Source organism: Ruegeria sp. YKSD179 (genome assembly GCF_059612885.1).
Genome location: NZ_JBXWRL010000049.1, coordinates 1 through 42615 on the forward strand (window position 1 = coordinate 1; position 42615 = coordinate 42615).

Here is a 42615-nt window from a genome sequence, read left to right on the forward strand (position 1 = left end):
CTCTTTGTATTGCTTCCACCACTCGGGGTGCGTTTGTTGGGTTTGGGTGCCCCAGTACGTTAGGTGCTGGGAAATTCATCTGCAGTACAGGCACGGCGTGTGAACTTACTTGTTTTGCATCGGCAATGTTGTCTAGGCGAACAAACGGGGCACCTTCAGGTAGATGGTCTGCATCACCAATATAGATAAATGGGCAGCTGTCTTTTAGTTCGCCCCACGCTTTTGCCACAATCTCGGGCCCGATCCCAGCTGGTTCGCCGCAGCTAAGTGCAATGGGGCGTATCATTGTTCTACAATTGTGGCATCTGCGCGAAGCTGTTGCAGAAGGCTGTCGGCAAATGCTTCCAACCGTTGTTGTGTCAATGCGTTTGCAACGTCAGTACGCGAGGTTTCCTCGCCCATGTCTCGGGTTCGACTGCACAACATCAGAAAAACCAGCGATTGACCGTTGTTGCGGGTCAGCGTCGTAGATACCTCGTTCGCGTCAAGTTTTGCCAGCTCCAAGGAAACGTCTCGCGGGATTTCAGAAGGACTAGCTGAGATTCGTTCAAGCACCCCGGCTGGTTGCCCTTTTGCAATTCCATAAAGATCGTCGCAGGTGTCGATGTTTTCTTTCAGCTCTGCGGCCCGGGCCAGGCCTTCCGCTTTGCGGCCACCAGGCATGAAATACATCGCATAATCGATCTTGGAGTACTGCGGAGTGCCCGTTGCCACCTCGCGAATGCCGCGAAGCTGAAACAATGCGATTGCATTGGGCAACGTCAAAGGATCGGTAATCTCGCCGTTTTGAAGACCTAAAATGACAGGTTGTAACGCAGGCGGCAGGCTTGTGATCGCCAACCATTCCAAACGACCGCCGTTTTCCCGAGTTGCAGCTGCAGAATATTGTGTTGCAGCGGCGGAAAACGCGTCTTGCCCAGAAACCTGCGCAATTTCTTCTGCCAATGCTTCGACTTGCGGCAGCGTTTGTGGCGTCACAGGGATAATTATTTCTGACATCAGCACCTGAAGCCCGCCGCCGCCACCTTGTCCCATTGCGCGATCGATTTCCTCGTCGCTGGGACGCGCCTGAGAAATAAATCGAGAACTTATGAAATCCCGCCACGAAATTTGATCGGCAATGAAGTCCCGTACGGTTTCCTGTGCGATGCCAGCATCACCCAGTAACCGCAAGAACTGTTCCGATGAAAGATTTCCGCGTGCTGCGAATTCGTCAATCCCGTTTTGAACATCTTCTGCGGCGGCTTGAATGCCTGCCTCACGCATCGCCTGTTTGCGCAGACGGTCGTCGATCAGTGCTTGACGAACTTCGTCATCGCCACTGCCTGGCACGCCCAAAATCTCGAGAAACTGTTGCCGCTGGTCCAGTTCATACCAAGTCACGATGTCCTGATTAACCCGTATCGCCGGAGAGAACAGGCTTTGGCCTTGCACCGGGTTGGCCGCAAAAGGCACTAGCACGGCGGTAAGCATTGGCAATACCGGAATGCGGCACCAAAGGCGAAGCGCTTCTATGAAACTTGAGATCAACTGCATGTCTTCTTGTACTTCTTGCCACCGCTTTCAACAGAGTATCCGGTCATGGCTAGGGTAAAGCCGAATTCCGTCGTAGGCTCAATACTCGATGTTGAGGTGAAACGTCGAGTCAGGGTCACGCCAAATTGCACGCATTCGTTACGGTACGTTACGCCAAGCCCAGCTCGGATTGGTTCAGACTCGCTGAAATCATACCGAGCATAAGCCGTGGTCCGCCAGTTTTGATCGATAAGGTACCCACCGTTCAGCCAAAGCTCAGAGATTTCATCGCCACCGGTTTCCACCGGATCCGGTTCCAGCCAAACATAACTTCCGCTCAAAGAGGTGCCACCCTTTGACCAAGCCGTTCGAAGCTCTGCCTTACTAAAGCTTAGATCTGAGTTGAGTAGTCCGCGGGCTGCAACGGTCAAACCCTTGCCGTTTCGCAACTGCCCAGCCAAAAGCAGATCAGATGTTGTACCCTGTAAGCCAGAGCTCAGGGTAAAATCTGGATCGGCTTCTGATCGGAAGACCTGCCCGACTGTGGCCAGAGCCTCCCATCCGTTCGAGCGGTACCTAGCCCAATTCAATCCCACAACGGCCGTTGCCGAATCTTCTCGCCGATCCACGGCCGGAAAACGCGAAAGAGACAACAGGTTTCCCTGGTCGAATTCCTGAAATGTACTTTCGTCATTTGGCACATCTGAGTCCGACACATTAGCCCATCCCAATTGGACTATCGGTTCCAGAAATTGCCGCGCGCCGTTTTGTTCGCGCCGAACCATCGGATACCGCAAAGTCAAAGCCGCACGAGGGGCCGTGCGGGTGACGTTGCTGGGAAACGCGCTGTCATTTCGGATATCGAAGGTGTCGATCGCTGCGCCCAAGCGAACGTCGGTTCTTAGGCCCGTTACAAAAGTCCAACTGCGAACCCATTCTGCGTCAAATGTTGCTCTTGCAATATCACGGCCAATTACGTCCTCGGTGCTGGTGCGCTGGTGTGCGTGACCTATAAAGGCTAGCTGAACCTCGCCGCCAACCGACTTAGGAAAGTAGCGCTTTCGATAATTCAGATCGAATACGCGGGATGGGATCTCATCCTGCGGTTCGCGATCACGCAGCGATTCATAGTGGATAAATCCTGTTCGAAATGCCGTATCGCGCCTGATCCGTTCCACGGCTATTTCGCTGCGCAGTCGATCAGGGTTAAATGGGGTATAATCTGCAAGATATGCGTCGTCCGACGTGGTTCGGATATCGAATTTCAGCCGGTACCCCTTTCCAAGGCTGAACTGGCCATCTGCAAAAAAGTAACCGCGATTTTCATCCGGTCGTAAATCATCGCGCGTGAAAGCACCACGCAGGCGAATTCTGCCTCGCTTAAAGGCCTGTCGATATCGAAAATACACTGTACGCGTATTAGACGATATATACGGGGTCAGCGTCAGATCTTTGTGATCCCCTAGCCGGATGAAGTAGGGAACACGAATCCCGGTTCCCAATTGCGAAGTAGTCCGGATCGATGGGGTAAGAAACCCTGTTGCACGCTCTAGCGTCGGGTCGGGCAGGCGCAGGACCGGAAAATAAAATACCGGTAAGTCCATGATGCGAAGCTGAGCGCCTTCAAAATATAGCTGACGCTCGACCTGATCATGGGTAACTTTGCGAGCCCTGATTTGCCAAAGTGGTGATCGACCGTCGGCACATACATGGCAGGATGTTGCTGCGACTTTACTGAACTGAGTGTATCTGCCAGCAGCGCGTATGGCTTGTACAGAAGCGATCTGTATCTGCTGGTCAAATACCATCCGTGCGCCGGTTAGCAGCCCGTTTTGAATCTCGCTATCCAGCTCAGCCGAGTCCGCGAGAAGGGTTGTCTCTCCAGCCTCATCAAGGCGAATTGGGCCAGTCAGCGAAAGAGAACCTGTCTCACGGTCGTAGACAACACTTTCAGCAGTCAACTTAATGTCGCCTTGATAGGCTTCGACATTGCCTTCGGCGACCAGTTTGTTGTCTGGCGTGATGAATATTTTGTCAGCCACCAGCAGCGCGGGTGTGCCCGCCGCGGTATCGGAGGTTTCCGGGTTCCCACTGTCAGATTGAGCCGACCCCTCTGTAGGCTGGGACAGGATCAAAACACCGCTGAGAAGCAGCGACAGCAATGAACGCATCAGCCGTCCTCCACATGCAGCAGCAACCCGAGTGAAAGAAAAATTCCGGCAATGGGTGGCGCCCAAGCCGAAATCATGATCGGCAATTGTCCGTTTTCGCCCAAAATTTGCGCAAAATTTCGCACGAAATAGACGGAAAACCCCAGTAGTACTGCTGTAAGAACGGCGATGCCCGTGCCGCCAAAACGCACGTGGCGCATAGTAAACGCTGCTCCGATAAGAACCATCGAAACCAAAAACAACGGTCTGGCCAACTGCGCCTGAAGCCAGACCTCGTACTGTTTGGTCGAAAACCCAGCTTCGCGAAGATCGCGTATCAGTTGGGGCAGATCATAAATCGAAACGGAGTCTTGCCGCCCCAACCTGCCTATGATTTTGTCCCGCGTTAAAGTGGTAGGCAGGTTCAGTGTGTCATGGGTGACCGAGGCCGCTTCGGGATTCAGATCGTCCTGAATTGTCCACACTTTTGCTTGCTGCAAGGCCCATTGGCCATCTTCCAATACTGCCCGATCTGCGGTAATCTGCTCGGTCGGAATTCCGTTGGGTCCAAATGCAATGACTGTCACATCTCGCAGGCCAAGTCTTTCGCCGTTTAGTGTGCCCCGGGCGTGAATGACGGATTGCCCCGTATTTGTGCCCTGCCGCAGCCATAGCCCCTCTCGACTGATAGACAGGGTCGAATCACCGTTGTTGCGATATCCGTCCGATAGTCTCCGAAACTCTTCAGAAGTGGCAGCTGCTATTGGGTTCAGCAAGGCAACAGCAACCGCGCCGATCAATAGGGCCAGTACTGCCGGCGCAACGAGCACTCGGAGACCAGACCTTCCAATAGCCCTTGTAACGACAAGCTCCGAGCTGCGTGCCAAACCGACGAACAACGCAATGGTGGTCAGAATTACTAAAAGCGGAAGCATCTCACTTATCGCGGCGGGTGTATTCAGCAATGTAAGCTGGAGTAATTGCCCAAAGGACAGATTTGCATCGTCGAAACGTCGTACCTGCTCGACCAAATCAATCAGGATAATCAACGTGAGAAAAATGCCGCCAATCACAAAAAAGTTTTGCATGAAGCGGCGGGCAAAGTAACGGTCGAGGATCACGCCTGCGCCCCCGATCCAGCTTGAACATTGGCAAACGCCCGGCTCGCGTCCCGGCATAAAGACATGCGCGACGGCCTATTGCTGCCGATTGGTCTCAACTTTGTTCCCCCGAGCCTGCCGGTTATTTTCCGGAGACCTTAATGCAATTGCCGGGCGGGGAAAACTGCTATCTGGTCAACCGGGGCGGCGCGAGCTAGGTCTTGGTCAACACATTCTTGAGGAGCATGATATGAGCAGTCTGGTACCGGTGCGTTTTCAACCCTTCGACTTGGATTTGATGGCAGAGGCAAACGGGCGAGTTGTGGTGATCATTCCGTCCGAGGGGAAATTGGGGCCAGCCGCACGCCGGGCCAACCGTTTAACCAAGGGCGCGGTTGCCCGGATGGTGGCAAGCGAGCGCTTTGAAAAGGTGAAAAACGGCGATGTAATCACGCTGGCATGGCCAGGTGGTATGCAGGCCGAAGCGCTTGATATCTTGGTGTTGCCGCGTCGTCCGGAGCAAGCCGAAGCGCGCAAAGCCGGCGCGAAACTCGCCAAACTGGCGGGCGCAAAAAGTGTGTTGGTCATGGCAGGTAACCAGATGCAAACTGACCAACTTGCACTTGGCATTGTTCTGCGAAGCTATGATTTCGATGCGCACAAAACCAAGGTCACCGAACCGGTTAAGGAAATAACCATCAGCCACAATAAACCCGAAGAAGTAGAAGCCACGTTTGAACCTCTGTACGCGGTAGCGGACGGGGTGCGCATGACTCGCGATTTGACCAATGAGCCAGCGAATATCTTAACTACCTCCGAATTTGCAAATCGCTTGGCTGAAATGCAGGACTTAGGCCTTGAGGTCGAAGTTTTGGAAGAAGACAGATTGGCTGATCTTGGTATGCGCACGTTGCTAAGTGTCGGTCAGGGCTCGGTCAGTCCTTCAAAAGTTGTTGTGATGCAATGGAAGGGCGGAGAAACCGATGATGCGCCGCTCGCTTTGGTGGGCAAAGGTGTTGTGTTCGATACGGGCGGAATTTCGCTAAAGCCTGCGGGTGGTATGGAGGACATGACCATGGATATGGGGGGTGCCGGCGTTGTTGCGGGCGCTATGCGAGCCCTTGCCAAACGAAAGGCCAAAGCCAACGTCGTGGGTCTGGTAGGTTTGGTGGAAAACATGCCGTCGGGCAACGCAACGCGCCCGGGTGACGTGGTCAAATCAATGAAAGGCGATACAGTTGAGATTATCAACACCGATGCAGAGGGCCGCTTGGTCCTTTGCGACGTAATGTGGTACGCGCAGGATCGGTTTAGTCCTGTGGGAATGATCGATCTGGCCACTCTTACTGGGGCTATCATCATTGGTCTGGGGCACGAAAACGCGGGTGTGTTTTCAAATAATGATGTGTTCTGCGACGCCTTTCTAAAGGCAGCCAAGGATGAGGACGAAGGCGCGTGGCGGATGCCGTTGGGCAAAGCATATGACGATTTGTTGAAATCCCGCATAGCCGATATGAAAAACGTGGGTGGTCGTTCTGCAGGCTCGATCACTGCCGCACAATTTCTTCAGCGCTTTGTGAAAGAAGAAACTCCTTGGATACACTTGGATATTGCCGGAGTCGCGTCGGTCAGCACCGAGACATCTTACGCTCCGAAAGGTGCAACTGGTTGGGGTGTTCGTGCACTGAGCCGTTTTGTCCAAGACAACTTCGAGTAACACGATGGGCGCCGTCTATTTCTATCACCTGACCCGACACCCGCTGGAAAAAACGCTGTCGGTTCTTTTGAACAAGGCGCGGCAAGCGGGGTGGCGGATCGCAGTGCGAGGGACAGACCCTTCGCGTTTGGATTGGTTGGATGAAAAGCTGTGGCTGGGTCCCGAAGAGACATTTCTGCCGCACGGTCGGGCAGGGGGGCCACACGATGCTGATCAGCCGATTTTGCTGACTTCAGATCAGAAGGCTGTAAACGACCCAACCTGCGTCATGACGGTGGATGGGGCTAATGTTGATCCAGGGGAGGTCAATAAACTTGAACGGGTTTGCGTTTTGTTCGACGGAAACGACGACGTCGCGGTGCAAAAGGCGCGTGACCAATGGAAAGCTTTGACCGAGGCGGGGTGTTCCGCGCAGTATTGGTCCGAGGCTTCGGGTCGATGGGAAAAAAAAGCCGAAGCCTAATCTATTTAGCCAAAAGTGAATTTTAGGAGACATTCTGATGGAAATGAAACCTCTGGGTCGCACCGGTATTATGGTGTCGGATTTGTGCCTTGGCACAATGACGTTTGGAACACAGACCTCAGAGCCGGATTCGCACCGCCAAATGGATATGGCCTTGGCCGCTGGGATCAATTTTATCGACGCCGCCGAGATGTATCCGGTCAACCCGGTCGCGAAGGAAACCGTAGGACGCACGGAAGAGATTTTGGGTAACTGGAATGCCGCCAATCCTTCGCGAAGGGGCGAATGGATTCTGGCCACCAAACACTCAGGCGAAGGATTTATGCATGCCCGAAATGGCGCGCCGATCTCGGCCGAGACCATTCCAGAAGCCATTGAAGGCTCTTTGAAGCGGTTACAGACCGACTACATCGATCTTTACCAGTTTCATTGGCCCAACCGGGGCAGCTACATGTTTCGCCAGAACTGGCATTACGATCCTTCCGGAGGCAACCGGGATGCAGTGCTTTCGGAAATGCGTGGATGTTTGGAGGCGCTTAAACAACAAGTGGAAAAGGGGAACATCAGGGCCTTTGGCTTGTCTAACGAAAGTGCGTGGGGCACGGCGCAATGGTTGCGGTTGGCGGATGAAACAGGAGGTCCCCGGGTAGCATCCATTCAAAACGAGTATTCGTTATTGTGCCGGCTATTTGATACCGATCTTGCGGAACTTTGTTTGTTTGAAGACGTTGGATTAATGGCTTTTTCACCTTTGGCCGCAGGTTTTTTGAGCGGTAAATACCAAAATGGATCGGTGCCGGACGGTTCTCGTATGTCCTTAGTGCCTCAAATGGGTGGTCGAAAGTCTGAGCGAGTGTTTGATGCAGTCTCAGCCTACCTTGAGATCGCTGATCGCCATGGTTTGGACCCGGTGCAAATGTCTTTGGCCTGGTGTCAGGCGCGGCCCTTCATGATGTCGGCGATTTTCGGAGCAACTACCGAAAACCAATTACAGCATATTCTTAACGGCGCGGATCTTAAATTGTCGGGCGAAGTACAAGCTGAAATTGCCGAGGCTCACAAAGCGCACCCAATGCCATATTGAACCAGGCGACATTGGTGAACCCGGCCGGGATTGATATGCCCAACAGCGCGATAGGTTGATTGCGTCTCAGTGAGGCATCGGTTGGTTGCTTTCTTGCCGCAGGTCCCTTGCTGAAACACCATGTGCGGTACGAAACGCTCGGGCAAAGCTGGATTGCGAAGAAAAACCAGTTGCTTGCGCCACATCCATCAACGGCATCTGACTGTCGGTTACAAGGCGCCGTGCCTCCGCCAACCGTAGCTGCAGATAATGGTCTTGTGGCGTAGTATTATAGCGTAATCGGAACTGTTGTTGCAACGAGCGAGGGCTCGTGCTCAAAGCCGTGGCAATTTCCGCCAATGGTAAAGGATCGCTCAGCGCAGATTGCATCAGAATATTCGCCCGTGCCGTTAAAGTCGTATTCAGATTTTCTGCACCGACCTGTGCCACCGTTTGTTTTGGCTTAATCGCGATGTCTTGCTGAAACACGGCGGACACTCGACTGGCGAAACCAGCACCCAATCGGGCGGCCAAAATTTTTACAACTAAATTTATGGTGGCTATCGACCCACTGGAGGTCAAACGGCCAGGTGAGATTGTGAATGGATCGGTACTGATTTCAACCAAAGGGAATCGAGCGGCGAAAGGTGCTTGATCTTCAAGCCGAGGGGTCGCTGCGTGGCCATCCAGTAATCCGGCTTCTGCCATTAGCCATTGCCCACCATCAATTCCGGCTAACGTTGCGCCGGTGTCGGCAATGCGTTGCAATCCGGCCAACAGACTTGGGTTGGCTTGCCGAGCAATTTGAAAACCTGCAATCACTATCAACAAGTCACATCGACGCAAACGCGCCAACGGAACCCCCTGAACAGGCAAGGCGCTTGTCAACATTACGACCTCCGGCGTGGGTGTTACATAATCCCAGTCAAATACCGGGTGGTCTGCTAGCCGGTTGGCAGCGCGCATTGGGTCGACGACTGAGGCAAAGCTAAGCGTATTGCACTCATCCAAGACGAAAACGGCTGTCTTCAGAGCGCGATGTTCGGGTTCAAGGATACTTTTAGCGGATTTCATCAAGTTCGATTCGCATTTTGCCAAATTCTGACACCAAGGCTGCGTCGGATTCGGACGGTAAAGCAAATCGGAATCGGGGGAGAAACCTGGGGATAAGGTGTAGCAGAACACTGTATGTTTTGGGGATAACTAAATCGTAGAACAGTCAAAGCAACACGAACCGCGCGACCCCTCGGTCGCGCCCACTCTTTCAGTTCAAAGTGGGTGCGCGTTACCCTTGGTTGGGTCCACGAATCTGGCGAATAGTTTGGCGAACTGCCTGCCAATCCTTCGCTTCTTGTTGGTTTCCGGCAGCCTCACATTCGCGCATCTTCTTTGCGGCCTCAGCTTCGGCACGGTCGCCATGAGCTGAATACAATGCTCGCGCATATTCGGCGGTTTTGAGTGCGTCCATTTCTGTCATCCTCCGTTACTTGGGCGGAATACCCGAATGTTCACGCATGGCGATTATACTACAGGTGTGAAGGGATCGCATCATTTGGGTTTTGCTTCGGTAAATATCTTCTGGCGCAGCCGCCTGAGGTGGGCTGGGAAGTCCCTGGCAGTCATATCAGCTTCACGCACTAACGTATCAAAATGATGGGTAAAAACCTCGATCCTGTTGCGATCGCGAAAGGCCATGTAATGACCGCCAGTGTAAAACGCGCATAACATCGGGCCAAAGATCGTCATGGGTGCTGAATAGAGACGTTTGGCGTCAAAGAGATAGACGCGCAGTCGCGGATAAAGTTGTTCGCAAAGTTCCAGCATGTGATCAATTTGATCCAGCCGGTTATCGAGTGACAACCCTTCGTAATAACCTGTGGCATGCACCAAGCTATGAATTTCATACAAAGGCATGGCGATTTCATAGTCTGACTGAGCGCTGCGCATCCACTCCAATCTGTCGGCGGAAGCTCCGATCGCCTGATCCGCTGTACGGCCTAAATGAGGCGCATATTCCCACTCCAAAACCGCACGCGTTTTGAGCATATCAGGCATGTTTGCGGGTACATACCTGACTTTGTATCCCGCGGCCTCGCGGTGCCACTCGAAAATCCGTTCGTCGACAAGCGCTCGCGGGGCCTTGGTCAGCGTTAATGAACTTGCCAGTAATTCAGCGGCACTTTCCGGTCGGTCGGACAAGCTAAGCAGCCAATCTGCCGAGACTCCTAAGGCTGACGCGCAGGACCCCACCACGTGAGCATTTGGTAACCGAGCGCCAGAGTCAGTAAGTAGTTGCGAAACGGTGGACCGATCCACAGCGATGCTGCGGGCCAGAGCGCTTTGGCTGACATGTCGATTCTCCATGGCCCGAGCCAGCCGCAGGCGAAACTGCGCAGCACGATCGCGTTTGTCCACTTTTTCCGTCATTCGCAGATAAATATCACATTTGATTAGTTATGTTAATCATATTCAGAATATTCAATTTCTAGGGCGATATGTAACGATTTAATTAACGAAACAATAATGGGGTCCGGAATGGAAACGCGACGAAGATCGGTCGTGAAAGCAATCGTTTGGAATGCGATGGGATTGGTGGTCATGACCATTGTCGGCTTGATCGCCACGGGTTCAGCCGCCGTTGGGGGCGCTGTTGCCGTGGTAAATACGGCCGTTGGGCTGACAATGTATGTGTTCTATGAACGCGTCTGGGCGAACATATCGTGGGGGCGCAATGGTTGAATCTTCGACTCCAAAATCGCCAGAGTGGGGCACATTCGTCCTAATAGTTGCATGTTATTTGTCTTGGCTGGCAGTCGTGTTTTGGCTGGCAGATTGGTCTCTTTTGCTGGCGGTCCCGACGATGGGATTAGTGGCGGCTATGCATTCTTCACTGACACACGAGGCACTGCACGGACATCCATTTCGAGCCAAGTGGATGAATGAGACGCTGATGGCTCTGCCGCTGACATTATTCGTCCCATTCAACCGTTTCCGTGACCTGCATTTGGCTCATCACCAAGATGCAAATCTGACTGATCCATATGACGACCCAGAGTCGAACTATCTTGATCCAAAAGTCTGGGCTTCCTTGTCCCAATGGCAACAGCGATTGTTCAAGATAAACAATACTCTGTTAGGGCGCATTACTCTTGGCCCTGCGATCGGACAATCGGCTTTTTTACGCGAAGAATGGAAAGGGTTTTTAAACGGGGATCGTGCAGTTCTGTTGGCTTGGGCCTTGCATATTCCGGGCGTAGTCATAGTGCTATCGATCGTGGCGTATTCATCGATGCCAGTTTGGACCTTTGTCTTAGCGGCTTATCTCGGCCTTGGATTGGTAAAAATCCGGACGTTTCTAGAACACCGCGCACATGAGAAGTCCCGTGCAAGAACAGTCATCGTCGAGGATAGAGGGTTTCTTGCTTTTTTGTTTTTGAACAATAATTTACACGTCGTTCATCATATGAATCCGTCCGCTCCGTGGTACCGGTTGCCTGCGTTGTACCAAACAGGCAAAGAAAGGTATCTGGCTTGTAACGAGGCGTATGTCTACCGTTCATACGGGCAAATTTTTTGCGAATACTTTTTGCGGACAAAAGATCCTGTGTCGCATCCTCTCTGGCCAAAGCATTGATTTGAGGACAAAAGGGTCTCCATGAGCTTATGGATTCCCGTCACAATCGCTGCAGCAATATTCCAGACTGTGCGCTTCATGCTGCAGAAATCTCTGAGCAGCGTGAAACTGTCAGCCGCAGGTGCGACTTTTGCCCGATTTGCCTATTCCATGCCCGTCGTCGTTTTGGCATTGGGTATTGCTTTGCTGGCGACCGATCATAGCATACCTGCTCTCAATACGAGGTTTTGGCTCTTTGCAGTAATAGGTGGGACAACGCAAATTCTGGCGACGATCTGTGTCGTGGCTTTGTTCAAACAACGTAACTTTGCTGTTGGCATCACTTTCAAGAAGACCGAAGTCATCCAGACGGCAATTGTCGGATTTTTCGTTCTTGGGGATGAGGTTTCAGCAGCAGCGCTGTTGGCAATATTGCTTGGCCTTTTGGCAGTTTTGCTACTGTCGAAATCACCGGGCGGCGATTTGGTTTGGTGGAGGAACCTTACAAACCGCGCCTCGCGACTCGGTCTGGGTTCGGGGGTTTTGTTTGCCTTTTCATCGGTCAGTTATCGCGGCGCCTCGCTGGAGCTAGGGGAAATTGATGCTTGGTTTCGCGCTCTGGTCACTCTTGCCGTTGTCGTGACCTTTCAGTTTATAAGCATGGCATTGTGGATGCTGTGGCGCGATCGGGCCGAATTGCATGCTGTTTGGCAAACCCGAAGAACTGGAGTCTTCGTGGGACTGACCAGCTTAGCTGGGTCATTTTGCTGGTTTCTGGCGTTCACGCTTCAAAACGCGGCTTACGTCAAGGCGCTTGGGCAGATCGAACTGATCTTCAGCCTGCTCGCATCCATTCTGTTTTTTCGGGAAACCGTCACCCAACGAGAAATCGCGGGTATGTCATTGTTGGGTTTATCGATACTCGCACTAGTGCTGGCAATTTAGCTTGCGCGACGCTCGTCAAAGCTCAGCGCGATAAAACTTGGCAGGTGATCGCCCATTCCGATAACTGCGGGTCCACTTTCTTCGCGCCTACCACGTGGTTTAGCCTCTTTATCTCTTTTTCGGTCGCTCTTTTTGCTGTCAGAAGCTCGCGACTTCTTTTCGGTTTTTTGCGTGTCTTCCTTGGGCTCTTCGAACTTAACCGGATTGTCGATATGTGGAATTTCTTTCTGGATCAGCTTTTCGATGGCATCCAGTGCCTTTTCATCACGTTTCGAACAGATTGTAACCGCCTTGCCCTCGCGCCCTGCGCGACCCGTACGGCCAATCCTGTGCACATAGTCTTCGGCATGGCCGGGAACGTCAAAGTTGAAGACATGGCTGACCGAAGGGATATCCAGCCCTCGTGCAGCCACGTCCGAGGCAACCAGAAGGCGCAATGAACCGTCGCGGAAGCCATCCAATGTCTTCATTCTTTGGGACTGGTCCAGATCACCATGAATGGCAGCAGAATTGTATCCGTGCTTTTTCAATGACTTTGCACAGATATCTACATCTGTTTTGCGGTTGCAAAAGATTATTGCGTTCGTGCAGCTTTCACCTTCGGCATCGATCAACGCGCGCAGAACTTTGCGTTTGGCACTTGCTTCGCGGTCCCGACGGCCGCCTTTAAACATCACGACGCCTTGTTCGATAGTCTCAGATGCGGTTGCCTGACGCGCAACCTCGACCCGGGCGGGGGCAGAAAGAAAAGTATCGGTAATCCGCTCGATCTCGGACGCCATGGTTGCAGAAAAGAACAGGGTTTGGCGCGTGAAAGGAGTCAGTGAGAAAATGCGCTCGATATCGGGAATGAACCCCATGTCCAGCATACGGTCGGCCTCATCCACCACCATGATCTGCACACCGGTCAGAAGAAGCTTCCCTCGTTCAAAGTGGTCCAGTAAACGTCCGGGAGTTGCAATAAGAACGTCTACACCGCGGTCGATCAGTGCATCCTGTTCCTTAAAGCTAACACCGCCAATCAACAGCGCTTTGGTCAGTTTAAGATGTTTGGAATAGGTGTCAAAGTTTTCGGCTACTTGTGCTGCCAACTCCCGTGTCGGACAAAGCACAAGCGAACGTGGCATGCGCGCGCGTGCTCTTCCACGAGCCAGCAACGTGATCATCGGTAACGTGAAACTGGCGGTTTTTCCTGTACCAGTCTGTGCGATGCCTAACACATCTCTCCCTTCTAGTGCGGGCGGAATCGCACCTTCCTGGATTGGTGTAGGCGTTTCGTATCCGGCTTCCTCAACGGCTTTGAGGACCTTTGGGTTCAGGTTCAGTTCGTTAAATTTTGTCATCTATGTCCGGTTCATGCGGACACTATACCTGGCCCGCGCGTCTGTGAGTGTGCCGGGCCCGGATGGCCACGTGCATTTTGCACGGTTCGGCTTGGGCGGGACATAACAAAATCGTCAGGAAGGGTCAAATGAAGTCATTTTAACTTGGCCGTGGCGCGGCCAAAACAGGATTTTTTGCAACAATTCAGGCGGTTCCGGGAAAATGTTTCTTGGCTTCTGCAGGCAAAAGCCGTGTCGCCGCACGCCCAGCCGCGTTCTTACAAATGTGCCTAATTCTGCCTTTCAAGGATTCCGTCGTAGCAACTGCTAAAATTCGCTGACGTGATCCAGAATACTATTTCGGTTTTTGTAATGCTGTATTCGACCGAAGATGCTGCGTGGATCGTACATTACCAATTTCAACATTCGGAAACCCAATGGACGCAGCACAGGATCGTTTTCAGCATACCGCCACAACCGCGCAAGCAATGTTCTGTCCAGATCACCAGTACGCAGCGAGTATCCCGGCATATCGAAAGCCAGAGGAAGCTGGTCATGTTCTTCTCTGCCGATATCGAATGCCTTGTCGCAGGGTTGCAGGGATACACGCCTCTCGCTGTCATGTAGCTTAATAAGATCGAAAAGAAGGCTTAGGCTTTGCCCTCCGAGCCGTTGTTCGATAGTTTGGCCGTGATCCGCGAAGGTTGTCGCGCTTGAAATTAGCCACCGAACGGGCAGGTCCCCAGCCAAAACCGCACCTTTTTCCGACCAAAGTCTAAGAAAAAGGTCCCGTGCCTGAGTTGGAGCTGGCGCACGGCGCAAAAGCGCGACGCAAATCGCATGAGTTAGTAAAAGTTGCGACTGGCCCACAAACTCCTGTTGCAAAGAATGCAGCTTTTTACTCGCGTCCCTGCGATTGTCGAATATCGCTTTCGGGTCTGGTTCGGCCACACGAAGCTCACTTAACTTATCCAAGTCGACGTCTGGGACGGGCAACACCTTTTCAGGAAAGAGATAAGGCGCCTCCCGTCGTTCCAGGTGATGCATTATCGTATAGAACCCGCCGGGATAGTTTTCCTGATCGATGTCTTGCATGAACGAAACCTATATTCGCGCGCGCTGCCCTTGCAAGGTGGTTCAGGTCATCATTTCCTTGGTCGCAGTGAGGCTCAGCAACGGAAAATCACGTTCGACTCGGTCGATATCCCATTGTAACCGTGTAAGATAAACGATGTCGCCATCGTGATCATGCGCTATGTGCTGTTTGTTGGCATTCACGAACTTCTCAACCTCGGCCTTGTCACCACTTACCCACCGGGCCGAAGTGAACTGAGACGCTTCGAACCTGACTGGCAGGCCGTATTCCATCTCGATCCGGCTAGCCAGAACCTCGAACTGAAGGGCGCCGACAACTCCAACTATAAAGCCCGATCCGATGGAGGGCTTGAATACCTTTGCAGCACCTTCTTCAGCGAACTGCATCAAAGCTTTTTCTAGGTGCTTCGCTTTAAGTGGATCGCCAGCCCGGACGCCTTGAAGTAGCTCGGGCGCGAAGGATGGTATACCTGTGACACGCAGTGCCTCGCCTTCTGTCAGCGTGTCGCCGATGCGAAGCTGACCGTGGTTAGGTATTCCGATGATATCACCGGCCCAAGCTTCTTCTGCCAGTTCGCGGTCCGAAGCCAGAAATAGCACCGGATTTGAAATTGCCATCGGTTTTTTTGACCGTACATGCGTCAGCTTCATGCCGCGTTTGAAGTGGCCAGAGGCCATGCGGACAAAGGCGACCCTGTCGCGGTGCTTGGGATCCATATTGGCCTGAACCTTGAAAACAAACCCCGCAACCTTCTTTTCATCCGGTGCGATCTGGCGGGGTTCGGCTGACTGCACCTGGGGTTGCGGTCCATAAGTTCCAATGCCCTCCATAAGTTCCTTAACACCAAAGGAATTGATGGCTGAACCAAACCATATGGGCGTCATATGACCTTCGAGCACGGCCTGCGGGTCGAGCTTGGGCAACAGTTCCCGCGCCATTTCAACTTCTTCCAGCAGCTTTTCCAAAAGGTGCTCGGGCACATGCTTTGCAAGCTTTGGATCGTCAAGCCCTTCGATTTGAATGCTTTCTGCCACCTTGTTGCGGTCGGCTCGGTCCATCAGCTCTAGCCGATCGCGCAATATGTCATAGCAACCAATGAAATCCCGGCCGACGCCGATGGGCCATGAGGCAGGCGTGACATCGATTGCCAACATTTCTTGGATTTCGTCAATAATCTCGAAGGTATCGCGGCTTTCACGATCCATCTTATTACAGAAAGTTAGAATAGGTAGGTCGCGCAAACGGCAAACCTCAAACAGTTTTTGCGTTTGGCTTTCTACGCCCTTAGCGCCGTCAATCACCATCACCGCCGCGTCAACTGCAGTCAGGGTGCGATAAGTGTCTTCGGAAAAGTCACTGTGGCCTGGGGTGTCAACCAGGTTGAAGCGGAAGTTGGCGTAATCGAAAGACATAGCCGAGGCAGACACTGAAATGCCCCGATCCTTTTCCATTTGCATAAAGTCGGACCGGGTGCGCCGTGCCTCGCCTTTGGCGCGTACCTGACCGGCCATCTGAATGGCGCCACCATACAGAAGGAATTTTTCGGTAAGCGTCGTCTTGCCCGCGTCAGGATGCGAGATGATCGCAAATGTTCGACGCCGGGCGATCTCGGGCGGTAAGACGGGTTGGTTCGAGGCACTATCAAGCATGAGCGCGCATATAGGCGGGGAATCCTGCCGAAGCAAGACAAAGGGGGTGTTCCGAATCAGATGGCTATGCGAAAAAGAACATATAGTGAACAAATTTTGGAGTAGGCTGATGAATTTGAAGGAAATCGCAGATGAACTCGTTGCTGGATGCAGGGAAAACCGGGCGAAAGCAAATTTGGACAAGCTATATGCCGTGGACGCTGTGTCGGTAGAAGCAGCGGACATGCAGGGCATGGGACGTGAGGCGCATGGTCTGGACGCGATACGCGGAAAACACGATTGGTGGGAAAACTCGACCGAAGTGACGGGAGGTTCTGTAAGTGATCCGTTTTTACACGGTGATGATCGGTTTGCGGTGATTTTCGAAGTGCAAGGCTCGATGAAGGAAAGCGGTGAATCTTTCGATATGCGCGAAGTAGCGATTTATTATGTTTCCGACGGCAAGATCGTGCGTGAGGAATTTTTCTACTGATTTTTGAACAACTAACAACTCGGCCATTCTGGTCTTCCTCGTCGGGCCGGTGCTAGTGTCCGGCAAACAATGATTGGGAGGATCAGAATGGATTTGGGTATTCGCGGAAAACGAGCACTGGTTTGTGCCAGCAGCAAAGGTCTTGGGTTTGGTTGCGCAGAAGCGTTGGCGGCGGCGGGTGTTGATCTTGTTATGAATGCGCGAGGGGCCGAAGCGTTAGAAGTATCGGCGGATCGGATCCGAAGTGAACATGGCGTTACAGTTAAGACAGTGGCCTGTGATGTGACTTCTGCAGATGGGCAGGAACAAGTTATCCAAGCGGCAGACGGCGTCGATATTCTGGTAACAAACGCTGGCGGTCCGCCGCCGGGAATGTGGTCTGACTGGGACCGCGAAGACTTCATCATGGCTCTCGACGCCAACATGTTGACACCGATAGCATTCATGAAAGCGTTGCTGCCAAATATGATGGAAAATGGTTGGGGCAGGGTCGTAAATATAACCTCGCAGTCGGTGCGGGCACCAATCGCTGTTTTGGGTCTTTCGAATGCGGCACGTACCGGGTTAACGGGCTATGTCGCAGGCACCTCACGTCAAGTGGCGCCCATGGGCGTCACTATCAATAACCTTTTGCCAGGTATTCACGATACTGACCGGGCGAATTCACTGGACAGTGGCGTTGCGGCGCAGAAGGGGATTTCGATCGACGAAGCACGTGCCGATCGCGCCGCTACGATACCAACTCGGCGTTACGGGACGCGACAGGAGTTCGGTGCCGCTTGCGCATTTCTTTGCTCCAAACATGCAGGTTTTATCGTTGGACAAAACATCCTGCTTGATGGCGGGGCGACCAATATTACGATGTAACCATGACACAGAATTTCTCGCTTAAAGATCAATTATTTAATGCCGATAGCACTGGGTATCTGGCCGGGCTATTCGCGGCAGCGGACCCGGCCTTTGATGCAGCGGCATTTGAAGCCCGGGTTATGTCGCGGCTAACGGAACTTGAATTGAAAGAGCGGATGGTCTGGATAGCCGAGTGTCTGGCGGAAGCAATTCCAGGTGATTTGCCCGATGTAGCAGAAGTGATTCTTAAGGCATTGCCTCCGCCACTGGACCCAAACAAGACGGACGATGACTTTGGAGATTTTATCTTTGGCCCGATCGGCGACTGGGTCGTAGCCGTGGGTTCGGACCACCCCGAACTGGCGTTGGATGTTTTCGAGGAGGTAACCCAACGTTTTTCAATGGAGTTGGCAATCCGTCCTTTTTTGAACAGTCATCCCGATCTGGTTATGGTGCGCATGCAAGAATGGGCTCAGCATGACAGTTATCACGTGCGGCGACTGGTCAGCGAAGGTACCCGTCCGCGTTTGCCTTGGGGGCAGGCGGTTGGGCTGGACCTCTCCGATCCGCTACCACTGCTGGATCGCCTCCACAGCGATAACACGCGCTATGTGACACGATCTGTCGCCAACCATTTGAATGACATAACTAAAAAAGACCCTGATCTGGCGTTAGATCGGTTGCAGGAGTGGCGCGATGCGGCACGGCAGGACCAAGATGAACTACAGTGGATGACTTCTCATGCATTGCGGGGGTTGGTGAAATCTGGCCACTTTCGTGCAATGAAGATGTTGGGCTTCAATCCTGAAGCGGACATTGCTGCGAAGGTTCAGGTGGACGGTGAAGCTCGGATTGGCGGAGCGTTAGAGTTCACTGTAGAGCTATCAGGGGATAAGGGCCAAGGGGTTCTTGTTGACTATATCGTTCATTTTCAACGCCCTGGTGGGAAAATCTCGCCTAAAGTTCATAAGCTGAAGCAAGCGACTTTGACTGATGGAAATGTGACATTACGGAAAGTCCACAAACTGAAAGGCAATGCCAGTACTTTCACGCTCATACCCGGTGCGCATCGGCTGGAAGTTCAGGTCAACGGACGTATTCTAACTGCGGTGGATTTTGAACTTTTGGACTGATCCACATTATTTTTTCTAAAACTTCTAGCTGCTTAGCGAGTTTTCGACCCTTTGGGGATTGTCAAAATCTGCAAAGCTTTACTATCTATTTCGCCCGGACCTTAGCGATACCGATTGCCTGCTGCTGACAACTTGCACCTGCGGGGCGGTATTGCTATCCCCGCTAAAGCCCGATTGATTTGATCGGGAAATGCAACGGGGTCCATCGGTGACAGAGAACGCAGCTCCTCCTCGTCTGGAAGTCCACAATCTTGTTGCCCGTTTCGGTGGGCGGACTGTAGTCGATGGTGTGTCTTTAAGCGTGCACGCCGGTCAGGTGACTTGCCTGTTGGGGCCATCAGGTTGCGGAAAATCTACGACACTACGGATGATTGCCGGTGTCGAGATTCAAAGCTCGGGCGAAATCTACGTCGACGGCAAGCTGGTGTGCGATACAGTTTTTCGCGTCCCGCCTGAGCGCCGTGAAATCGGATTGATGTTTCAGGACTTTGCGCTATTCCCCCATCTTAGCGTCGGCGACAATGTAGCGTTTGGTCTTTCGGGCACCAAAGACGCCAAACGAGCCAGGGTCGAAGAATTGTTGTCCCGTGTAGACCTAATGCGTTTCGTGGACGGGTTTCCGCACCAGCTATCAGGAGGCGAGCAGCAGCGAGTGGCATTGGCGCGCGCCCTTGCGCCACGGCCGCGCATAATGCTGATGGACGAACCATTTTCGGGTTTGGATAATCGTTTACGCGACGGAATTCGGGACGAAACACTGGCGATCCTGAAAGAAGAAGACGCGGCCGTTTTGTTGGTGACGCACGAACCCGAAGAGGCCATGCGGATGGCGGATGAAATTGCCTTGATGCGGGGAGGCAAGATTGTCCAACAAGGGGCGCCATATAACGTCTACACCCGGCCGGTTGATAAGGCGGCGGTGTCATTTTTCAGTGATATCAATGTATTAATTTCGAAAGTTAACGGCGCTTTAGCACAAACCCCGTTCGGTCAATTCCTTGCGCCCGGGGTGCCTGATCAAACAGATGTCGAGATTGTTTTTCGTCCCCAACACGTTCGACTGGATTTCGACCGCAACGGCAAGGGTCCGTCTCCTACGCCAACGGACGGGGTCGCCGCCCGAGGTGTGGTTCAGCGAGCGCGGTTTCTGGGTAATGAAAGTTTGGTTGAGTTTCGGATGGACTACGACGGCTCGATCTTAAAAGCGACCGTTCCGAATGTGTTTGTGCCAAATCCAGGCAGGGTCATGTGGCTTACAGTCCCGCGAGATCGGTGTTTCGTCTTCCCGGTTTGACGCGGCAGAGCGATGATTTCCTTCCAAGTGGTGCTTGAAAGCCTCAGATTGCCTGTGCGGGTCGCTTGCCGCGACGCTGGGCCGCGTCTATCAAGAGGAAAATTCGAGGCTGAGGCAGACACCATGCGTATTCTTCTAACCAATGACGACGGCATCAACGCGCCGGGTCTGACTGTACTTGAGGCCATAGCTGGCAATCTGGCGGGGCCAGATGGCGAAGTCTGGGTTGTTGCTCCTGCCTTTGAGCAATCAGGAGTGGGCCATTGCATCAGTTACACTCATCCAATGATGGTGGCAGAACTGGCTGAACGTCGTTTTGCGGCCGAAGGGTCGCCTGCAGATTGTGTGCTGGCTGGTTTGCACGACGTAATGAAAGACTGCCCCCCGGATCTGGTATTGTCAGGAGTAAATCGAGGAAACAACTCAGCAGAAAACGCTTTATATTCCGGTACGTTGGGAGGCGCAATGGAAGCTGCCCTTCAGGGCGTTCCGGCAATTGCCTTGTCGCAATATCTTGGTCCCCGAAACCGCGAGTTAGAAAACCCGTTTCAAGCAGCATCTTCCTTTGGGGTTGAATTGATCCGTCGTATTTTGGAAGCCACCCCTGCAGGACAAGAGGATTACCGCTTGTTTTATAATGTAAACTTCCCACCTGTTCCCGCCGACGAAGTCGTAGGGACACGTGTCGTACCGCAGGGTTATCGCCGTGACACCAGATTTGGCGCCGAACCACACATGTCTCCATCGGGCAGGCGATTCTTATGGATCAAAGGCGGAAATCAGCACAATCCAACCGCGCCAGGCACGGATGCAGCGGTCAATTTAGATGGTTATATTTCTGTCACTCCGATGCGGGCAGATCTGACGGCCCACGATACACTTGAGGTGCTTAGGGCAATAGAATGAGCGGACTAGACCCGGAAAAGACTATGCAGTTTCTGTTTTCACTGCGATCTCGCGGTGTAACGGACGCCCGCGTGCTGGCGGCAATGGAACAGATTGACCGCGGATTGTTCGTGAGAGGTTTGTTTTCCGAGCGGGCTTATGACGACACACCTTTGCCAATTGCGTGCGGTCAGACAATCAGCCAACCATCGGTGGTGGGGCTTATGACGCAGGCATTGAAGGTGAATCCCCGCGATACGGTGCTCGAAGTCGGGACCGGGTCGGGATATCAAGCGGCTATTCTCTCAAAACTGGCTCGCCGGGTTTATACGGTCGAGCGTCACAAGCGTCTGGTTCGCGAAACAGCCCAGTTGTTTCGCGAGATGGGCCTTACAAATGTGACTGCAATGTTGTCTGATGGATCCTTTGGCCTTCCTGAACAGGCCCCATTCGACCGCATTATTGTTACCGCTGCTGCCGAAGATCCGCCGGGGCCACTCTTGGCGCAGCTGAAAATCGGCGGTATCATGGTTTTGCCCGTAGGCCAATCGGACGCGGTTCAAACCTTGATCCGGGTTACCCGTACCGAAGAAGGTCTTGACTATGACGAGTTGTTACCCGTTCGGTTCGTCCCCTTGCTTGAGGGGTTGGGAAAGGACGAAGCATAAAGTTTGTTGGGAAATTTTCGCCAGAACCCCGGACAAAATGGGGCAGGTGTTGAGGACAGAAAAATGAGAGCAGTTTCCAAATCAGCTATGTGTCGCTATGCGATGGGTACAGCCATTCTAGCCCTGTTGGCTGCGTGCGAGGGGCCTTTCGACTATGATCTGCGCGGAAATGTTGGCGGTTTTTCCACCGCAGATGCGGCATTGGCAGCAACGGCAAGCCGTCCCGCTCCGGATTCGCGGGGCGTAATCACCTATCCCAACTATCAGGTCGCAGTCGCCAGATCGGGGGACAGTGTGCGTGACGTCGCTGTACGTATTGGCTTACCTGAGGCGGAGTTAGCGCGCTACAACGGGCTTCAACCCAATGATCCCCTCCGCGACGGCGAGGTTCTAGCGCTTCCGCGGTCAGTTGGGGCCAGCAGCAATGTCGACATAGCTGCAGTTGCCGGCACAGCGATCGATGAGGCGCCAGAAACTGGCGGGGTTCGCACAACTACGCTTGAACCCGCGCAGCCGACACCTGCTCCTGCGCCAGTACCGGCTGCAGGCCCTGAACCAATCCAACACAAGGTTAAACGAGGCGAAACCGCCTACACAATCTCGCGCCTGTACCAGGTGCCTGTAGAGGCTTTAGCCGAATGGAACGGGCTGGGGTCCGATTTCATGGTGCGCGAGGGGCAGTTTCTCTTGATCCCAATTAAGGATCAACCTGCACCGCGACGCGAGGCGGCTGCTCCGGCAGCGACAGCGACAGCGATTACTCAGCCTGGTGAGGGATCGCCCACGCCGACGCCACCCAGTGCGACCCAACCGTTGCCGGAAGAAAAGGTGAAGCCGCTTGCGGAATCCACGCCGGCCCCTGACGTTACTGCGGATGCTCCGACTAATAGTGGATCATCGGCATTGTCGCTGCCCGTAACAGGCCGGATCATTCGTACTTATGAAAAGGGTAAGAACGAAGGCATTGATATTGCTGCTGCACCCGGTACATCGGTTACTGCAGCCGAGGCCGGAACAGTGGCAGCAGTGACAGCCGATGCGGATCAGGTGCCCATCATTGTTGTTCGACACAAAAACGATCTCTTGACTGTCTACGCTAATGTCGAAGGTATCACTGTTAAAAAAGGCGATCGGGTTAAGCGAGGCCAGAAAGTTGCTGCGCTACGTGGCGGAGAAAACGCTTACGTACACTTCGAGGTGCGTAAAGGATTCGAATCTGTTGATCCAGAACCCTACCTAAAGTGAGGCGAATGATCTGATTTACCTTTAAGTGTTAAGGTGTTGATCGCTGATATTAAAGCTCAAACGTTTGGATCATAATCGTTCAGACGTTTTCCGGGTTCGTCGGCGAATACTTCCTGCAAAGGTGTTATCGTTTCTATTAAGTCTATACGAAAAACTCGGAAATTAGTCCTCAACTCGCACCATGCGGTCAAAGTCCACACGCGGCCCCAGTATTCCATGTGTAACGGTCTAATGGTCCGGTCGGTCAAAGCTCCGTCTATGCGGCGGTAAGATATGCGTAGTTTTTGTCGGGTTTTTATTGCAGAACGGATCGGTGCCATATGTGCCAACCCGCGTGCTGCGTCCGCAAAGGGATAGACCGCAAACTTCCACGCATCAGCTTCGGCCACAACCTGCGTCGGCAAAACCGCATCAACCTTTTCCGCCAACGACTCTGCCGCAGATTTTAGGTCCGGGTCGGCCGCCTCAGCCACGATTGCCATGCCGAGGTTGAGCGCTTCAAGCTCGGCAGGTGTCAGGTTTAATGGTGGTAGGGTAATTTGCTCGCGCACCATGTATCCCAAACCGCGCTCGCCTTCTATTGGAACTCCAGAAGCTACTAGGGTGTCCATATCTCGATAAATGGTGCGAACCGACACCTCTAGCCGGTCCGCGATATCTTGCGCGCGGTGGAGTTTCCCGTTGCGCATTATCTGGATAATATCAAAAAGACGGTCAGTTCGACGCATCAGGCGCCTTTCCGATCGACGTTATGCGTTCATTTTCCATAAAACGTGCTCGTGTCGCATTTCCATATTTTCCGGGTCAATCGCTGCCATCATCGCGGCAGCGCAGTCCTGATGCATAAATTGCTCGGCGGCATCTTTTGCAGAATTCGCATCCGTCCAGACGACATAGTCGGTCCATCGACCATCTGAACCCATGCTTAACTGTCGATGCACAAATCCAGGTGCGGCTCGCACAAATGCTTCGGATGCCTGACTGAGTTTGACAAATTCTTCCTGTGAAGTGCCATTCGCAAGTGAAAAGGTGACGATTTCTGCAACATGGGTCATTTTATTCTCCTTGGACCAGGTTTCGATGCCCTGTTTCTAGCCACACCCAACTGACATAAACCTGTCAGTTGGAAAAATCGAGTCCGTTGAAAATGTGGAATCAGGTGAAATTTGAGTGAGGATTCGCTCCTGTTCTCTTTCTTGAGCGTGTTTAGCGGCGTAAATACATGCAGAAATAGAATTTCCGACGCATCTTGCGTCGTCTGACAGGAGAAGAAAAATGCTCAACAATATAGGTCTTCCCGGAATCTTACTAATAGCCGTTGTCGTGCTGGTACTTTTTGGCCGCGGTAAGATCAGTTCCCTTATGGGCGAAGTCGGTAAAGGCATCACCTCTTTCAAGAAAGGTGTCAAAGAAGGTGCGGAGGAGCTGGAGCAGGACGCATCCGAATTGGCGAAGGATGTCACTCCAGAGACAGACAAAGACAAGGTCTAAGAGCTTATGTTTGATCTGGGCTGGACCGAGCTTCTGGTCATCGGCATCGTTGCGCTGATCGTTGTGGGTCCTAAGGATCTGCCGGTTTTGTTCCGCAATGTCGGCCGTTGGATGGGTAAAGCCCGCGGAATGGCGCGCGAGTTCAGCAATGCGATGAACGAAGCAGCGGACGAGGCTGGGGTAAAGGACATCAAGAAGGGCCTCAACGCTGCCACTAACCCCGTTGGATCCGCTGTAAGCAGCGTCAATGAGGCTGCAAGAGACGTCGCAAAGAGCTTGGACCCGACTAAGTTCGATCCCGACAGCGAAACTGGAAAATTGGCCGCTGAACGGGCTGAGCAAGCAAAGAAAATTCAGGCATCCACCGCCCGAGCTGCTGCAGAACGCAAGGCCAAGGAAGCTGCGGAAGCTCTGGCCAAAGCTGAAGAGGCTGAAGCCGCACTTAACAGTGAAAGCAAGTCATGAGCAAAACTGACGAGATCGAAGACTCCTCGGCCCCATTGATTGAACATCTGGCTGAGCTGCGGACGAGATTGATTCACTGCGTGGTCGCCTTCCTGATCGGTATGGTGATATGTTTCTCGGTGGCGACACCGATTTTCAACTTCCTTACCAATCCGCTTTGCGAGGTTTTGGCCGAACGTGGTCAGGATTGCGGGCTGATTTTCATCTCGCCACAAGAAGGCTTTTTTGTAGCAATCAAGGTATCGCTATTGGGCGGGTTCATCCTTGCATTCCCATATATTGGGATGCAGATGTGGCGGTTCGTGGCGCCCGGCCTGTATCGCTCGGAAAAGAATGCATTTCTGCCATTTATGCTGGCCTCACCATTCATGTTCCTTCTGGGCGCAAGTTTTGCCTTCTATGTCGTGACACCGCTGGCTTACGACTTTTTCTTGGGTTTCCAGCAGTTCGGAGCCGAAGGTGAAGTTGTTGCCGAAGGAACGAATGCTGCACCGTTGAGCGTGGTTTTCCAGGGTTCAGCACAAGAATACCTTAACCTTACTATCAAGTTTATCGTTGCTTTCGGCCTTTGCTTTCAGCTGCCGGTTCTTCTGACATTGATGGGCAAGGCCGGCTTAGTAAGTGCTCAGGGCTTGGGTGAGGTACGCAAATACGCCGTGATTGGGATTCTTGTTCTGGCCGCGGTGGTGACGCCGCCCGACGTCATTACACAAATAATCCTATTTACCGTGGTTTACGGTTTGTATGAGGTCTCAATCTTTTTGGTCGCGCGCGTAGAGAAAAAGCGCGAAGAGCAACTGCGCGCTGATGGCTACTACGATGACGAAGAAGCCGAAGCTGATGCGGACCTCATGCAAAGCGAAGAAGACACCAAGTAATCAGCGAATTGATTTTTTAGCTGGTGCGCCGAATGAGGCGCGCCTTTTTCTTTTGCAAGTCTTGTTGCCCCGTCTGGAACGTGGTTTGAACCTAGCAAGACTGGACCGGAGAAACCCATGGACGAAAAAGCCTTGAATCGCATCGCCGACGCGCTCGAACGGATGGCACCCGCACCTTTGGCCGCCCCAAGTTTCGCTACTGCGCCAGCGTTTGTCTGGCACGTTGATCCGGACCGCTTGGAACCTGTGGCAGACGTTAACCGGGTCGATCTTGGTTTGTTAGTCGGCATCAACCGTTCACGCGACACTCTGCTGGACAACACGCGCAGGTTTGCCGCAGGATTCAAGGCGAACAACGCGCTTCTTTGGGGCGCGCGTGGTATGGGAAAATCAAGCCTTGTCAAGGCTGTACATGGCACTTTGCAACCTGAGTATCCGAGCCTGAAACTGGTGGAGTTGCAGCGTGAAGACATGAGTTCGGTCGCCCGCCTGCTGAACCATCTGCGTAACGCAAAGTTCCGTTTCATTCTGTTCTGCGATGATCTGTCATTCAGCCATGACGATCAGCACTACAAGTCACTTAAGGCAGTTCTGGATGGCGGCATCGAAGGGCGCCCCGAAAATGTGGTTTTTTATGCTACTTCGAACCGCCGCCATTTGATGCCGCGCGATATGATCGAGAATGAACGCTCAAGCGCCATCAACCCATCCGAGGCAGTCGAGGAGAAAGTCTCACTCTCAGATCGGTTCGGCTTGTGGCTTGGATTTCATCCATGTGACCAAGACGAATACCTCTCTATGATCGATCGGTATTGTGCTGCATATGGCGTAGCCGTTGATGCGGAAACACTTCGTGCTGAAGCTATCGAGTGGCAGGCGACGCGCGGTGCCCGATCAGGCCGCGTCGCATGGCAATTCTTCGTCGATCTCGCAGGTCGTCACGGCGTTCACTTAGATTGAACAGGCACGTCACTTTTATGAACGGCCAGCATGGCTATTGTGATCTAATTGAATGTCTTCATAACAAAGACAAAAGCCGATTGGCTTCTTCTGCGGTGCTACTCAACACATCACGATCTTCACCCGGATGAAACCGCGCACGAACTGCCGTAGGCATCGGCCTCGGCTCGACAATCGAAACTCGAGGGCCGGTGCGCTCAGTTTCTAATGACCAACTACGCGCAAGAGACATCTGAGCGGCTTTTGTGGCCCCGTAGATGCCGTAAAATTTCTCGCCTGCTTTGGGGTCGTCGAAGAAAACTGCGTGGCCGCTTTCACCCAGCAGCGGTGCTACGAAAGGAATCAACACTGATGTCGCGGTGGCGTTGGTATTCAACGCCTTAAACCATTCCTTGGCGTCGATGAAATGCGCTGGCGTCAATGCCGAGGTGTGTATTGCCGTATGCAGCCACAAATCAACTTTGCCCCAACGATCGTGAATACTGCGGCAAAGCGTTGCCATCGCGTTTGGGTCGGTGATGTCCATTGGTGCCAGCGTAGCCGAGCCGCCCTTGGCTTGAATACGGTCATCCAGTTCTTCCAGGCCGCCGGTGGTGCGGGCCACCGCGACAACGTGGTATTCGGGCGCCAACGCCTCGGCCAAGGCTGCGCCCAGTCCGCGTGATGCACCCGTAATAAGGGCGATTTTGGTCTGATCTGTCATGGGCGGGGTTTGAACGCCCGCGCGAGAAGCGTCAAGACCGGATCAGCCTCCTGGGATAGCAATACGCTTAGTTTGGCCGCTTTGTCGCAGCATTACACCGTGCTCATCGATCGCCATTACCGTGCCAGAGGCGATGCGACTGCCAGTTTCGACCTCTTTCACACGGCCCGACGACAGGCGCACTAATGCACGCATATTTCTTGCAGGCCCAAAGACGCCCAAGACTGAGACTGAATTCTTTTTCAACGCGCCCCGTTGCGTGGCCGCGCTTTTGACGGTTTTGTTTGCCATGAACTGCCATCGGGCGGTGCCCGAACCCTTGAGTGAGTGGTTTCGGCGCATGCCGTATCAAAGGGCAAGGTGAAACAAAAGCCGATGGTATGAGAACAGATGCCGACACTTCAGGATCTGTCCCGAACACGTTGCAATTGCGTCGAGTTCACCGGAAAGGCGTAAGCGGATTGTCACCAACTGTTTGGTTTCGCGATGTCACATGTTTAGGTGACACCGGATAACCAGTTCGATCGATTCGCAAATGCGCAGGGTTAGATAACCATTTTAGCCCGAGACGAGGTTGGCGGCATTCCAGGATCCACCGAGGACCTGCATATCCTTCTTCTTTTTGCTGACGCGTGTACTGTTTTCCAGGTTGTCCAGATAATCGTCGCTTACGCTACCAGTGACGTAATTTCCGTCAAAACAAGAACAATCAAACGCCTCGATTTCTGGGTTGCCCTCCTTGGCGGCCCAGATCAGATCATCGAGATTTTGATAGAAAAGAGCATCAGCCCCAAGTTCACGGCGAATATCCTCGATCTCTTTGCCATTTGCGATCAGCTCATGCTTGGTCGGCATGTCGATGCCATAAACATTAGGGTACTTTACCGGCGGTGAAGCGCTGGCGACGTAAACCTTTTTTGCACCCGCTTCACGACACATCTGGACGATTTTCTTGATAGTATTTCCTCGCACGATCGAGTCGTCGATAAGCAGTACATTTTGATCTTTAAACTCCAAAGGAATGGCGTTCAGCTTGCGGCGAACGGATTTCTGCCGTTCTTCTTGACCGGGCATGATGAAGGTGCGCCCCACATAACGGTTCTTAACAAGACCCTCTCGGTATGAGATGCCGGTTGCCTTGGCCACTTCCAAGGCGACCGGCCTTGCGCTATCGGGGACTGGAATGATCCGGTCGATCTCTAATCCAGCCGCTTCGATCTGCCTTGCAAGGGTTTGCCCCATGCGCATCTGGGTTTTGTAAACGGATACCCCATCCAGCAATGAATCTGGTCGCGCGAGATAGACATATTCAAAAATACAGGGCGTCAGCCTGCCTTCGACCGCCTGGAACTCATGAATGTCTCCTTCAAGGTCGATCAGGATCGCCTCACCTGCGCGGAGATCGCGAAGTTTTTCAAAGCCATTAATTCCAAATGCTACGTCTTCAGATGCAAAAGCGTAATCATCGCCGTCGCCTTCTGCTTCGCGTTTTGCAACCGATAAAGGGCGTATTCCATAAGGATCACGAAAGGCCAACATCCCAACGCCGGCGATCAGACATATGACTGAATAGGCGCCCTGAATCCTCTCCATAGTCATTTTGACACCCGCAAAGATGTTGCGGATTGGGTCGGAATTTCCGTTTACCTTGATCGCGTCGGCCACCTTGTCAGCCAAAACGTTAAGCAGGATTTCTGAATCGGAAGTTGTCCGAAGATGGCGGCTATATTTGCCAGTCACTTTTTCGCGCTGTTCTGCGGTGTTGGTAATATTACCATTGTGGACCAAGTAGATGCCGTAAGGCGCGTTCACAAAAAATGGCTGAGCTTCGGCTGCACTAAGCGATCCCGCAGTGGGATAACGAACATGGCCAATCCCAACCTTGCCCAACAGAGTCTCGGCATCCGTTGCGTTAAACACATCCTTGACCAGTCCATTGGCTTTTTTCTCGCGGAAGAACTCACCGTTGTAAGTCACAATGCCAGAGGCATCCTGACCCCGATGCTGCAACATCAGCAGCCCGTCATAGATTTCCGCAAAGACATCATGCGTCCGGCTTGCGATCCCCAATATCCCACACATATACGGGCTCCAATTAAAATGACGGCTTTACGTTGATTTGGTTTGGCCTTCGGGGCCAATAGGTCTGCGCTGCATTTGTCAAAGTTCCGTTGGGCAGTCGCAAGTCGCAACATTGTGTACGCACAAGGTCAATCGCTCCGATTCCGTGGCGGTTTCGGGTTTGACATAATGCCAATCGCGCCCAATGTCATCAAAGGATCACAATCATCCGTCGCTACAGCTTGTTGGCCAAGTTTTTGCCTGCTGATCGGTGGAGGTGACAAAACTCACTTCTTGTGCTGTCATGTGCTTACAAGTGCCGAGCAGTAACAGCCTTTTATTTAGGTGGGACACGAAAATGTGGCAGCACAAACAAGGCGCAAAGAAAGAAGAAGCAGTGAAGCGACGCTGTCATCGATGCCGAGGCATGGGCCGGGCACCCTGTGAGATTTGTAAAGGCGCCGGCGAGGTGGCCAAGAGCAGGGATATTTATGGCAAGCCCATAATGACACGATGTAACGGCTGTTTCGGGTTAAAGAGCATCCGATGCGCGGTTTGTGGTGGCGACGGGTTCGTCTGAAAATATAAAAAGCCCAGCGAGAACTGGGCTTTATTGGCTTTATTTAAACTATCTTTACTCGCTGGGCGTGCTTTCAGTCGCGCCTTCCTGGGGCGTTTCAGCTGCGTCGCTGTCAAGTCCTCCATCAGACGTGCAGCTAGCCACCAACTCTTCGTACTGAGCGGTAATCCAGCCCAACGCGGCCTCGGGGTTTTGCTCTTCTATCTGATCGCTGAACTGTTCGAAAACCTTGGCCGATCGGCTTTCATCGACGATCGTATATGACTGACCGGTCATCACCGTGTCGTAGACGAAAAACGCGATTGCAACCAACAGAATGCCCCGGGCGATACCAAAAAAGAACCCTAGAGCTTGGTCCAAACCGCCAATGGCAGATCGCTGCACCAGCGACGAGAATAGGGGTGTAAATATGCTAACTACGATTAGCGCCACCGCAAATACAGCAGCAAACCCTGTTATGACAGACAATTCGCAACTGTCACGAAGGAAATCGCCGACAACTGGAATCTCTTTAACCAGGGGAACGACCTGCGGCGCAAAGATAAACGCCAATACTGCAGCGGCTACCCAGCCAGCAATCGCAAGAACCTCGCGCAGGAAGCCGCGAGAATAGGCCAAAAGGCCCGACACCACGACGATCAGGGCAACGACCCCGTCAATAATTGTAAAACCTTCCATGGCCCTCGCCTGTTCGTTTTCTGCCCCTCAAGGCGCGACTTTAACCTGCTCCGAAGGTTTCGCCAACAAACCCAACCAAATCAGACGGTCGGGTGAGTGTCAGACCTGCCACAGTACCGGCTTTCCCGCCAGCCGGAGCAATTGCTGCTGTGAAACCAAGTTTTTGCGCTTCTTTCAACCTGTTTTCGGTCTGAGGAGCTGGTCTAAGTGCCCCAGATAGCGAGATTTCTCCGAAAACGACAGTATCTGATGGCAGGGCCTTATCCTCGCGGGCGCTCAATAATGCGGCTGCCACCGCAAGATCCGCAGCAGGTTCCCCAATTTTCAACCCGCCAGCAACGTTTAGGTATACATCCAGGCCAGCAAACGGGATACCACAGCGCGCCTCTAACACTGCGAGGATCATCGCAAGACGCCCACTGTCCCACCCGACGACTGTGCGGCGTGGTTGCGAGTGAGGCGAAGGCGCAACGAGCGCCTGCAACTCTACCAGGACAGGACGTGTTCCTTCGATTCCCGCAAACACAGCCGACCCGGGGCTTGGTGTGCCGCGTTCGGATAGAAACAGGGCTGATGGATTAGTTACCTGTGCCAAGCCCTTGCCAGTCATTTCAAAAACACCGATTTCGTCAGCGGGACCAAAGCGGTTTTTTACCGCGCGAAGAATGCGGAATTGGTGGCCGCGTTCGCCTTCGAAATAGAGTACCGTGTCGACCATATGTTCCACTACACGTGGACCGGCAATTTGGCCTTCTTTCGTGACATGACCCACCATGACGACTGAAACGCCATGGCGTTTGGCAAAAGTGGTCAATTCATGCGCTGCAGCGCGCACCTGACTGACCGAACCCGGCGCGCTATCAACATTGTCGGCCCACATGGTTTGGATCGAGTCTATGATGGCGAGACCAGGCTTCTCTTTCTCAAGCGTGGTAAGGATGTCGCGCAGGTTGGTCTCTGCTGCCAATTGGACAGGTGCGTCTTCCAAGCCTAGCCTGCGTGCACGCATTCGGACTTGGGCGCTGGCTTCTTCTCCAGAGACATAGATCGTTTTTATGCCGGCGCGGGCAAATCGTGCGGCTGCCTGCAACAACAGCGTGGATTTGCCGATCCCAGGATCGCCACCGACCAACAGCGCCGAAGCCGGTACCAAACCACCGCCCAGAACCCGATCTAACTCGTCCACCCCGCAAAGAGTGCGAGGAGGCGGTGTTTCCTCAGTCGACAAATCCGTGAGTGCAATAGACTGACCGCGTTTACCACCGAGTGATTTTTTTGTAGGGCCAGCTGAAAGTGGGGTGTCTTGAGTAATTGTGTTCCATTCGCCGCAGGCGTCGCAGCGCCCGGACCAGCGGGTAGACGTAGCGCCGCAGGCCGAGCAGGAGAAAGAAGTCGTTTTTGCCATGCGGCCCTTGGTGCCCGAGGACGGTCAGTTCTTCAAGCCCTAGCAGGCTTTCATAAACAACCAGTGAATCGCTTTTTCATTGCACCATTGGGGCCGAAGCGGATCCATCTATTCCGCTGCCCGAGGCGGGGACATTGCAATAACACTGGATGCACCTGAGTCTTGGCTATCTGGCGACGACTGTAACTGAGCAGAAAGCTCCGGAAGCAACTCAAACAATTCGTCTCTCAGGCGTTTCAGTTGCGACTTAGCAATTGATTCCTCGATCTCAACGTCGTGGGTCCACTGTCGCAATTCATGTTGTATGGTCTGGGCGTCCTCGATCCGCCGTTGAAATTGCTCTATCTCTTCTTGCCGCTGCTGCAGGAACGTACGGGCACGAGACACCTTGGCATCGCCGTATGTTTCGGCCAACTCCTGACTGACTTGGCTCATCTGGGCCGCCAATTCCAGAATTTCAGGCTCAAGCGATTGAAGATCAGGATGATTTCGCAGGAAAGCCATGCGCTCTTTTACTGCGTCGAACTCTGATCGCAGAGAAAATGCACCGCTGCGGTCAGCAGCGTGAGCCATCTGATATGCACCTGCAATATCATACATGTTCATTGCAAACTTGCGATGGTTGTTCTCTAAAGCCATCATCCGAGCATTTGCCGGAAGATAGAAGGCCAGCATCAGAACCAAGCAGGTCAGTCCAATCTGAATATAAACACCAGCGTCGATGGCTGAACCGACCCCAAAACCTGCGTGCATTGACAGCCATGGCAACACACCAAGTGCAGACAGCATGGTGACGGAAATTGCGAAGAACGCCGCCGCGCAAATTAGGAAAAATGTGAATCTAATAAAGATATTCTGACAACTTAAAGTAATTGCGTGGAGGGCCGACATTGCCGCATCTCCCTTTTAAAACCGTTACAAAACAGGTCAAAGCGGAGGCGACTTCAAACGCGCAGTTGATCCGCCAAGGACCCTTTAGTTACTAAAAACACTGCTGCTCGAAGTGGTGGAAGAATACGCAGTTCAGTGTTTTCAATCAATTAGGTCTGCACATTTCGTGAATTGGATGTCATTTCCGTAACGTAACCGAGCGCGATTGATGCCAGAATACACCCGGTAAACAGATACAACCCCCAAGCTGTTTCGATTGTGGCGTAAGAAATGCCCTTGGCCAGCGTGATATAAAGCGCAATGAGAAAAATATCTGCCATAGCCAGTTTTCCTAGGATATTGAGAGCTGGCTGAACACGTGCATCTAATAAATCCCATTGGATAAGTGCAGTGCCTATCGTTTTGATATAAGGAGCGAAAAGGGCAAAGACAGTTACGACCAACGCTAGGAATATGTCCGATTTCCACAAGGACTGAAGGCCAGTTATGACGCTGATTTCGCTGAGGCCAAATATCGGCAAAAGCCCTGCGCGCATCAGTGGGGCGAACCATGCGATGGGGTAGAGTATCAGTAGCGATAGAGTGGCAAGGCGGAGGGTCATGGACAGTTCCGAACTAGGCAATTGTACATCTAAGTGGCTAAAGAATTGGCTGCAAGGTTTTCGTTGTGATTGCTAGGGCAATGCCTATAGTAGAATAATATTCTAACCTTCGTCTTTGAATTGCATTGCCTGATCCCGTAATAAAAACTGCGAATGTACCTTTTGCGTTTGGCAAAACTATGTCGAACGGGCTCACAGGTGGTGCCAATATTGCTTTGTCGGCTTTGAGTTCTGCCGCGGATCGGTTGCCATTTGACCGCGAACAACTTTTTGGGGTTTTGCATTTTCGTTTGTACTAAACAGATCGGGCTAGGCAGAGAGCCAAATGGATCGGGGGTCGGATTTACAACAAGTTCTCCGGCGAACACCCTAGCTATATCTCGGTTTCAGGCACTCACTTAAAACAAATTTTGGGTGTAGTTCGAATAAAAACGCCGGAATTTGTGCGGCCAGATGGAAAGTACCTTCTGCGATACGATTACGCGCAGAGAGCATACGATAGGATCAATAGTGAACGAAAAGCTGACCGCTGCTAACGTACTGCTTCAATCGGTCCGTCTGCACTGCCGCTAATGAATTGCTCGACATAGGGGTCGCCCGAGGTATCCATCTTCCCGACGGGTCCTGTCCATTGAATAACTCCACCGTGCAGCATTGCCACGTTGTCGGCGATTGCGCGAACCGAGCTCATGTCATGGGTAATTGTCATCGCCGTAGCGCCCATCTCCGTGACAATTTCGCGGATCAAGTCGTTGATTACCCCGGCCATTATAGGATCCAAACCGGTCGTGGGCTCATCAAAAAAGATGATCTCGGGTTCGGCAGCGATTGCGCGGGCAAGACCAACACGTTTCTGCATCCCGCCGGACAATTCTGATGGGAACCGGTCTGCTACGTCAGATTTCAAACCTACGCGGCGCAATTTATCGATGGCGATCTCACGGGCGTAGTCGGCCGGGCGTTTAAGTGGACCACGCATTAACCGGAAGGCGACGTTTTGCCAGACAGGAAGCGAGTCAAACAGGGCAGCCCCCTGAAACAGCATGCCAAAACGGGCCAGAAACGCGTCCCTGTCGCCTTTTTTAGCATCCTTACCATCAACATAGATCATTCCGCTGTCGGGTTGGATAAGGCCAAGGATGCATTTCAATGCCACAGATTTACCTGTGCCTGATCCGCCAATAATAACCATCGATGTTCCCTTGGGGATATCTAGGTCCATGCCTTGTAAAACATGATTGTTACCAAAGGCTTTGTGTACGTTCTCCATCCGGATCATAGCGAGAAGAACACTCCTGTGAGAACAAAATTGGCTGCAAGTATCAGCACGGCTGCGGATTCGACCGAACCTTTGGTGGCCCGGCCTACACCTTGCGCACCTCGACCGGAAGTCATGCCGTAGTAACAGCCCATGATTGCAGCGATAAGACCAAACGCCGCGCCTTTGACCAAAGACGAGACAATGTCGCGTGTTTCTAGAAACTCCACCGTGTTTTTCAGGTAGGTCGCCGGGTTGAAACCCAGATTCTGCGTGGCTACCGTATAGCCCCCAGCTATTCCAATTACATCACCAACCGCGACCAACGCAGGCACAGTGATCAGGGCGGCAAGAACACGCGGCGCGGTCAGATATTTCATTGGGTGGGTTGATAGGGTGATCAGCGCGTCGATCTGCTCGGTTACTTTCATGGTTGCAATTTCAGCAGCGATCGAAGACGTCACCCGTGCCGCGATCATCAACCCGACCAATACAGGACCCAGTTCCCGTACCATTCCAATTGCGACGATCTGAGGAACCACCGCTTCAGCATTGAAGCGCGCCCCACCAGCGTAGATTTGCAGGGCCAACGCCCCGCCTGTGAATATAGCGGTGAGCCCTACGACCGGCAGGGACAGCCAACCAATATTCAAAAGCGCGATTGCGAATTCACGAGGATAAAAAGGGGGTCGGAAAATATGTGAGATCGATGCCAGAGCAAATATGGTAACGCGCCCGAAAGCGGCCATCATAGTCAGAATCGCTCGTCCCAAACCGCCCGGCAGGGAGAGAAGATTCATTCCACATAGCCTCTGGAATAGCGGCTGCCCATAGAGGTCAGGATTTCATAGCCAATGGTTCCGGCAGCTTCGGCCAGGTCATCAACGGTCTGATGTCCATTTAGAATTCGAAGGCGATCAGGATTGTAGGGCAAATCAGTAACATCCACGGTGATAAGGTCCATTGAGATACGTCCTACCACCGGGCAGGGCTGATCACCAGCAAAGGCGTCAATTCCGCCGCCAATGGCACGATGCAGCCCATCAGCATATCCTGCGGCGACTGTCGCTATTCGGGATGGGCGGCGCGCAGTCCATGTGTTGCCGTAACCCACCGTCTCACCAACATCCACCCGGCGGGTCTGAATCACTGGCAAGTCGACTGTTACAACAGGTTTGGCTGCGGCAAAGGGCATCCCACCGTATAACCCAATTCCCGGGCGGCAAAAGTCAAAATGGAACTCTGGCCCCAACAAGATTCCACCAGTTGCCGCCAGTGACCGAGGTGCCTTCACTCCATCTGTCATCTGTTTGAAGGTCAGCAGTTGCTGTTTGTTCATTGGGTGATCCGGCTCGTCTGAGCATGCCAGATGTGACATCACGACCTCGGGGTTCATCGCTAACGCCTCGTATCGCAGTTCGGCCCAATCGGCCGGCTCAAGCCCCAAGCGGTTCATGCCGCTATCCAACTGAATACCGAAAGGATGACCAGGCAGTGCCCCGGTATGCCGTTTGAATTGCTCGGGCGAGTTGATCAACGGTGTGAGGCGGTGGTTGCGCAACAGATCAGTGTCACGTTCCATGTGGCCAGAGAACACGGCGACCATAGCATCAGGTCCTACCGCTTCTCTTACAATTGCACCTTCTTCTGCGGCGGCCACGAAAAACTTTCTGACACCTTCCTCAGCCAAAGCCCAAGCCACCGGTTCTGCACCCAATCCATAGGCATCAGCTTTGACCACGGCTGCGGTCTCAACACCAGTCTTGGCGTCGAGAGCACGCCAGTTGCTCGCCAATGCGTGAAGGTTGATCGTAAGATGTGCAGTACTCATGGCCTCGTTCATGACATCGGAGTTGCGTAGGTCAAGAGGAAAGGCGGCGAAAATACTGACGATTTTCGGGTGGAATTTGAACGTTAAGACCCGATGTTTAAATGAAATAAGGCGCTTGCTAGGACCATGCCAAAAACCAGCTGATTTGCCGATTGTGCAAGCTTAATGATCAAAGGTGGAAAGCCACCATAATCGTTCACGATTCTTCAATATCGATATATCACAATTTAAACGTGTATTGCCGTAGGTTGCGACAACAATGGCTTGTTGTTGAACGCGTGCCGCTCCACCAGCTTTTTCTGGCGGCTTCCGTCTGGAATGTAACTGGCCGCGACCATGACCGAGCGTTTGGCTATATCGGGAAACAACAGCACAAGTTCGTGCCGAGCTTCTTCCGACACCGCTGCCATCACTTGAGGCCCGAAAAACAGGCTTTCAGTGGGGGCACCTTCAGCAAAAAGTGTAACGTGTTGGTCGAAAACCAGATGGTAATAGGTTACCTCGGTGGCGGTCTCGTCTAAGTGGATACCCGGCAAGGTCGTCAAACGGATCGCTGAAACCAAAACTTTCCGTGTTCCGAACATGCGTTGCGCGATGGGCGAGTCGGTCAGCATTCGGTGCTGGCGCGACACACGTAGATCGCGATGGGGCAGCCCCTGACCCAGCGCGCCTGCGACTATGCATACAGGACGCAGTTTGGGCGTCCTGATCAATTCAGAATGTCGCAATGAACGTGAAAGGTTCAGCCGAAGTGTGTGCAACGTGCCATCCGTCGCTACTACACGGTCGCCTGGCGTCAGTTTTTCAACCGGTACCTCACCATTATCGGTTAGAATAGAAGTGCCTTTTGTAAAGCATGGCGCGCGGGGATTTGGATTGGGATCAACAAAAAAATTTGTACCGTCAAACGAACTGAGGGACGAGGTCGAGTCGTTTCCATTTGTTCCAACCTGCGTCGAGGTCTGACCGTCCGCAGGACCCTCGGTGGCGTTAACCTCAGCGTCCAAGGAAACAAAACTGATTAACGACTCGTCATCGGATAAAGACATCGCTCCAAACCGATTTATGCGAGCGTTGACGACATAGTAGTCAAAGCTTCCGACAGTGGTCATCGTGCCGTCGCTGACATCGGTTGAACTGCGCAAGGACCCATTTTGGTTGTAAATACCGACCGATAAATCAGACACGTCGGTTCCAGTTGGAACGCGTATCTCGACGAAGTCCTCATTGGGATTGAATCCCGGACCGTTTCTGTACCTGATTTCCGAAATGATGGCTGGCAAGTCCGTTCCGCCTCAACGGTTTCAGCGGTCTACACCGCAATTCATCGGCAAGCCTAACACGACGAAAGTTAACCAAATATAAAGCGAATTGTGTGCGTTGCTTCGCGCAATAAGCCCGGAAGTAACGAAACTAGTATCCCTCGATCTCTCCGCCTTGTTGCCACGGTTTGACCAGGTTACCGAACCGCGTGAACTGAGCTTCAAATGATAGTTCAACCGTTCCGATGGGGCCGTGGCGCTGCTTGCCGACGATGACTTCGGCCTTACCATGCAAGCGCTCCATGGCCTGTTTCCACTCTTCCATTTTCTCCAGTTCGTGGTCGCCTGGCTTTTCGCGCTCTTTGTAATATTCCTCCCGGAACACAAACATCACCACGTCGGCATCTTGCTCGATCGAGCCCGATTCCCGAAGGTCGCTGAGTTGAGGGCGCTTGTCGTCACGGTTCTCAACCTGGCGGCTAAGCTGGGAAAGCGCGACTACAGGAATGTTGAGCTCTTTTGCAATCGCCTTCATACCCATAGAAATCTCGGCGATCTCGTTGACGCGATTGTCGGACGTTCCCCGACAAAGTTGCAAATAGTCGATTACAAGTAAGTCCAGCCCATGCGTTCGCTTCAGCCTTCGAGCTCGAGCCGCAAGTTGTGCAATTGGCAGTGCAGGCGTGTCGTCAATAAAAAGCGGGCAAGCCTCGAGTTCCTTCGCGGCATCTACGAAGCGGCGAAATTCGGCTTCGGTCATGTCGCCCTGACGAATTTTGTGACTGGAAATTTCAGACGCTTCCGCCAGAACCCGGCCTGCAAGTTGCTCGGCGCTCATCTCCAACGAGAAAAATCCGACAACGCCGCCGTCGATAGCGCCTTCGCTGCCGTCTGGTTTCGTGCCACGCTTATAGGCTTTGGCCACATTGAACGCGACGTTTGTGGCTAACGATGTCTTGCCCATTGACGGCCGACCTGCCAAAATTATCAGGTCAGAGGGATGCAAACCGCCCAACTGCTTGTCCAAATCGGCCAGACCGGTGGATATCCCCGCCATGCCGCCACCGCGCTGATAAGCTTCGTTTGTGACGTTGACGGCTTCTGTGACCGCCTTGAGGAAGGATTGAAATCCCTGTTCGGTCTGGCCCTGCTCGGATAACTGATAAAGCTGCTGCTCTGCCTCAACGATTTGTTCTTTTGGCTCGCTCGATACATCGACCCGGGCCGCCTTGTCCGAGATATCGCGGCCCAACCGGATTAACTCGCGACGGATCGCCAGGTCGTAGATCATTTGGGCATAGTCATGTACCGCAAATGCGCTGATAGAGGCGCCGGCCAGCTTTACAAGATAGGCGGGGCCACCCAGCTCATTTAGGCCTTCATCCTCAGCCATAAATGACTTCAGAGTTACAGGTGACGCCAAAGCATTCTTGGCGATGCGAGTGGCTGCAACTTCGTAAATACGAGAATGAACCGGGTCAAAAAAATGCTCAGCGCCGATAACCGAGGCGACCCGGTCATACAGGTCGTTATTCGTAAGGATTGCTCCCAGAAGCTGTTGCTCGGCTTCTATGGAATGCGGCATAGTTTCCGGGTTTTGAATTTGCGCTGCCGCTTGTTCGATACTGCTGATCTCGTTCATTTTGTCCCCGCTGCCCACGGTGTTCTTTACACGCTAACATGGCGCGTCGGCTATCTGGAAATACCTGTGGCTAACTACGGATAAAGCCTTGGGATAACTTTTGTAATACCAACGGTTCCAGATTAGCTGTCCACCATTATGTAGCATGTGAGCCATATGTCACTACATATTGTTCGTTCGGTATCGATTCTAACCGCATTATCCCCAAACAATTCACAACTGGCTTAAGTGGATTTTTGCGCCTCTTGCCACGCGCGAGGGTCGTTAAGAAAGGCCTCGACGCCGCCAAGTGTTTCTTCGTCAAAGGCTTTCTGCTCTTTGGCTTCGGCCAGAACGTCCCACCAAGTGCAAAGGCTATGTAGCTGTATGCCGTGATCACCTAGCGTTTTCTCGGTTTCCGGGAATATGCCATAATAAAAGATGACGGCAGTGTGGCCGCAGGTTGCGCCGGTTTCACGGATCGCATCCACAAATGACAACTTCGAACCCCCGTCAGTGGTCAGGTCTTCGACCAGCAGAACGCGCTCACCTTCATTCATCGCGCCTTCGATCCGGGCATTGCGTCCATAGCCTTTTGGCTTTTTGCGGACATAGGTCATTGGTAAGGCCAAGCGCTCGGCAACCATGGCGGCAAACGGGATGCCAGCAGTTTCGCCCCCGGCAATATTGTCAAACGCCTCAAAGCCCGCATCACGCATGACAGTGACCGTCAAGAAATCCATAAGGGTCGAGCGTATGCGCGGATACGATATCAATTTTCGGCAATCGATGTAGGTCGGGCTGGGCAGGCCAGAAGCAAGAGTGAACGGCTCGCGTGCATTGAAGTGAACCGCTTTGATCTCAAGCAGCATCCGAGCAGTCAGACGCGCGATTTCGGTGCTATCGGGGAATGAACTGGGGATCATTGCGAAACCTCGAGGTAAAATGACGTTGCGGGCAGATAGCCTGCCGGTGGGTCCAGTGTCGAGAGGGGTTAGGCCTAAAAGAAAAGCGGACCTGCAAGAGGTCCGCTTTGCCCTAGCGGGCGGACAAGCAGCCAAGGTGGGCTTAGCTGCTCATGTCATAGGCGCGTTCTCCGTGTACAGAGAGGTCCAGCCCGTTTGTTTCGGTTTCCGCGTCTACGCGAAGCGGGGTGATCAGCGCAACCAGTTTGACCAGCACAAAAGTCGCAATCGCGGTATAAACACCCACTATGACCAATCCACCCAATTGTGCGGTCCATGCCCCAAGGCCGAAAAGTGCGATCATTAATGTTCCAAAGATGCCACCGACGCCATGCACCGCGAATACGTCCAGAGTGTCGTCGATTTTCAGCAAGTTGCGGACCACATAGACCGCCTCCTGACACAGAATGCCAGCGACACCGCCGATGATCAGGGCCTGAACCGGACCTACATACCCTGACGCCGGAGTGATCGAAGCAAGTCCAGCAATCGTTCCGGTAACGAGGCCGACCATTGACGCCTTGCCAAATCGGATTTTTTCCCAAAGCGCCCAAGTCAGCGAAGCTGTGGCAGCCGACAAATGAGTTACTGTCATGGCCATTGCCGCACCACCATCTGCCGCTAATTGCGAGCCGCCGTTAAAACCAAACCAGCCTACCCAAAGCATTGCGGCCCCCACCATAACAAAGCCGGGGTTGTGCGGGGGGGTCGTGCGGTTTCGGCGCGGGCCCAAGACTACTGCGATGATTAACGCAGCCAAACCTGCAGTTTCATGAACTACGATGCCGCCAGCGAAGTCACGCACACCAATTTCGCCCAAAATGCCGCCATCAGTCAGCATTCCGCCACCCCAGATCCAATGAACAACTGGCGCGTAACACAACAACATCCATAGTGCTGAAAAGGTCAGGACGAACCCAAATCCGACACGCTCGACGTAGGCGCCGACGATCAAAGCAGGGGTTATGATGGCAAATGTCATCTGGAACGCAAAAAACAGAATCTCGGGAAGGGTGCCCGAAAGGCTGTCAGCATCAACACCGTTTAGGAAGGCCTTTCCAAAACCGCCCCAAAATCCTGATTCACCCGGCCCAAAGGCAATTGAGTATCCTGCTGCCAACCAAAGGATACTCATCAAGCAGGCAATCGAGAAACAATGCATGAATACACTCAGCACGTTTCGGGCGCGGACGAGACCGCCGTAGAAAAGGGCAAGCCCGGGTAAAGTCATGAATAGGACCAAGGCGGTTGCAACTATGATCCAGGCGGTATCGGCTCCGTTCATGGGCCGCTCTCCTTTCCTCGTAATCAGCGCCGTCGCGCAGAAAATCCGCACCTAAATACGGCAAGTGAGTGATTGAGCGGCTTTGAAGCGGAGTGAAGCCGGGGAAAAAAGAGGCAACGGCCAAAAAAGTCGCCTAAATTGAATGCTTTTTGTAATGTGGTGATAAAATTTGCGTCAAAGTGAAGTGTCTGCACTAATTTTGAGCAAAATGGGAAAGTCCAATTAGTAGCAGTTCGAGGGCGTGATCGCGGGCGCCTTTTCGTACGGAGGCACGCCCCAACGCGCCAAATTCAATCGTCTCTGTGTGTGTTGATTGGCCCCTGCGAGACAAACCAAAACATACTCGGCCCTCGGGTTTGAATTCTGATCCGCCCGGGCCAGCGATACCAGTAACGGAAACCGCAAGCTGCGCCTTAGAGTTTTGCATGGTGCCTTCGGCCATTTCACGTGCGACTTGCTCTGAAACGGCGCCGAACGTTTCGAGCGTTTCTGGGCTAACG

The 42615-nt window shown here is 52.9% G+C and carries 43 protein-coding genes and 1 pseudogene; 17 read left to right on the top strand and 27 right to left on the bottom strand.

The genetic code is table 11. The features are described 5' to 3' along the window. From AC2FNE_RS19295 to lptG, 4 genes and pseudogenes are all read right to left on the bottom strand, one after another. Positions 1-286: pseudogene (locus AC2FNE_RS19295) on the bottom strand (4-hydroxythreonine-4-phosphate dehydrogenase PdxA); the annotation flags it as partial. Next, a complete protein-coding gene (locus AC2FNE_RS19300; RefSeq protein WP_496806073.1) occupies positions 283-1536 on the bottom strand; it encodes a peptidylprolyl isomerase in 1254 nt (417 codons plus the stop codon). The gene AC2FNE_RS19300 and the pseudogene AC2FNE_RS19295, both read right to left, overlap by 4 nt. Then, complete coding sequence (locus AC2FNE_RS19305; protein WP_496806074.1) at positions 1527-3686, bottom strand: LPS-assembly protein LptD; 2160 nt, start codon at positions 3684-3686, stop codon at positions 1527-1529. The genes AC2FNE_RS19300 and AC2FNE_RS19305 overlap by 10 nt, the downstream gene beginning before the upstream one ends. Continuing rightward, complete coding sequence (gene lptG / locus AC2FNE_RS19310) at positions 3686-4786, bottom strand: LPS export ABC transporter permease LptG (protein ID WP_496806085.1); 1101 nt, start codon at positions 4784-4786, stop codon at positions 3686-3688. The genes AC2FNE_RS19305 and lptG overlap by 1 nt, the downstream gene beginning before the upstream one ends. A gap of 229 nt (positions 4787-5015) precedes the next feature. Here lptG and AC2FNE_RS19315 point away from each other — a divergent pair, with 229 nt between their 5' ends. The 3 genes from AC2FNE_RS19315 to AC2FNE_RS19325 are packed head-to-tail and all read left to right on the top strand — an operon-like array spanning position 5016 to position 8029. Beyond that, positions 5016-6482: a leucyl aminopeptidase gene (locus tag AC2FNE_RS19315; RefSeq protein ID WP_170607687.1), complete on the top strand. Its 1467-nt coding sequence runs from the start codon at positions 5016-5018 to the stop codon at positions 6480-6482. A 4-nt stretch (positions 6483-6486) separates the two neighbouring features. After that, complete coding sequence (locus AC2FNE_RS19320) at positions 6487-6945, top strand: DNA polymerase III subunit chi (protein ID WP_496806075.1); 459 nt, start codon at positions 6487-6489, stop codon at positions 6943-6945. Positions 6946-6982: 37 nt separating this feature from the next. Then, positions 6983-8029 carry an aldo/keto reductase gene (locus AC2FNE_RS19325; protein ID WP_496806076.1) on the top strand — a complete coding sequence of 349 codons (1047 nt, stop codon included), beginning with the start codon at positions 6983-6985 and terminating at the stop codon, positions 8027-8029. 66 nt (positions 8030-8095) lie between these two features. Here AC2FNE_RS19325 and AC2FNE_RS19330 read toward each other — a convergent pair whose 3' ends face one another. From AC2FNE_RS19330 to AC2FNE_RS19340, 3 genes are all read right to left on the bottom strand, one after another. Continuing rightward, entirely contained in the window at positions 8096-9082 is a 987-nt protein-coding gene (locus tag AC2FNE_RS19330; RefSeq protein WP_496806077.1) for a GlxA family transcriptional regulator, read from the bottom strand. A gap of 211 nt (positions 9083-9293) precedes the next feature. Continuing rightward, a complete protein-coding gene (locus tag AC2FNE_RS19335) occupies positions 9294-9476 on the bottom strand; it encodes a hypothetical protein (protein ID WP_170477875.1) in 183 nt (60 codons plus the stop codon). A gap of 80 nt (positions 9477-9556) precedes the next feature. Then, positions 9557-10435, bottom strand: coding sequence for a helix-turn-helix domain-containing protein (locus AC2FNE_RS19340; protein WP_170477872.1), 879 nt, complete (start codon positions 10433-10435; stop codon positions 9557-9559). Between the two features lie 108 nt (positions 10436-10543). Between AC2FNE_RS19340 and AC2FNE_RS19345 the strand changes: the two genes are divergently transcribed. From AC2FNE_RS19345 to AC2FNE_RS19355, 3 genes are read left to right on the top strand one after another with little or no spacing between them, the layout of a single operon-like run. Continuing rightward, a complete protein-coding gene (locus AC2FNE_RS19345) occupies positions 10544-10747 on the top strand; it encodes a DUF2061 domain-containing protein (protein ID WP_170477869.1) in 204 nt (67 codons plus the stop codon). Further along, entirely contained in the window at positions 10740-11642 is a 903-nt protein-coding gene (locus tag AC2FNE_RS19350) for a fatty acid desaturase (RefSeq protein WP_170607694.1), read from the top strand. The genes AC2FNE_RS19345 and AC2FNE_RS19350 overlap by 8 nt, the downstream gene beginning before the upstream one ends. A 21-nt stretch (positions 11643-11663) precedes the next feature. Beyond that, positions 11664-12566 carry an EamA/RhaT family transporter gene (locus tag AC2FNE_RS19355; protein ID WP_496806078.1) on the top strand — a complete coding sequence of 301 codons (903 nt, stop codon included), beginning with the start codon at positions 11664-11666 and terminating at the stop codon, positions 12564-12566. Here AC2FNE_RS19355 and AC2FNE_RS19360 read toward each other — a convergent pair. From AC2FNE_RS19360 to AC2FNE_RS19370, 3 genes are all read right to left on the bottom strand, one after another. Further along, entirely contained in the window at positions 12563-13909 is a 1347-nt protein-coding gene (locus tag AC2FNE_RS19360) for a DEAD/DEAH box helicase (protein ID WP_496806079.1), read from the bottom strand. The two genes, AC2FNE_RS19355 and AC2FNE_RS19360, sit on opposite strands and share 4 nt — an antisense overlap. A 306-nt stretch (positions 13910-14215) precedes the next feature. Further along, entirely contained in the window at positions 14216-14983 is a 768-nt protein-coding gene (locus tag AC2FNE_RS19365; RefSeq protein WP_170607700.1) for a hypothetical protein, read from the bottom strand. A gap of 42 nt (positions 14984-15025) precedes the next feature. Continuing rightward, positions 15026-16633 (bottom strand): peptide chain release factor 3, encoded by a 1608-nt coding sequence (locus AC2FNE_RS19370; RefSeq protein WP_170607702.1) that lies wholly within the window; start codon positions 16631-16633, stop codon positions 15026-15028. A 109-nt stretch (positions 16634-16742) separates the two neighbouring features. On the opposite strand from AC2FNE_RS19370, the gene AC2FNE_RS19375 reads away from it, so the two are divergent. From AC2FNE_RS19375 to AC2FNE_RS19405, 7 genes are all read left to right on the top strand, one after another. Continuing rightward, the gene (locus AC2FNE_RS19375) at positions 16743-17105 is read left to right on the top strand and encodes a nuclear transport factor 2 family protein (RefSeq protein ID WP_170607704.1); all 363 of its coding nucleotides are present in this window, start codon (positions 16743-16745) and stop codon (positions 17103-17105) included. 87 nt (positions 17106-17192) lie between these two features. Then, positions 17193-17972 carry an SDR family oxidoreductase gene (locus AC2FNE_RS19380; RefSeq protein ID WP_170607706.1) on the top strand — a complete coding sequence of 260 codons (780 nt, stop codon included), beginning with the start codon at positions 17193-17195 and terminating at the stop codon, positions 17970-17972. A 2-nt stretch (positions 17973-17974) separates the two neighbouring features. After that, positions 17975-19087, top strand: coding sequence for a YhaZ family DNA alkylation repair protein (locus tag AC2FNE_RS19385; RefSeq protein ID WP_496806080.1), 1113 nt, complete (start codon positions 17975-17977; stop codon positions 19085-19087). 208 nt (positions 19088-19295) lie between these two features. Next, the gene (locus AC2FNE_RS19390; protein ID WP_437436520.1) at positions 19296-20381 is read left to right on the top strand and encodes an ABC transporter ATP-binding protein; all 1086 of its coding nucleotides are present in this window, start codon (positions 19296-19298) and stop codon (positions 20379-20381) included. 123 nt (positions 20382-20504) lie between these two features. Then, entirely contained in the window at positions 20505-21287 is a 783-nt protein-coding gene (gene surE / locus AC2FNE_RS19395) for a 5'/3'-nucleotidase SurE (RefSeq protein ID WP_170478148.1), read from the top strand. Continuing rightward, positions 21284-21934, top strand: coding sequence for a protein-L-isoaspartate(D-aspartate) O-methyltransferase (locus tag AC2FNE_RS19400; RefSeq protein WP_170477842.1), 651 nt, complete (start codon positions 21284-21286; stop codon positions 21932-21934). The genes surE and AC2FNE_RS19400 overlap by 4 nt, the downstream gene beginning before the upstream one ends. Before the next feature lie 63 nt (positions 21935-21997). After that, on the top strand, positions 21998-23179 hold the full coding sequence (locus tag AC2FNE_RS19405; RefSeq protein WP_170477838.1) for a M23 family metallopeptidase: 1182 nt from the start codon (positions 21998-22000) through the stop codon (positions 23177-23179). Positions 23180-23235: 56 nt separating this feature from the next. Here the strand turns inward: AC2FNE_RS19405 and AC2FNE_RS19410 are convergent, their stop codons facing one another. Both AC2FNE_RS19410 and AC2FNE_RS19415 read right to left on the bottom strand, forming a co-directional pair. Further along, a complete protein-coding gene (locus AC2FNE_RS19410; RefSeq protein ID WP_170607710.1) occupies positions 23236-23907 on the bottom strand; it encodes a helix-turn-helix transcriptional regulator in 672 nt (223 codons plus the stop codon). A 21-nt stretch (positions 23908-23928) separates the two neighbouring features. Continuing rightward, positions 23929-24234 carry a hypothetical protein gene (locus AC2FNE_RS19415; protein ID WP_170477832.1) on the bottom strand — a complete coding sequence of 102 codons (306 nt, stop codon included), beginning with the start codon at positions 24232-24234 and terminating at the stop codon, positions 23929-23931. Positions 24235-24454: 220 nt separating this feature from the next. On the opposite strand from AC2FNE_RS19415, the gene AC2FNE_RS19420 reads away from it, so the two are divergent. From AC2FNE_RS19420 to AC2FNE_RS19435, 4 genes are all read left to right on the top strand, one after another. Next, positions 24455-24670 carry a twin-arginine translocase TatA/TatE family subunit gene (locus tag AC2FNE_RS19420; RefSeq protein WP_170477829.1) on the top strand — a complete coding sequence of 72 codons (216 nt, stop codon included), beginning with the start codon at positions 24455-24457 and terminating at the stop codon, positions 24668-24670. 6 nt (positions 24671-24676) lie between these two features. Further along, complete coding sequence (tatB, locus tag AC2FNE_RS19425; RefSeq protein ID WP_170477826.1) at positions 24677-25135, top strand: Sec-independent protein translocase protein TatB; 459 nt, start codon at positions 24677-24679, stop codon at positions 25133-25135. Beyond that, positions 25132-26013, top strand: coding sequence for a twin-arginine translocase subunit TatC (gene tatC / locus AC2FNE_RS19430; protein ID WP_170607711.1), 882 nt, complete (start codon positions 25132-25134; stop codon positions 26011-26013). The genes tatB and tatC overlap by 4 nt, the downstream gene beginning before the upstream one ends. 117 nt (positions 26014-26130) lie before the next feature. Beyond that, a complete protein-coding gene (locus AC2FNE_RS19435; protein WP_496806081.1) occupies positions 26131-26973 on the top strand; it encodes an ATP-binding protein in 843 nt (280 codons plus the stop codon). Positions 26974-27031: 58 nt separating this feature from the next. On the opposite strand, the gene AC2FNE_RS19440 is transcribed toward AC2FNE_RS19435, so the two are convergent. The 15 genes from AC2FNE_RS19440 to AC2FNE_RS19510 all read right to left on the bottom strand — a co-directional run. Next, positions 27032-27676, bottom strand: coding sequence for an SDR family NAD(P)-dependent oxidoreductase (locus tag AC2FNE_RS19440; RefSeq protein ID WP_170607715.1), 645 nt, complete (start codon positions 27674-27676; stop codon positions 27032-27034). A 42-nt stretch (positions 27677-27718) separates the two neighbouring features. Continuing rightward, entirely contained in the window at positions 27719-27967 is a 249-nt protein-coding gene (locus AC2FNE_RS19445) for a hypothetical protein (protein ID WP_170478145.1), read from the bottom strand. A gap of 267 nt (positions 27968-28234) precedes the next feature. After that, on the bottom strand, positions 28235-29758 hold the full coding sequence (gene purF, locus AC2FNE_RS19450) for an amidophosphoribosyltransferase (protein ID WP_170607717.1): 1524 nt from the start codon (positions 29756-29758) through the stop codon (positions 28235-28237). Positions 29759-30371: 613 nt separating this feature from the next. Beyond that, positions 30372-30995 carry a CvpA family protein gene (locus AC2FNE_RS19455; RefSeq protein WP_254442612.1) on the bottom strand — a complete coding sequence of 208 codons (624 nt, stop codon included), beginning with the start codon at positions 30993-30995 and terminating at the stop codon, positions 30372-30374. Positions 30996-31035: 40 nt separating this feature from the next. Then, entirely contained in the window at positions 31036-32400 is a 1365-nt protein-coding gene (gene radA, locus AC2FNE_RS19460; RefSeq protein ID WP_170477810.1) for a DNA repair protein RadA, read from the bottom strand. Between the two features lie 108 nt (positions 32401-32508). Continuing rightward, positions 32509-33291 (bottom strand): DNA repair protein, encoded by a 783-nt coding sequence (locus AC2FNE_RS19465; protein WP_170607719.1) that lies wholly within the window; start codon positions 33289-33291, stop codon positions 32509-32511. Positions 33292-33440: 149 nt separating this feature from the next. Beyond that, complete coding sequence (locus tag AC2FNE_RS19470) at positions 33441-33893, bottom strand: paraquat-inducible protein A (RefSeq protein WP_170607721.1); 453 nt, start codon at positions 33891-33893, stop codon at positions 33441-33443. 532 nt (positions 33894-34425) lie between these two features. After that, a complete protein-coding gene (locus AC2FNE_RS19475; RefSeq protein WP_170607723.1) occupies positions 34426-35172 on the bottom strand; it encodes an ABC transporter ATP-binding protein in 747 nt (248 codons plus the stop codon). Next, a complete protein-coding gene (locus AC2FNE_RS19480; RefSeq protein ID WP_170607725.1) occupies positions 35169-35951 on the bottom strand; it encodes an MlaE family ABC transporter permease in 783 nt (260 codons plus the stop codon). The genes AC2FNE_RS19475 and AC2FNE_RS19480 overlap by 4 nt, the downstream gene beginning before the upstream one ends. After that, a complete protein-coding gene (gene alr / locus AC2FNE_RS19485; protein WP_170477798.1) occupies positions 35948-36982 on the bottom strand; it encodes an alanine racemase in 1035 nt (344 codons plus the stop codon). The genes AC2FNE_RS19480 and alr overlap by 4 nt, the downstream gene beginning before the upstream one ends. A 227-nt stretch (positions 36983-37209) precedes the next feature. After that, on the bottom strand, positions 37210-38265 hold the full coding sequence (locus tag AC2FNE_RS19490; protein ID WP_496806082.1) for a Hint domain-containing protein: 1056 nt from the start codon (positions 38263-38265) through the stop codon (positions 37210-37212). Positions 38266-38395: 130 nt separating this feature from the next. Next, the gene (locus AC2FNE_RS19495) at positions 38396-39886 is read right to left on the bottom strand and encodes a replicative DNA helicase (protein WP_170607729.1); all 1491 of its coding nucleotides are present in this window, start codon (positions 39884-39886) and stop codon (positions 38396-38398) included. Positions 39887-40110: 224 nt separating this feature from the next. Next, on the bottom strand, positions 40111-40791 hold the full coding sequence (locus AC2FNE_RS19500) for an orotate phosphoribosyltransferase (RefSeq protein ID WP_170477791.1): 681 nt from the start codon (positions 40789-40791) through the stop codon (positions 40111-40113). A 142-nt stretch (positions 40792-40933) separates the two neighbouring features. Beyond that, positions 40934-42115, bottom strand: a complete 1182-nt coding sequence (locus tag AC2FNE_RS19505) for an ammonium transporter (protein WP_496806083.1) — start codon at positions 42113-42115, stop codon at positions 40934-40936. 193 nt (positions 42116-42308) lie between these two features. Beyond that, positions 42309-42615, bottom strand: a 307-nt coding sequence (locus AC2FNE_RS19510) for a CinA family protein (RefSeq protein ID WP_496806084.1), incomplete at its 5' end; no start/stop codon positions are given.

Excerpts from the sequence above, each read along its gene's own strand:
- AC2FNE_RS19300 (WP_496806073.1), bottom strand. The coding sequence starts at position 1,536 with ATGCAGTTGATCTCAAGTTTCATAGAAGCGCTTCGCCTTTGGTGCCGC.
- AC2FNE_RS19305 (WP_496806074.1), bottom strand. The coding sequence starts at position 3,686 with ATGCGTTCATTGCTGTCGCTGCTTCTCAGCGGTGTTTTGATCCTGTCC.
- AC2FNE_RS19315 (WP_170607687.1), top strand. The coding sequence starts at position 5,016 with ATGAGCAGTCTGGTACCGGTGCGTTTTCAACCCTTCGACTTGGATTTG.
- AC2FNE_RS19320 (WP_496806075.1), top strand. The coding sequence starts at position 6,487 with ATGGGCGCCGTCTATTTCTATCACCTGACCCGACACCCGCTGGAAAAA.
- AC2FNE_RS19325 (WP_496806076.1), top strand. The coding sequence starts at position 6,983 with ATGGAAATGAAACCTCTGGGTCGCACCGGTATTATGGTGTCGGATTTG.
- AC2FNE_RS19330 (WP_496806077.1), bottom strand. The coding sequence starts at position 9,082 with ATGAAATCCGCTAAAAGTATCCTTGAACCCGAACATCGCGCTCTGAAG.
- AC2FNE_RS19335 (WP_170477875.1), bottom strand. The coding sequence starts at position 9,476 with ATGGACGCACTCAAAACCGCCGAATATGCGCGAGCATTGTATTCAGCT.
- AC2FNE_RS19340 (WP_170477872.1), bottom strand. The coding sequence starts at position 10,435 with ATGACGGAAAAAGTGGACAAACGCGATCGTGCTGCGCAGTTTCGCCTG.
- AC2FNE_RS19345 (WP_170477869.1), top strand. The coding sequence starts at position 10,544 with ATGGAAACGCGACGAAGATCGGTCGTGAAAGCAATCGTTTGGAATGCG.
- AC2FNE_RS19350 (WP_170607694.1), top strand. The coding sequence starts at position 10,740 with ATGGTTGAATCTTCGACTCCAAAATCGCCAGAGTGGGGCACATTCGTC.
- AC2FNE_RS19355 (WP_496806078.1), top strand. The coding sequence starts at position 11,664 with ATGAGCTTATGGATTCCCGTCACAATCGCTGCAGCAATATTCCAGACT.
- AC2FNE_RS19360 (WP_496806079.1), bottom strand. The coding sequence starts at position 13,909 with ATGACAAAATTTAACGAACTGAACCTGAACCCAAAGGTCCTCAAAGCC.
- AC2FNE_RS19365 (WP_170607700.1), bottom strand. The coding sequence starts at position 14,983 with ATGCAAGACATCGATCAGGAAAACTATCCCGGCGGGTTCTATACGATA.
- AC2FNE_RS19370 (WP_170607702.1), bottom strand. The coding sequence starts at position 16,633 with ATGCTTGATAGTGCCTCGAACCAACCCGTCTTACCGCCCGAGATCGCC.
- AC2FNE_RS19375 (WP_170607704.1), top strand. The coding sequence starts at position 16,743 with ATGAATTTGAAGGAAATCGCAGATGAACTCGTTGCTGGATGCAGGGAA.
- AC2FNE_RS19380 (WP_170607706.1), top strand. The coding sequence starts at position 17,193 with ATGGATTTGGGTATTCGCGGAAAACGAGCACTGGTTTGTGCCAGCAGC.
- AC2FNE_RS19385 (WP_496806080.1), top strand. The coding sequence starts at position 17,975 with ATGACACAGAATTTCTCGCTTAAAGATCAATTATTTAATGCCGATAGC.
- surE (WP_170478148.1), top strand. The coding sequence starts at position 20,505 with ATGCGTATTCTTCTAACCAATGACGACGGCATCAACGCGCCGGGTCTG.
- AC2FNE_RS19400 (WP_170477842.1), top strand. The coding sequence starts at position 21,284 with ATGAGCGGACTAGACCCGGAAAAGACTATGCAGTTTCTGTTTTCACTG.
- AC2FNE_RS19405 (WP_170477838.1), top strand. The coding sequence starts at position 21,998 with ATGAGAGCAGTTTCCAAATCAGCTATGTGTCGCTATGCGATGGGTACA.
- AC2FNE_RS19410 (WP_170607710.1), bottom strand. The coding sequence starts at position 23,907 with ATGCGTCGAACTGACCGTCTTTTTGATATTATCCAGATAATGCGCAAC.
- AC2FNE_RS19415 (WP_170477832.1), bottom strand. The coding sequence starts at position 24,234 with ATGACCCATGTTGCAGAAATCGTCACCTTTTCACTTGCGAATGGCACT.
- AC2FNE_RS19420 (WP_170477829.1), top strand. The coding sequence starts at position 24,455 with ATGCTCAACAATATAGGTCTTCCCGGAATCTTACTAATAGCCGTTGTC.
- tatB (WP_170477826.1), top strand. The coding sequence starts at position 24,677 with ATGTTTGATCTGGGCTGGACCGAGCTTCTGGTCATCGGCATCGTTGCG.
- tatC (WP_170607711.1), top strand. The coding sequence starts at position 25,132 with ATGAGCAAAACTGACGAGATCGAAGACTCCTCGGCCCCATTGATTGAA.
- AC2FNE_RS19435 (WP_496806081.1), top strand. The coding sequence starts at position 26,131 with ATGGACGAAAAAGCCTTGAATCGCATCGCCGACGCGCTCGAACGGATG.
- AC2FNE_RS19440 (WP_170607715.1), bottom strand. The coding sequence starts at position 27,676 with ATGACAGATCAGACCAAAATCGCCCTTATTACGGGTGCATCACGCGGA.
- AC2FNE_RS19445 (WP_170478145.1), bottom strand. The coding sequence starts at position 27,967 with ATGGCAAACAAAACCGTCAAAAGCGCGGCCACGCAACGGGGCGCGTTG.
- purF (WP_170607717.1), bottom strand. The coding sequence starts at position 29,758 with ATGTGTGGGATATTGGGGATCGCAAGCCGGACGCATGATGTCTTTGCG.
- AC2FNE_RS19455 (WP_254442612.1), bottom strand. The coding sequence starts at position 30,995 with ATGGAAGGTTTTACAATTATTGACGGGGTCGTTGCCCTGATCGTCGTG.
- radA (WP_170477810.1), bottom strand. The coding sequence starts at position 32,400 with ATGGCAAAAACGACTTCTTTCTCCTGCTCGGCCTGCGGCGCTACGTCT.
- AC2FNE_RS19465 (WP_170607719.1), bottom strand. The coding sequence starts at position 33,291 with ATGTCGGCCCTCCACGCAATTACTTTAAGTTGTCAGAATATCTTTATT.
- AC2FNE_RS19470 (WP_170607721.1), bottom strand. The coding sequence starts at position 33,893 with ATGACCCTCCGCCTTGCCACTCTATCGCTACTGATACTCTACCCCATC.
- AC2FNE_RS19475 (WP_170607723.1), bottom strand. The coding sequence starts at position 35,172 with ATGATCCGGATGGAGAACGTACACAAAGCCTTTGGTAACAATCATGTT.
- AC2FNE_RS19480 (WP_170607725.1), bottom strand. The coding sequence starts at position 35,951 with ATGAATCTTCTCTCCCTGCCGGGCGGTTTGGGACGAGCGATTCTGACT.
- alr (WP_170477798.1), bottom strand. The coding sequence starts at position 36,982 with ATGAGTACTGCACATCTTACGATCAACCTTCACGCATTGGCGAGCAAC.
- AC2FNE_RS19495 (WP_170607729.1), bottom strand. The coding sequence starts at position 39,886 with ATGAACGAGATCAGCAGTATCGAACAAGCGGCAGCGCAAATTCAAAAC.
- AC2FNE_RS19500 (WP_170477791.1), bottom strand. The coding sequence starts at position 40,791 with ATGATCCCCAGTTCATTCCCCGATAGCACCGAAATCGCGCGTCTGACT.
- AC2FNE_RS19505 (WP_496806083.1), bottom strand. The coding sequence starts at position 42,115 with ATGAACGGAGCCGATACCGCCTGGATCATAGTTGCAACCGCCTTGGTC.